The sequence below is a fragment of the Flexivirga lutea genome (assembly GCF_054778955.1).
The window spans coordinates 1,242,590-1,300,260 of record NZ_BAAGZB010000002.1 but is presented as its reverse complement, the minus strand read 5'-3'; the positions used below and the strand labels follow the sequence as shown (position 1 = coordinate 1,300,260).

Genomic DNA, 57,671 nt, shown 5'->3' with positions numbered 1-57,671 from the left:
GCCGGTGTTGATCCGGTCCCGCATCCCGCCGTAGAAGTTGGGCAGATACTCCGCCGGCCGTCCGCCGAGCTTGACCAGGTTGAAGTAGGCGTTGCGGGCGATCAACGGGTCGAAGGTCCATTCGATGACGTCGATCCCCCGGCGCAGTGCCCAGGCCCGCTGGTGCAACTTCAGCGCGTAGCCGACGCCGCGACGGGCGCTGCGCGGCAGCACCCCGGCGATGTGGCTGTGCAGGGTGCGATCGGACGGCGGTGCGAAGAAGCCCACGCACGCTCCGACCACCGCGTCACCGGCGTGGGCGACACCGATGTAGTTGCCGGCCTTCGACAGCGCCCGGAGCATCTCGGTGCCGATCGGCGCGTTGTCCTGCGAACGCCATATCTGTTCGTAGAGCTCCTCGACCGCAGTGATTTCGTTCAGTCCGGTCGCCGTGCGGACGGTGATGCCGGCGGCGCGGGCGGCCCGGGTGGCCTGCTCCTCGGCCAGGATCGCCGGCGCGTCCAGGCTCGTCACCGGTCCACCGAACCCTGCGGAATGCCGAGCAGATCCGCCAGCAGTGCGGCCAACAGGGCGATGCGAGAAGGTAGTTCGCCCACCAGCACATGTTCGTCGTCGGCGTGCGCCCCGCCGCCGCTGGCGCCCAGGCCGTCGAGCGTCGGTACGCCGACACCGGCGGTGAAGTTGCCGTCCGAGGCGCCCCCGACCGACACCTGCGCCGGCGTCGGGAGACCCTGCTCGGCCGCGATGCGGCATACCCGTTCGAAGAGCGCAGCGGACGAAACCGCTTCCAGCACCGGACGATTCGGTCCACCGGTGATCTCCAACTGCGCTCCGGGCAGGTGCGGCTGCAGCGACCTGATGGCGGTGTCGACACGCTCCTGCTCCGCTGCGGTGCGGGCGCGCACATCGACCGCGAAGTGCCCGCTCGCCGGCACGGTATTGGTGGTGGTTCCCGCGTGCAGGGCCGTGGGGGTGACGGTGGTGCCCAGCTCGGGCCGGCTCAGCGCGGCGACCCGGGTGAGCTGGCAGGCCAGCTCGAGGCTCGCGTTCACTCCCCTCTCGGGCTCGAGACCGGCGTGCGCCGCCCGTCCGGCCGCGGCCACCCGATAGAGCGAGACGCCCTTCCGTTCGGTCTTCAACGCCCCTACGGGCCCTGCGGATTCGAGCACCAGGGTGGCGTCGCAGCCACGCGCCTCGTCCTCGATCAGCGACCGGGAGCTCGGCGAACCGAGCTCCTCGTCACCGGTCACCAGGACGGTGACACCGTCGGTGTCCGGCAGCGTCGCCAGCGCATGCAGGGCCATCACCGTCCCGGTCTTCATGTCGAAGCAACCCGGACCGCGCAGCACCCCATCGGTCACCTCGCACGGGTGCGTCGCCAGACTCCCGACCGGCCAGACCGTGTCGTGATGACACAACACCAGCACCCGCCGCGGGCCGGCCCCGAGACGCCACCGCAGATGGGTCCGGCCGTCCAGCACGATGCGCTCCGGTTCGTGCCCGAGCCGGGCAGTGCCGAGCTCGGCGGTCAGCTCGGCACTCGCGGCCACTGCCGCCAGATCATCCGAGGGCGACTCGCAACGCACCAGTGTCCGTATGTCGTCGACGATCCGCGGCAGTGCGTCCTCGAAACGCTGGAGCAACTCCACGTCAGGAGACTTCCGGCGTGGCGCGTGCCCCGAAGTGGACGTAACGCCGCTGCCCGTCGGGCCGGTAGAACGTCACGGGCGTCCACGTCTCGACCCCCGGCAGACGCATCACGAACAAGTCGGTGTCCACGGGCACCAGCCGCGCCTCCTCGGTCGGGTCCTCCATCGTCGCGGCGACCGGGCCGCTCACCGTGGCCCGCAGCCGCGGCCCCTCCGCGTCCGCGAGGACCTCGATGGTCATCGACTCACGGCGGTAGGTGCCCACCCACGGCGTGATGTCCACGTCGACCGGCTCGGCCGGGGGCGCCAGCGGCTCCTGCATCTCGATCCCGGCCACCTCGGCGAAGATCTCGCGGTAGAGGTCCTGATAGAGGTCGCGGGTGTTGCCGCCGTTGGTCAGCAGCGCGACCGCGAGCTTCTGCCCGGGCAGCACCCGCAGGAACGCCGACTGGCCGATCGTGTTGCCGTCGTGCCCGAAGAGACGCTGCCCCGACCAGCCGAAGCGGATCCAGCCCAGCCCCCAGGAGTCACCGAGCGAGTGCGTGTCCGGCAACTGCGCGTGCTGTTCCTGCATCGCCGCGGTGGTCTCCGGGCGCAGCACCGAGCCGCCGTCCGGGGACGCACCGCCCATCAGGTGCATCCGGGCGAAGGCCAGCACGTCGCCGACCGTGGAGGAGATGAGTCCGGCCGGCCCGACCGAGCGCGGCAGGAATGAGATGGGCGCGACCCTGGCCGGCTCGTCACCCTCTCCGAGGTGCCCGACCGCGGCACCGTGCAGCAACACTTCCTCCGGCAGGGTGACCGTGCGCTTCAGCCCCAGCGGGGTGAACAACCGCTCACGGATCGCCGTGTCCCACGTCTGACCGGTGACCTTCTCGATCATCAGGCCGATCATCGAGAAGCCGGAGTTGCAGTAGGACCAGGTCGCTCCGAGCGGATGGTTCTGCGCTGCGTCAGCGAGCAGGTCGACATACTTGCTCAGACAGTCGTCGCCGCGCCCGGTGTCGGTGAAGATGTCACCGTCGATGCCGCTGGTGTGGGTGAGCAGGTGCCGCAGGGTGACCTGCTTGGTCACCTCGGGGTCGGCGAGCTCCAACTCGGGCAGCACGTCGAGCACGGGTGCGTCCAGCGACAGCTTCCCCTCGTCGACCAGCTGCATCGCGACGGTCGCGGTCCAGACCTTGGTGATCGAGCCGATCTGGAAGAGCGAGTCGGGTGTCACCTCGGCGCCGGTGTCGACGTTGAGCACGCCGGTCGCCACCTCGATCAGGTCGTCCTGCGGCTCGTCGAGCCGCAAGATCCCGAGTTGGGCGCCGGGCACCTTGTGCCGGCGGGCCAGCGTCGTCAGCCGGCGCTGCCAGTGGGCCCGGTCCAGCTTCGGACGCCGGGCGCCGGTGCCGGCATACTGCTCGACCCAGTCCAGGACGCGGTGGTTGAAGTCGACCCGGTGCGACGGCCGGCCGTTCACCGGGAAGAGGTGCGACCCCTCCGGGTAGAGCACCAATGTCGTGGGCACGCCCTGCTCCCGCAGCGCGGAGAACCACTGTTGCGCCTGGCCGACCGGGCAGCGCACGTCGGCCGCACCCTGCAGGACCAGGGTCGGTGTGGTCACGTCGGTGACCTTGCTGAACGGCGACATCGCGTCCATCCGCGCCGACGGCTGCCGGGTCGGCTCGTCCAGTTCGTATGCCGCCAGCAGATGCCCTGCGTCGGAGGTTCCCGCGAGGCTCTGCAGGTCGGCGCACACCCCACCGGTGACGGCGGCCGCGAAGCGCGAGTCGCGACTGGTCAGGTAGCAGGTCATGAAACCGCCATAGCTGTAACCGCTGATCGCGAGATGGTCGGCGTCGGCGATGCCTTCGGCGACGAGTGCGTCCAGCGGCTCGAGGAAGTCCGCGGCGTCGCCGGTGCCCCATGCGCCGACGGTCGCGCTGAAGAAGCCGGCACCGTAGCCGTCGCTGGCGCGCGGGTTGAGCAGCAGCACGTTCCAGCCGCGCGCGACCAGCTCCTGGTGGTAGAGGTGCATGTCGTCGGCGGCGCCGTTCCACGCGTTGTGCGGGCCACCGTGCACGTCCAGCAGCAGCGGGCGTGGCCCGGTCCGCGCCGGGTCCCGCATCAACCAGCCCTGCACGACGGTGCCGTCGGAGATGTGGAACTCGCGTGAATCACGTTGGAACCACTCGACGTCCGCCAGCGGCGCGCCGTGCTCGGTCCGCACGACCTGCTCACCGGTCGCCAGGTCCAGGGTGACGACCTCGCCGAGCGAGGTCGGGGTGCTGAGCACCACGGCGACCGTCCCGCCGGCGGCCGACGCCCCGGCGACCACCCGGTCGGCGCCGCCCAGGACCAACTCCGGTGCGCCCGTCCCGAGGTCGGCCCGGTAGAGGTGGGTGCAGCCGCGGTCACGGACGCAGAAGAGCACGGCGCGGTCGTCGTCGATCAGTTGCGGCGCGGCGCCCGGGTATGCCGGGCCTCCGCTCATCACGTTGCGGTCCAGCGGCCCGGCGAGGTCGACGAGTTCGGCGGCGGGCACCGCGGCGGCCCCCTCTGCCGGCAACCGGTAGAGACCCGCCTGACCGGTCGGGCCGGTGGCACTGCCGATGACCAGCAGTTCCGTGCCGTCAGCGGTCCAGGTCGCTGATTGCGCGACTCCGTCGGCGAAGCCGAGCAGCTCCGGCTGCGACCAGGAGCCGGAGACGTCGACCCGGTGGACCGGGATGACCAGCCGCAGGTCCGCGTCGTCCGCCATACCGGCCGGGAAGGCGAGGTGTGTGCCGTCGGGCGACCAATCCGGTTCTCCTGCATGCCAATCGCCGTCGGTGACCTGCCGGCACGTCTTGTCCGCCACGGTGACGACGTGCAGCTGGTTGCGCATCTGGCGCAGGTAGCCGGCGCCGTCGGCCTGGTAGTCGACCCGGCTGGTGACGATCGGCGCGGCGGAGCTGTCCTTACCGTCCTGCGGGGCGGCCCGGTCCACCGGCGCTGCGAAGGCGATGCGCGTGCCGTCCGGGCTCCACACCGGCGCGCCCGCGCCGAGCGGCAGCTCGGTCAGCTGGGCGGCCTCGCCACCCGTGGCCGGCAGCAACCACGCCTGCGCCGGTCCGTCCGACGCACGCAGGAAGGCGAGTTGCGACCCGTCCGGCGACCAGGCCGGCGCGCTGTCGGCGGGTCCCTGGGTCAGCCGCACCGGTGCCGTGCCGTCGGTGCCGACCTGCCACAGGCTGGTGACGGGTTTGTCGGCGGTCAGGTCCTGGGTCCGCAGCACGTAGGCCACCCGGTGACCGTCCGGGGACAGAGCGGGTTGCTCCGGGATCGCGATGTCCGCCAGATCGGCGATGCGCAGGCGACGGGTCATGATGCTCTCCTCGTGGGATGGACGGAGTCGGGTATGGCGGCCAGCAGCTCCTGGGTGTAGGGCTGCTGGGGATTGGTGAGAACCTCGGCGGCCGGGCCGTGTTCGACGATGCGGCCGTGGCGCATGACGGCGATGCTGCTGGCGACGTACCGCACGACCGCCAGGTTGTGCGAGATGAACAGCATCGAGGTGGACAGCTCACGCTGCAGGTCGCGGATCAGGTTCAGGACGGCGCCCTGCACCGATACGTCGAGCGCCGAGGTGATCTCATCGGCGATGACGACCTGCGGACGTGCGGCGAGCGCCCGGGCCAGGCCGACGCGTTGGCGTTGTCCCCCGGACAACTGGCTCGGGTAGGCAGCGGCGAGGTCGGGGTCCAGTTGCACCAGGTCCAGCAGCCGGGTCACCTCCTTGGCCCGGTCGGTCGGCGGCGCACCGCCGGCGTTCCGCCGCGGGATGGTCTCGCGCAGGCTCGCGCCGATCGTCATCCGCGGGTCGAGGCACGAGGACGGGTCCTGGAAGACCATCTGGATCGGCCGGCGGGCGCCGCGCAACGGCACCGGCTCGCCGTCGAGGGTGATTCGGCCGCCGGACAGCGGTGCCAGCCCGACCGCGGCGCGACCGAGCGTGGACTTTCCGGAACCGGATTCGCCCACCAGTCCGACGATCTCGCCGTCCGGCACGGTCAGGCTGACGTCGTCCACCGCCGTCGTGCCGTGCCGCTGGCTGCCGTAGTGCACGGACACGTGCTCGAAGCGCAGTTGAGTCATGACACGGCCTTCGCTTTCTCCGGAGTCAGCGGCTGCGGCTGGTCGGCGTGCCAGCACGCCACCCGCCGGCCGGCGGCGTCGGTCTCCAGCGGCGGCATCTGCTCCCGGCAGCGGTCGGTGGCCAGCGGGCAGCGCGCGGCGAAGGCGCATCCGGCCGGGAACGACGCCGGGTCCGGCGCCCGGCCCGGTATGACGGCCAGCGGCTCGTCCAGCGCGGTGTGCATGTCCGGCACCACCGAGATGAGTGCGCGGGTGTAGGGGTGGCGGGCCGACGCATGCAGGTCCTGCGTCGGCAGGTCCTCGACGATCTGCCCGGCATACATCACCAGCACGCGGTCGCACACCTGCCGCACCACCGAGATGTCGTGGCTGATCAGCAGCAGCGCGACGTCCTGCTCCCGGCGGATCGATTCCAGCAGCTGCAGCACCCGGCTCTGCACGGTCACGTCCAGGGCGGTCGTCGGCTCGTCGGCGACGATCAGCGCCGGGTCGCCCATCAGGCCCATGCCGATCATCGCGCGTTGCCGCATGCCGCCGGAGAACTCGTGCGGATACTGGCCGGCCCGCCGCTTCGGATCCGGGATCTGCACCGCGTCCAGCCGGTCGACGGCGCGGTCCGTCGCCTGCGCCCGGGAGAGGCCACCGTGCCGGCGGGCGACCTCGGCCAGCTGGCCGCCGACGCGCAGCGTGGGGTTCATCGACGTCATCGGGTCCTGGAAGATCATCGAGAAGCGGATGCCGAGCAGCTCGCGGTCGGCACGGGTGGCGCCGCGGCGCAGGTCCGTGCCCAGGAAGCTGAGTTCGGTGGCGCTGACCCGGGCCGGTCGCTCGATCAGCTGGGCGACCGCGAGCGCGGTCAGCGACTTGCCCGATCCGGATTCGCCGACGACGCCGACGGCCTCGCCACGCGCCATACCGAAGCTGACACCGCGGACCGGGGTGATCGCCCCGTGCGCGGTCGGGAAGCTGACGCGCAGATCCTGCACCCGCAGCACCATGTCGTCCGCGTGCTCGTCCGTGGGTATGGCGCCCTCCTCCGGAGGCTTGAGCACCGGCAGCCGCAGCTTGCCGAGGGTGGTGGTGACGCCGATGCCCTTGGCCATCGCCTCGCCGAAGAAGTTGAACGCCAGCCCGGCCAGCACCACGGCGATGCCGGGTGCCAGTGCGGCGATCGGGTGCTCGAAGATGCCGGTCAGGCCGTTGCCCAGCAGCTGCCCCCAGTCGTAGTTCGGCGGCTGCACGCCGAGCCCGAGGAAGGACAGCCCGGCGAAGGCCAGCAGGGCGGCACCCGCGCCGATCGTGGCGTTCACGATCAGCGCCTCCCCGACGTTCGGCAGCACGTGCCGCACCAGGATCCGGAACCGGTTGACGCCGGCGACGCGGGCGGCGAGCACGAAATCGCGCGGCTCGACCCCGGCGACCAGCGTCTGGACCAGCCGGGCGAAACCGGGTGCACCGGCGAATCCGATCGCCAGCACGGCTCCCTTGGTGCCGATCCCGAAGATGACCGCGAAGAACAGCGCCAACAGCAGCCCCGGGAACGCGACCGCGATGTTGATCACCGCCGCCACGACCCGTCCGACCCGTCGGCCGAAGAGCACGCCGAGGGTGCCGAGCACCAGGCCGGCCGCCACCATGATCAGCGTGGCGAGGAGTGCCAGCTCGACCGACAGCCGGGTGGCGACCAGCACCCGGGCGAGGATGTCGCGGCCCAGGTTGTCGGTGCCCGCCCAGTGTGCGCCCGACGGGCCGTGCAGGATCTGCGCGGTGTCGGTCCGGTTCGCCCAGTCCGACCAGAGCATCGGCGCCACGACGGCCAGCACCAACAGCGCGGTGAGCGCGACGGTCGCTGCTGCTCCGACCGGTGTCGCCATCACGGTCAGCCACCGCGGACGGTTGCTGCGACGGGTTCCCGTCGACACGATCTCGGTCGCGAGGTTGGCTGCCATGGCTCAGTTCTCCCGGATCGTCGAACGTGGGTCGAGCAGCGCGAGCGCGATGTCGACGACCAGGTTGATCAGCAGGACCAGCACGCCATACACCAGCACGATGGCCTGGACGACGGGATAGTCCTTGTTCTGGATGGACGACACGATGGTGCTGCCGAGCCCCGGCCAGGCGAAGACGTTCTCGACCAGGACCGTGCCGGCGATGAGTCCACTGAGCAACAGCCCGCTGAGCGTCAGCGTCGCGGTCAGCGCGTTCGGCAGCGCGTGCTTGAGGTAGATGGTGACGGCCGGCAGCCGCTTGGCGCGCGCCGTCCGGACGTAGTCGGCGCGCAGCACCGCGATCATCTCCACGCGCAGGATCCGGGCCAGGATCACGCCGGGGCCGACCGCCAGAGCGACCACCGGCAGCACGTAGGAGTCCAGCCCGGACTTGCCGGCCACGGGGAGCAGGTGCAGGTTCACCCCGAAGATCCAGACCAGGATGACGCACACGACGAAGTCGGGGATGGCACCGATGATGACGCTCACGGTGGTGAAGCCGAGCTCGGTGCGCTGCGCGCGGCCGCCGCGGGTGAGCACCCCCATGAGCGCGCCGAGCGGTATGGCGATCAGCAGCGCCAGCACGAACGCGGCCACCGCGAGGGACAGGGTCGCGGGCAGCCGCTGCGAGATGACCTGTGACACCGGCAGTTGTGACGACATGGAGATGCCGAAGTCGCCGGAGAAGAGGTCGCCCAGGTAGTGCCAGTACTGCACCAGGAGTGGGTCGTCGAGCCCCAGCTCCTGCCGCCGCGCGTTGACCAGCGCCTGCGGTGCCGTCATACCGAGCGACGCCCGCACGGGATCGCCGGGCACCAGGTGAATCATCAGGAACGACGCCGTGACCAGCGCCCACAACGAGACGAGCAGTTGGCCCGCACGCCGGATCGCGAAGCGCACCCACGCGTTGTCCCGCAGGCCGGATGCCGTCGGGCGGGCCGGAGCGACCGGAGCCGGCGGGGTGGTTGAGGAAGTTGCCGATGAGGTGGTTGTCACGGCCGCGGACCTCAGCGGACCATCCGGAACGTGGTCGGCAGGAGATCGCCGCCGACCTGCTGGAACGTCGCGCCCTTGCCGAAGGTGTAGGCGTTCAGGTTCGCGAACGGGATGACGTCGAAGTTCTCGACGAGGCCGGCTTCGGCGGCCAGCCACGCCGGGCAGCTCGCCCGGCCCTGCTGGGTCTCGGCCAGCGCGACCTTGCTGTTGTAGGTGGCGTTGTGCACGCCGGAGAAGTTGCTGCCGTTCGGTGCGACCGGCCCGGAGAGAAAGCCGATCAATTGGTCGGGCGCGCTGACATTGAGGCCTTCCCAGGCGATGTCCCAGTTGCCGGTGTTGAACAACGTGCTGATCAGGGTCGCATGGTCCTGCGGGGTCAGGGTGGTGTTGACGCCCAGCTTCTTCCACTGCGCCGCGGCCAATTCGGCCGCCGACGCACCCGCAGCTCCGGAGTCGGTGTTGTAGACGAAGGTGAGGGCGAGTTGCCGGCCGCCCTTGTGCCGGTAGCCGTCGGTACCCATGGCCCAGCCGCCGGCCTCCAGCAGTGCCTTGGCCCCGGCCAGATCGGTCTTCGGCAGCGCCGGGCCGATCGAGTTGCCGGGGCACACGGCCGGCGAGGTGGCGGCGAACGTCGTGGGCGCCGATCCCTGGTCGGAGGTGAGGACCCGCCGCAATTCGGTGTAGTCCACGGCCCGGCTCAGTGCCTCGCGCACCTTCGGGTCGGCGGTCGGACGTGTCGAGTTGTGGTTGAACCACTGCTGCCCGACGACGGCCGGTGAGGCGACCGAGTAGAGCTTCGCCGCCTGCACGCGCTTGAGGTCGGGGCCGGTGATGGTGGCCGCGTTGAGCTGGCCGGCGAGCAGCAGGTTGGCCTGGGTGCTCATGTTCGGGACGATCTGCACCACGACCTTGTCCGGCATCCCCTTGGTCGCGGTGCCGGCTCCGGCCGGACCCCAGCTGTACCCGGCGCGCTTACGGAAGGTGTATCGGCTGTTGGGCTGGGCCTGCTCGAGGACGTAAGGGCCGGTGCCGTCGCTCGCGGCGGCCAACGACGCCCGGTGGGTCAGGCCCTTGGCGCACACCATCGGCATGGTCGCCAGCGAGTTGAGGATGAAGGGTGCCGGCGTCGGGACGGTCAGCGTCACGGTGTTGCCGGCGGTGTCGCTGGTCGCCTTCGCTCCGGCCGGGATGAAGACACCGGCGAACGGACTCTTGTTCTTGGGGTCGGTGATGAAGTTGATGTTCGCAGCGGCGGTCGCCGCGGTGAACTTCGAACCGTCGGAGCAGGTGATGCCCGGTGCGATGGTCAGCGTCGCCTTCTTGCCGGCCACCTTCCAGGAGCTGGCCAGCTGGGGCACGATCTTGCCGTGCGAGTCCTGCCCGAGCAGCGAGTCGTAGGCCAGCATGCTCATCTGGAAGAGGGCGCTGGAGGTGTTCATCTGCGGATCCAGGTTGCCGGGGTCCGAGCTCATGCCGAGGGTGAAGGTGCCTCCGGTGACGACCGGTCCGGAGCCACCGGCCGAGCTGCCGCCACCTGAACATCCGGTGATCGCGGTGATCCCGGTGACCGTGGCACATCCGACGGCGAGCGGGACGGCAAGCCCGCGGCGACTGCGGTTCGACGTGCGCATGACGCTCCTCGTACTCGGGTGCTCGTACTCGGGTTCCGTATCGAGCGGGTGGTGATGGTCGAACAGCCTGCCCCCGCGCCGCCGGCCGCGGTTCGTGCAAAGCGACGAAATGCATGCCCCGGACTTGTCGTTGCCCACCATCCGAGCCCGTCGACGCCCGGGGCGCCATACGCCCGGACCGATGTCTGCCCTGGGGAAGGTTTGGTACGGGCTGGGAGCCGGACCCGTGCCGATCTCTGCCCTGGGGAAGGTTTGGTACGGGCCGGGAGCCGGACCCGCACCAATCTCTGCCCTGGGGAAGGTTTGGTACGGGCTGGGAGCCGGACCCGTGCCGATCTCTGCCCTGGGGAAGGTTTGGTACGGGCTGGGAGCCGGACCCGTGCCGATCTCTGCCCTGGGGAAGGTTTGGTACGGGCCGGGAGCCGGACCCGTACCGATCTCTGCCCTGGGGAAGGTTTGGTACGGCGCCGGAGTACTGGACCAGACCTCCCCGGCCGAGGGGTTCGGGCCCCAGCAGGTGTCAGCGGACCATGCGGATACTGGTCGGCTGCAGGACGCCGTTGAGTTCGAACGTCGTTCCCTTGCCGAAGGTCAGCCGGTTCTGGTTGGCCCACGGTATGACGTCGGCGGCCTTGACCAGGCTGCTCTCCGCGGCGAGCCAATGACCGCAACCGGCTGCACCGGCCATGGTCTCCGCCTTCGCCACCTCGGCCCGGTATGTCGGGTTGTCGATCCCCGCGAAGTTGTTGCCCTTCGGCGCCGCCGGGCCGGACATGAAACCGACCAGTTGATCGGGGGAATTGACGTTCAAGGGCACCCAGCCGATGTCCCAGTTGCCGGTCGTGAAGATGGTCGACAACAGCGTATTGGTGTCCTGTCCCGCCATATCCACCTTCACCCCGAGCTTCTTCCACTGCGCGGCGGCGAGCTCGGCGGCCGACGAACCGGCCGACCCGAAGGTCGTGCTGTAGAGGAACCGCACCGACAGTTGTTTGCCGCCCTTGCTGCGGTAGCCACCCGACCCGGCGGTCCAGCCGTCCGCCTCGAGGAGCGACTTCGCCTTCGCCAGATCGAATTTCGGCATCGCCGGGGCGACCGAATTGCCGGTGCATGCGGCCGGCGGTGAGACGGCGAAGGTGGTCGGCGCGGACCCGCGGCCCGAGGTCAGCACCTTCTGCAGCTGCGTGTTGTCGGTGGCCATCGCAAGTGCTTGACGCACCTTCGGATCGGAAGTGGCGCGGGCCGCCGCGTGGTTGAACCACGTCTCCCCGATGATCGTCGCGGTCGACACGGAGAAGAGCCCCGCCGACTGCAACCGGGAGATGTCGGGGCCGATGAACGTGCCCGCATTGAGCTGCCCGGACAGCATCAGGTTGGCCGCCGTCGACTCGTTGGTGATGACGCGCAGCTCGATCTTCGCCGGCATACCCGCGGTCGAGGTCTTCGCGCCCGCCGGTCCCCAGCGGTAACCGGCCCGCTTGACGAAGGTGTAGGAGCTGTTGGGTGTGGCGTTGGTCAGCTGGTAGGGACCGGTGCCGTCGGTCGACCGGCTCAGCGACGTGCGGTCGGCCATGCCCTTGGCGCACACCATCGGCAACGAGGCCAGGCCGTTGAGGACGAACGGAGCAGCACCCGGCAGCGTGATCGTGACCGTGCTGCCCGCCGCTTCGGCCGTGGCCCCCGCCGGGAGGAAGGCGCCCGCGAGCGGGCTCTTGTTCTTCGGGTCTCCGACGTAGTTGATGTTCTGCGCCGCCTGCGCAGCGGTGAAGGCGGAGCCGTCCGAGCAGGTGACCCCCTGCTTCAGCGTCAGGCTGACGGTCTTGCCGCTGACTTTCCAGCTGCTGGCCAGCTGCGGCTGGATGGTGCCTTTCGCGCTCACACTGACCAGTGAGTCGTAGGCCAGCGCCGCGATCTGCAGCACGTTGTTGGACGCCGATCCCTGCGGATCCAGGTTGCCCGGGTCGGAGTTCAGCGCCATCGCGAACGTCGCGCCGTCGACCACCTTGCCACCGGATCGGGAGCCGGTGGCGCCCTGCGATCCTGAGGAGCACCCGCTGATGGCGACGACGACGGCACAGCCGCCGGCGAGCAGCCCCCACGTCATGGAGCTGCGAGTGGTTGAACTGGCCATGTGGCGCTCCTTGTGCGAGGCGGGATGCAACCGTTGCCGGCCAGCCTGCCCCCGGTCCGGTGGCGGTGGTTCGTCGCGCGCGACGAATCGGTGTGCGCCATGTTGTCGCCGCGGACAAGGCACGGTCGGCGCGCATCGACTTCACTGGGTGTCGGCCGGTGACTGCTGTCCGGTCGGTCGATCGCGAGAGGAAGACCATGTCGACACTGCAAGAGCTGGATTCCTGGCTCGGCGCCGCATTGCCCCGTCTCATCGATGAGGCACAGATCCCTGCCGCCGCCGTCGCCATACTCGCCGACGGCACGGTGGTGAGTCACGCGACGGGAGTGCTGAACAACGGGACCGACGTCGCAGCCACCGACGACTCCGTGTTCCAGATCGGCTCTGCCACCAAGGTGTTCACCGCGACCCTGGTGATGCAACTGGTCGACGACGGGCTGGTCGACCTGGACCGGCCGTTCCGGACCTATGTCCCCGACTTCGTCATCGCGGACGAGGATGCCGCGGCCAGCCTCACGGTGCGGCAATTGCTCTGCCACACAGCAGGTTTCGAGGGTGACTACTTCGACGACACCGGCATGGGCGACGACTGCGTGGAGAAATTCGTGCCGTTGCTCGCGAAAGCACCGCAGCTCTTCCCGCCGGGTGAACGCTTCTCCTACAACAACGCCGGCTTCATCATGCTCGGCCGCCTGGTGGAGGTGCTGCGGGGCGCGCCGTACAACACCGTCCTGCGGGAGCGCATCGCCGAACCACTCGGTATGGCGCACTTCGCGACCGATGCGTACGAGGCGATCCGCTTCCGCGCGGCGCTCGGACACGTCCCCGGACCGGATGGCGACTTCGTGCCGGCGCCGGCCTGGAACCTGGCCCGCTCCAATTCCCCGGCGGGGTCGATGCTGTCGATGAGTGCTCGGGACCTGGTGACTTTCGCGGCCATGCACATGGCGGGCGGCACGGCGCCGGACGGCACCAGGGTGCTGTCCCAGGCCTCGACCACGGCGATGCAGCAGCCGCAGGTCCACCTCCCGGACCTCGGACTGCTCGGCACCGACTGGGGGTTGGGCTGGGAGTACAACGCGTGGGACGGCGGCCCCGTCATCGGGCACGACGGCAACACCGTCGGCCAGGCGTCCTTCCTGCGGCTGGTGCCGGACCAGGACGTCGCGGTCGCGATCCTCACCAACGGCGGCAACCCGTTCACCCTGTATGACGCGCTCATGCGTCGAATCCTCAGCGAACTCACCGGTGTCGTCGTCCCGGCGAACCCTGCACCGCAGGAGGCGGCCGGCCCGGCGCCGGCCCCGCACCGGATCGAGGGCACCTACAGCTCGTCGGTGTCGGACTCGACGGTCACGGTCGATCAGCAGGGCCGCATCTGGCTGGAGCAGGTGATGAAGGGCATCTTCGCCGAGATGGCGCCGAACCCGGAGACGGTCGAGTTGCTGCCCTGGCGCGGCGACACCCTCCTGCCGAGCACTCCGACGATGGGCATGTACATGCCGCACGCCTTCGTCGGCGACGACGGACACGGCCGCGCTCTCTACCTGCACACCGGGCGTGCCGACCGCCGCGTGACCGCGTGAGCGGGACGCACTCGGCGTCGGCGGCATACTCGCTGCCGGACGAGGGCAGGCGATCGCACCGACCGGAGCTGCTTTCGCGGTGGCCGCCGGCGTCGAGTTGATGCTCCCCTGAGGCTGCGCGGGCCGCTCGATACCCTGGACCCGCCACACTCCGCCTCGTCGAGGAGCCTTCACATCCCATGACGCCGACCCACGGCCCGGTGCTGACCACCTTCGACGGGGGCTCGGCCCTGTCCGCGTTCCGCCGGGCGGCCCTGCTCGCGCGCATCCGGCAGGTCGCGCCGCAGGTCACTGCGGTCGGCGCCCGCTTCCTGCACGTCGTGGCCACCGACGCGGTGATGGACACCGCCACCCGTCAGCGGGTGCACGACCTGCTGACCTACGGTCCGGCACACGAGCCCGTCACCGGGTCGGTCGAGACCGTCGTGGTCGGACCACGACTCGGGACCGTGTCCCCCTGGGCGTCCAAGGCCACCGACATCGCGCACAGCTGCGGCCTGGCCATCCACCGGGTCGAGCGGGTCACCGAATTCACCCTCGCCACGAGCGAATTGACCTCCGACGAGCAACTCCGGGTCCTGCGACTGCTGCACGACCCGATGACGCAGACGGTGCTCGGCTCGCGCGATGCCGTCGCCGCACTCTTCCAGGAACCCGACGCCGAGCCGCTGCAACGCGTCGACGTCCTCGAGGGCGGCCGGTCGGCCCTCGAAACCGCCAACACCGACCTGGGGCTCGCACTCTCCGACGACGAGATCGACTACCTGGTCGACGCTTTCCGCGGCCTGCGGCGCAACCCCTCCGACGTCGAGCTGATGATGTTCGCGCAGGCCAATTCCGAGCACTGCCGGCACAAGATCTTCAACGCCGACTTCGTCATCGACGGCGAGGCGCAGACGTCGTCGCTGTTCGGCATGATCCGGCACACCGAGCAGGTGTCCGGCCAGGGCACCGTGGTCGCCTACAAGGACAACGCCTCCATCATGGCCGGCGACCGGATCACCCGCTGGTTGCCCCAATCCCCTGACGCGCCCAGCAGTTACGTCGAACGACCCGATGACGTCCACGTGCTGATGAAGGTGGAGACCCACAACCACCCGACGGCCATCTCACCGTTCGCCGGCGCAGCCACCGGCGCCGGCGGTGAGATCCGCGACGAGGGCGCCACCGGGCGCGGGTCGCAACCCAAGGCCGGGCTGACCGGCTTCGTGGTGTCCAACCTCAACCTGCCGGACACCGACGAGCCCTGGGAGCGCGAGTCGTATGGCGCCCCAGGCCATCTGGCGACACCGCTCGACATCATGCTCGACGGCCCGATCGGCGCGGCGGCCTTCAACAACGAGTTCGGCCGTCCCGGGCTGGGCGGCTTCTTCCGGGTCTACGAACAGACCGTCGACGGCGTGCGGCGCGGCTACCACAAGCCGATCATGAGTGCCGGTGGGCTCGGTGCGATCAGCGCCGATCAGACCGAGAAGATCCGGTTCCCCGCCGGATCGCTGCTGGTGCAGCTGGGCGGCCCCGGCATGCGGATCGGGATGGGCGGCGGTGCCGCGTCGTCGATGGCGTCCGGGGTCAATGCCGCCGAGCTCGACTTCGACTCCGTGCAGCGCGGCAACCCCGAGATCGAGCGGCGCGCCCAGGAGGTCATCAACCACTGCTGGTCACTCGGCGACGCCAACCCGGTCCTGGCCATCCACGACGTCGGCGCCGGTGGCCTGTCCAACGCCTTCCCCGAGCTCGTCGACGACGCCGGCCTCGGTGCACGGTTCGACCTGTCCGCCGTCCCGCTGGAAGAGAAGGGCCTGTCGCCCAAGGAGATCTGGTGCAACGAGTCGCAGGAGCGGTATGTCCTTGCGATCGCACCTGATGCGCTGGACCGGTTCGCCGAGCTCGCCGCTCGCGAACGGTGCCCCTTCGCCGTCGTGGGCACCGCTGCCGACGACGGCCAGCTCGTTGTGGACCAGGGTCGGTCGAGTAGCGACCCGCGTCGGTCGAGTAGCGACGAAGGAGCGTATCGAGACCACGCGGCCGACCGCCCCATCGACATACCGATGGAGGTGTTGCTCGGCAAGCCACCGCGGATGACGCGTGACGACCGGCGCGTCGAGCGCAGCACGTCCGAGTTGGACCTGTCCTCGACCGACGTGCGTTCCCTCGCGTATGACGTGCTGCGCCACCCCACGGTCGCCGGCAAGCGCTTCCTCATCACCATCGCCGACCGCACCGTCGGCGGCCTGACGCATCGCGACCAGATGGTCGGGCCGTGGCAGGTGCCGGTGGCCGATGTCGCCGTGACCCTTTCGGACCTGGTCGGATTCACCGGTCAGGCGATGTCCACCGGCGAGCGCACCCCAATCGCGTCCATCGACGCGCCGGCCTCGGGACGGATGGCAGTCGGCGAGGCGGTGACCAACCTGCTGGCGGCTCCGATCGCCACGCTCGAGGGCGTGAAGTTGTCCTGCAACTGGATGGCGGCGTGCGGGCGCGACGGCGAGGATGCCGCCCTCTACGACACGGTCCACGCAGTGGCCATGGAGCTGTGCCCAGCTCTGGGCATCGGTGTGCCGGTCGGCAAGGACTCCCTGTCGATGAGCACCCGGTGGACCGACGGCGACGAGCCCCGCGAAGTGCGGTCGCCCGTCTCGCTGGTCGTCACGGCCTTCGCCTCATTGCCCGACGTGCGCGGCACGCTCACCCCGCAGCTGCATCCGGAAAGCGGCACCGAGCTGCTGCTGATCGATCTCGGTGCGGGCAACGCGCGGCTCGGCGGCTCGATCGCTGCCCAGGCACAAGGCGAATTCGGTGGTGCGCCAGCGGATCTGACCGATCCCGCCCACCTGCTCGGCCTGGTCCGCCTGCTCGCCCGGCTGCGCGAGCAGGGTCTGGTGACGGCCTACCACGACCGCTCGGACGGCGGCCTGTGGGCGGCTGTCTGCGAGATGGCGTTCGCGGGCGGGTGCGGCGCCACGATCGAGGTGCCGTCCGTGGCCGCGCTCTTCACCGAGGAGCTGGGTGCGGTGCTCGAGGTGCCGGCCGACCGCCGCGCCGCGGTCGAGGCTGCCGTGCATGCCGCCGGCCTGGCCGACCTCGCACACTTCGTCGGGCGTCCCACGACCGCCTCGACGCTCGAGGTCACCATGGACGGCCGACCGGTGCTGAGCGAGCCCACCGTCGAACTGGCCCGCGCCTGGGACGAGGTCTCCTGGCGGATCAGTGCGCTGCGCGACAATCCGGAGTGCGCCGACGAGGAGCACGCCGAGGTCGGCACCCGCCGCGGTGGGCTGGTCGTCCAGCCGTCGTTCGACCCGTCGGAGGACATCACCGCGCCATACGTCGGCCGCGGCGTCAAGCCACGCGTCGCGATCCTGCGTGAGCAGGGCGTCAATTCCCACGTGGAGACCGCATTCGCCTTCCATCGCGCCGGGTTCGACGCTGTCGACGTGCACATGACCGACCTCCAGGCCGGTCGCCACGACCTGACCGACGTCGTCGGCCTGGTCGCGTGCGGCGGGTTCTCCTACGGCGACACGCTCGGCGCCGGTGAGGGCTGGGCACGCTCGGTGCTGTTCAACGATCGCCTGCACGAGTTGTTCGCCGGCTTCTTCGGGCGGCCCGACACCTTCGGCCTGGGCATCTGCAACGGCTGCCAGATGTTCGCCGCCCTGGCCGACCTCATCCCGGGCGCACACGACTGGCCGCGCTTCACCCGCAACCTGTCCGAGCAGTACGAGGCCCGGCTCAGCCAGGTCGAGGTGCTCGCCTCACCGTCCATCTTCTTCACCGGTATGGCGGGCAGCCGGCTGCCGATCGCGGTGGCCCACGGTGAGGGCCGGGCCGACTTCACCGAGCGCGGAAACCTGCAAACCGTCCAGCAGGCAATGCGTTTCGTCGACGCCGACGGTTCGCCGGCCACGCGCTACCCGCGCAACCCCAACGGCTCACCGGACGGGCTGACCGCGGTGACGACCCCGGACGGACGGTTCACCGCGATGATGCCGCACCCGGAGCGGGTGCAGCGCAACGTCCAGCTGTCCTGGACCGACGGTCCGATCGACCAGCCGAGCCCTTGGTTGCGGATGTTCCGCAACGCCCGCGCACACGTCGGCTAGGAGAACGTCCTGCCGGTGAGCGTCTCGTAGGCCTCGACATACTTCGCGCGGGTCTGCTCGACCACCTCGTCGGGCAGCGCGGGCGGCTCCTGGCCGGACTCCCTGGACCAGCCGCTGGCGGCCGAGGTGAGCCAGTCACGCACGAACTGCTTGTCGTATGACGCCTGCCGGCGGCCCGGCTCCCAGTCCGCCGCCCGCCAGAAGCGCGACGAGTCGGGGGTCAGCACCTCGTCGGCCAAGACGACGGTGCCATCGGGACGGATCCCGAACTCCACCTTGGTGTCCGCGATCAGGATGCCTCTCGGTGCCGCGATCTCGTTGCCCCGCTCCAGGATCCGCACGGTGAGGTCGCGCAGCTGGGCGGCGCGGTCGGCACCCACTTCGGCGACGACGTCGGCATACGGCATCGGCTGGTCGTGTTCGCCGAACGGGGCCTTGGTCGACGGCGTGAAGAGCACCTCCTCGAAGCGGGAGGCGTCCACCAGGCCGGGGGGCAGCTGCAGCCCGGACACCGTGCCGGTGGCTTCGTATTCGGAGAGGCCACCACCGGTGAGATAGGCCCGTGCCACACACTCGACCGGCACCATCTCCAGGCGCTCGACCAGCACGGCCCGTCCGGCGACGGCTTCGGGCACGTCGGTCGAGACGATGTGGTTGGGGACCAGCGACTCCAGCTGCTCGAACCACCACAGCGACAGCTGGGTGAGCACCTTGCCCTTGTCCGGGATCGGCGTGGACAGGATGTAGTCGTATGCCGAGATCCGGTCCGAAGCGACCAGCAGCACCTGGTCGGAACGTGGCTCGCCGTTCTGACCCATAGGGGTGTAGAGATCACGGACCTTTCCGGAGTACACATGCGTGAAGCCCGGCAACTCAATCGCGCTCATGGATCCGAGTGTTCCAGTGGCCGAGAACGCGGGCGTCAGCAGGTGATGAAATCCGGTCCACATACGTTGGACAGAACGCAATCGCACCATCGACAAAGGAGACCGAGATGGGCCTGAAGGACAACATGAGCCACCTGGCAGAGGAAGCCAAGGGCAAGGCGCAGGAGGCCATGGGCAAGGCACGAGGGGACAAGGACCAGCAGGCCGAGGGCGCGGCCACGCAGTCGTCGGCCAACGTCAAGCAGGCCGGTGAGAACCTCAAGGACGGCGATCTGAAGGGTGCTGTGGGCGACGCCAAGGACGCTCTCGACTGAGATGCGGCGTCCCTGCCCTCGTGGCAGGCGAGGGGCCCGGCGAGCAATCAACTGCTCGCCGGGCCTTGTCACGTTCTCAGGCGGTCGCCCTCACGCGGTCGGCACCGTCACGGTGCCCTCTGCCGCGCCTTGGGCGATGTCCGTGCGGTGCTGCGCGCCACGCAGCCGCACCCCGTCGACCACCCGGTATGCCGCGGCCCGGGCCGCACCCAACGTCGGGCCGACCCCGACGGCGGACAGGACCCGCCCTCCGGACGACACCAGTTCGCCGTTCTCGTCCCGGGTGCCGGCGTGCAGCAGGTAGGCCTCGTCCGTGCTGTCGGGCAGGCCCGCGATGAGGTCACCGGTTTTCGGCGACGACGGGTAGCCCTCGCTGGCGATGACGACGGTCACCGCGGCCTCGTCGCGCCAGGCCAGCGGCGGCAGCGCGTCGAGCGTCCCGTCGGCCGACGCACGCAGTAACGCTCCGAGCGGTGAGCGCAGCCGGGCCAGCACCACCTGGGTCTCCGGGTCGCCGAAACGGGCGTTGAACTCGATGACCCGCGGCCCTGCGGGCGTCAGCGCCAGTCCGACATACAGGACGCCGCAGAACGGCGTGCCACGCCGGCGCATCTCGTCGATCGTCGGCTGCGCGACGCGCGTCACGACCTCCTCGACCAATCCCTCCGGCGCCCACGGCAACGGCGAATATGCCCCCATCCCACCGGTGTTGGGCCCTTCGTCGCCGTCCCCGACCCGCTTGAAGTCCTGTGCGGGAGCCAGCGGCAGCACGGTGGTGCCATCGGTGACGCAGAAGAGTGACACCTCCGGACCCGACAGGAACTCCTCGACCACCACAGTGCCGCCGGCGGCGAAACAAGCGCGTGCATGCTCCAGAGCGTCCTCGCGGGCATCGGTCACCACGACCCCCTTGCCCGCGGCCAGGCCGTCGTCCTTGACGACGTATGGCGCACCGGTGGCCTCCAGCGCTGCGGTCGCCTCCGCTTCGCTGGTGCACACGTAGCAACGAGCCGTCGGCACGTCGGCCGCGGCCATGACGTCCTTGGCGAATGCCTTACTGCCCTCCAGTTGCGCGGCTTCGGCGGACGGGCCGAACGCCGCGATGCCCGCTGCCCGGACGGCGTCGGCCACTCCGGCGACCAGCGGCGCCTCGGGACCGATGACGACCAGGTCACTGCCGAGACTGCGGGCGAGTTCCGCGACGGCCGAGCCGTCGGTCAGGTCCGGCAGCGGGTGGCACTGCGCCACCACGGCGATGCCCGGGTTACCCGGAGCGGCGTCGACCTGGGTGACGTCCGGGTCGCCCAGCAGGCCTCGAACGATGGCGTGCTCACGAGCACCGGATCCGATGACAAGGGCCTTCACGGGGCTTGAGCCTAACGTGGAGAAGGGGATTCCCGATGGCCGACATCGCTGGACGACGTCCGGAGCCCCCGCGAAGCATTCGGAGCAGCGAGCGGGGGAAACTTCGTTGGGGTTGTATGGCGGTGGGCCCTTCCCGAAAGTCAGGGGGGAGGTCTCCCGGGAAGGGGCCCACCAACGAACACAGGGTCAGCCGGAGGGGGACTCGGCGACGCTTCCGCGTTCGTCACGACACGAGGTCGTTGAACCCACTATGACATGCGCACGCCGATCTTGTGAATCGGTTCCTGTCGGACTGTCGCCAATGTCGGAGATCCGACATACTCACTGCATCCCCACCCCGTCATACCGCACCGTCCGCCCTGAACGCCGGCTGGACGCCGCCCGAGGAGTGACCGTCCGTGGCCAAACGCCGCACCCCCGCAACAGCCATCCCGAGCGACGCGCTCGACCCCGCGGACGAAGAGGTCGCACCGCTCTATCTGGCACTGCTGGAGACGCGTCACCCGACGCGCGATTCCCTGCGCAGCCAAGGATTCTCGTCGCAACAGCTGGACCGGTTGCTACCGGTCCTGGAGCACCGCAGGATGATCCAGCCGGTGGACGGCAGCACCTGGTCGGTGGTTCCTCCGGACGTCGCGATGCCGGCCTTCGCAGCGCAGTTGGAAGCGCGCGCCCGGATGGTGCGCACGACCGCGCAGGCCATGTCGCGGGTCTACCTGCGTTCGCGGGCGGCCGACCGCACCGACGCCACGTCCGGCGTGGTGCTGCTCGAGTCGCTGGTGGACGTCGCGGAGGCGTTGCACCAGGTCACCACCACGGCCCAGGAGTGGGTGTTGTCCAGTCGGGTGGACTCGCCGCTGTCGCGCTATCTGCTCGAGGCACCCCGGCCGATCTCGACCACGCCGTTCCTCAACAGCCGGGGCGAGCCGCTCGACGTGCGGCTCGGCATCGATCCGGCGCTGCTGCCGGAGCCCGACGTGCTGGAGATCATGCAGGCCCGGGTCGATGCCGGTGACGCCATACGGCTCACCAGTGGCCTGCCGTTCACCGGCGCCGTCAACGACGAGGGGTTGGCGATGATCGATCTCGGCGACGACGGCGGGGCCCCGGTGGGCATCCTGCTCAACCGCGCCGCGGGCGGGGGACGGGTGCGGGCGGTGCTCGAATTCGCCTGGCAGCTGGGCACACCGTGGCTGCCGGCGACCACCCCAGCCTCGGACAGCGACCACCTGGAACCGCGTGACCGGAGCATCCTGCGCCTGATGGCCGGTGGCGTCTCGGACGCGGCGATCGCCCGCCAGTTGGGCATCTCGTCCCGCACCGTCGAGCGACGGGTGCGGGTCCTGCTGGACCGGCTCAATGCGACCACCCGCTTCCAGGCCGGGGTGCTCGCCGCCCGGCAGGGTCTGATCTGACTGTCCTATTAGACTTGGCGATTCGCTGCATTCGCAGTGTGTCGTCACTCATCTCATGGGGGCCTTGTGAGCGCTGACCGATCCGGGGTGTCGCCCGCCGTCGCAGCGGAGATCGCCGCCGAGCAGGCGCACGTCGACCAGGTGTACGCCGAGTTGACCAAGGCAGGCGAGCGGGCCGCACTCGTCGAGGCCGAGGGGCTGGCCCGTGGCCGCACCGACCGCACCGGGGAGGCGCGGGAGGAGGAGATCACCGGACTCTTCGAGCGCGACGCGCTGGTCTTCAACGCCGGACGCCGGCGGCAGAGCCTGCAGACGCAGTACGAAGGCCTCGTCTTCGGCCGTCTCGACCTGGAGCACGACAAGCCCGACGAGCACGGCGACACCCGCGAGGTTCGCTACATCGGCCGTCTCGGCGTGCGCGACGACACCTATGAGCCGCTGGTCATCGACTGGCGCGCACCCGCCGCCGCACCGTTTTACCGGGCGACTCCGGTCGAACCGCAGGGGGTGATCCGCCGACGGGTGCTGCGCTGCCGCGACTCCCGGGTGCTCGGCGTCGAGGACGACCTGATGGTGCCGGAGGCGCCCGAGGGCATGGTGATCGTCGGCGACGGTGCGCTGATGGCGGCGCTGACGCGTTCGCGCGGCGCCCGGATGCGCGACATCGTCGCCACCATCCAGCGGCATCAGGACGAGGCCATCCGTGCCGACAGCTCCGGCGTCACCGAGCTCACCGGCGGTCCCGGCACCGGCAAGACGGTTGTCGCGTTGCACCGGGCGGCATACCTGCTCTACTCGCAGCGACGCAAGTTCGAGGCCGGCGGCATCCTGGTGGTCGGGCCGTCCGCGGCATACACCGCCTACATCGAGCGGGTGCTGCCCTCCCTCGGCGAGGACAGCGTCACGCTGCGCTCGCTCGGCGACCTGGTCGAGGGTATGACGGCCACGCGCCTGGATTCCCCCGCTGCTGCCGAGGTCAAGGGTTCGACCCGCATCCGGCAGGTTCTCAGCCGCGCCGCGCGTGACACCGCACCGGACGCGGCCACGCAGTTGCGGGTCATGGTCGACGGCCAGCCGATCCGCATCGACGCACCGGAGTTGCTGCGCATCCGGCGCCAGGTGCTGCGTCATCACCAGCACAACGCCGCCGCTGACGCCGCGACAGCGGCGTTGGCCGAAGCCGCCTGGCGGCAGGTCAACACTGGCGAAAAGCCCGAGTTCATCGACAGATTCACCGATCACCGCGAGGTCGAGGCGTTCGTGCGTGACTGGTGGCGACCGACCGATCCGCGCGAGGTGCTGCTGTGGCTCGCCGACGAGGAGCGCGTCTCGTCATACACACGCGGCATCCTCTCGGTGGAGCAGACGACCCTGCTGCGCGACTCGATGCGGGTGGCGCTGGCCGAGGGGACTTGGTCGGTCGCCGACGTGGGCCTGGTCGACGATGTCCTGTCCCGCGTCGGAGTGGTTCCCGACGCGCCGCGCGAGGAGCGCGGCTTTTACGAGATCGAGGAGCTGGACACCCTCGGAGTCGCCGAACTCGGCCCGCAGCAAGGCTTCCGGGCCGACCAGGTCGGTTACCAGGTCACCCCGGCCGACCCGCGGGAGCGACTGTTGGCCGGCAAGGTCAGCCGGTCCGACGACTACGCACACGTGCTGGTCGACGAAGCGCAGGATTTGTCGCCGATGCAGTGGCGGATGCTCGGCCGCCGCGGCCGCTATGCCTCCTGGACGGTCGTGGGTGATGCGGCGCAGAGCTCGTGGCCGCTGGCCGACGAGGCGGTCACCGCCCGCGACGAGGCGTTCGGCAACAAGCAGCGGCGGCGCTTCCACATGGACACCAACTACCGCAACGCCCGCGAGATCTTCGACTATGCGGCGACGCGCATCCTGCCCGTCGTTCCGGATGCCGACATCCCGCACGCCGTCCGGGAGACCGGGGTCGATCCGGTCCAGCTCACCTCGTCACCCGACACCCTTGTCGACGACGTGCGCGGAGCCGTCAAGAGTCTGCTCGAGGAGGTCGAGGGCAGCATCGCGATCATCTCCCCGGAGCGTCACCGCCGGGTGCTGGCCGAGGTGCCACAGGAGGCGTCCGACCGGGTGGTCCTGGTCGACCCGATGTCGACCAAGGGCCTCGAGCACGACGCCACCGTCGTGGTCGACACCGAGGAGATCATCGCCGAATCCCCCGGCGGCGCAAGGGTCCTGTATGTCGCCCTGACCCGCGCCGCTCACCGCATGACAGTGCTGGAGGTGCACGACGTATGACGGACGAACGACTCGAGGCATACCGCCGCTCCATCGACAACTTCGACGCTGCGCTGATCCACATCCTCGCCGAGCGGTTCCGGATCACCCAGGCGGTCGGCGAATACAAGGCGACCCACGAGCTGCCACCGGCGGACCCGGCACGCGAGGAGCAACAGATCGCCCGGTTGCGAGCGCTGGCAACCGGATCCGGCCTCGATCCGGAGTTCAGCGAGAAGTTCCTGCGGTTCGTGATCGACGAGGTCATCCACCATCACGAGCGCATCCGCGAGTCCAGCTGAGCACGCTGAGTCCGGCTGAGTCCGCTCCCCCTACTTTCACACCGAGCGGACACAAAACGATCGAGCGGACACGAAACGTAGCGGCATACCGGCGGGTATTCGTGTCCGCTCGGTGTGTTTGTTGTCCGCTCGGTAATGGCGGTAATGGCACGGCCGCGACTCAGTCGCTGACCTGATGGTCGGCGTGGAAGAGTGCCTCGGTGAGCAGCGCCCGCAGGTGCGCGCCCTGCAACCGGTAGACCACCCGGCGGCCGTCCCGCTCGCCCACGACCAGTCCGGCGAGCCGCAGCTTGGCCAGGTGCTGGCTGGCCACGGTCGGGCGACATCCCGCGATGTCGGCCAGCGTCGCGACGTCGAGTTCGGCATCGCGCAGCGCCCACAGCATGCGCACCCGGGTGGCATCGGCGAGCAACCCGAACGCCGTGACGGCCGCATCGACCTGCTCGACGGACAATTCCTCGGTATGCCGCCCCGCCGGCTCTCCGGTGCTCACCGCCGCCCTCTCCCGCCTCTTCGCTGCCATGACGATCGACTATAGTTGTTCATATATTCGCAACTGCGCATATGACGATAATGAGACCCACAATCATTCTCCCGTGAGGCGACCATGACCGACCCGACACCACTGTGCGGTGGCGAGCCCGGCCCGCAGCCGAAGACGGCTGCACCCGATGGTGGCCACGGCGGCCACAGTCACGGTGTCAGCATCAACGCCGACCGCCGTTATCTCGTCGGCGCACTCGCGCTCCTCGGCGCCTTCATGGTCGCCGAGGTCGTGGTGGCGTTCCTGTCCGGGTCCCTGGCGCTGCTTTCGGACGCCGGACACATGCTCAGCGATGTGGGAGCGATCGGGGCGGCCCTGTGGGCCATGCACTTGGCCGCCCAACCCGCCCGCGGCAGTTGGACGTACGGCTGGAAACGTGCCGAGATCCTGTCCGCCGCCGGCAATGGCGTCACGCTGCTCGTGGTGTCGGGCATCGTGGCGTTCGAGGCGCTCCGCCGGCTCGTCCACCCGCCGGAGGTCGAGGGCGGCGCGGTCGTGGCGGTCGCCCTGGTGGGCGTCGTGGTCAACATCGCCGCCGCCTGGCTGCTGGCGCGGGCCAACCGCTCGAGCCTCAACGTCGAGGGCGCCTACCAGCACATCCTGACCGACCTCTACGGCTTCATCGGCACCGTCGTCGCCGGCGTCGTCATACTCCTGACCGGCTGGACGCGCGCCGACCCGATCGCGTCCCTGGTCGTCGTCGCCCTCATGCTGTATGCCGCCTGGGGCCTGCTCCGGGACAGTGGTCGCATCCTGCTGGAAGGCGCACCGCGCAACGTCGACCTGGACTCACTGCGCACGCACCTGCTGGAAACACAGCACGTTCGGGCCGTCCACGACCTGCACGTCTGGACGGTGACCTCCGACCTGCCGGCGGTGTCGGTGCACGTGGTCGTGGAGGACGAGTGCTTCGCCGACGGCCACGCGCCGCAGCTGCTGGACTACCTGCAGGCGTGTCTGCAGGGGCACTTCGACGTGGAGCACTCGACGTTCCAACTCGAGCCGGCCAGTCACTCCGCCCACGAACCCGGCACGCACTGACGGTGCCGGGCCGGGACTGTACCGGCGAGGAAGTGACGACAGTAGCGACTCACTCGCCCAAATCGGCACCTACCGGCGAGGGAGTGACGACAGTAGCGAGTTGTTCCGTCAGCCGCCGAGCAGACTCCGCACCCGCTCGGCCCCAACCGCCAGCAGCAGCGTCGGCAGGCGCGGACCGGTGTCCTTGTCGACCAACAGGTTGTAGAGCAGCTTGAAGAACTGCCGCTGCGCCGCGCCGAGCTCCTTGTCACCCTTGACGATCTGGTCGGAGGCCAGCCCACGCTGCACCTTGGGGACTCCGTAGACCTGGTGGGTCAGCCCGTCGAGCGACCAGGCGTCCTCCAGCCTCGGCAGCTGAGAGTCCTTGCCGTCCAACAGCATCCGCAATGCTTCGCGCTCCTGGTCGGTCAGCGCGCCGAGTCGCTCGGTGTCCGCGGCTGACCGCACCACCGTGCGGTCCTCGTCGGCCATCTGGGTCTCCACCCAGTGCTCGACGCAGGTCAGCCGCGGCCGCAGCTGGTCCAGCGACTCCACCGGGTCGGCGTCGAGCGCGCTGACGATCCGCAATGTCTGGTCCGCGTCACCGGTGGTGATGTCGACGATCGAGGCGAGCGTGCGGTAGGACACCGGCCGCGGGGTCTCGCGCAGCGACCCGGCTGCACTGGACGAGGCCCGCGTGTATGCCGCCACGTCACCGGCCTGGCCCTTCCCGGCGGCGACCTTCTTGGCGAGGGAATCCCACTCGTCATACATCCGCTCCACCTCGGCGTCGAAGGCGACGCTGAAGGACTGCGCCGGCTTGCGCCGGGCGTAGAGCCAGCGCAGCAGCTGCGGCTCCATGATCTGCAACGCGTCACTGGGCGTCGGCACGCCGCCACGCGACGACGACATCTTGGCCATGCCCTTGATGCCGACGAAGGCATACATCGGCCCGAGCGGCCGCTCCCAGCCGAACATCGGCGCGAGTTCCTTGCCCACGACGTATGACGACCCCGGCGACTGGTGGTCGACCCCGGAGGGCTCGAAGGTGACCTTCTCGTAGGACCAGCGCATCGGCCAGTCCACCTTCCACACCAGCTTGCCGCGCCGGAACTCGCGCAGGTTGACCGTCTCGGTGTGGCCGCAGCGACACGTGTAGGTCAGCGAGGTGGTGGCATCGTCATACGCGGTGACGGTGGTGAAGTCGGTGCCGCACTCGGTGCAGTAGGGCTTGTAGGGGTAGTAGCCGGTGGCGCCACGTCCGTCGTCCTCGGCGGCCGCGCCGGAACCCTCTTCGGCCTCCGCTGCGGCGGCGGCCTCCTCCTCGGACAGCTTCGCCGGCTTCTTGGCCTTCTGCGGGCCGAGCGTGCGGTATTGGTCCAGCACCTTGTCGATCTCGCCGCGTTGCGACATCGCGAAGATGATCTGTTCGGTGTAGGCGCCGGAGAGGTACTGCCCGGTCTGGCTGATGCCGCGGTAGGTGATGCCCAGCTCGGTGAGGCTGCGCTCGAGCTGATCGCGAAAATGCTCCGCCCAGCTGGTCGCGGTGGAACCTGCCGGCGGCGGCACATCGGTCAGCGGCTTGCCGATGTGCTGCTCCCAGGAGCTGTCGACACCGGGGATGCTGGGCACCTTGCGGAAGCGGTCGAAGTCGTCCCAGCTGATGATGTGCTCGACCTCGATGCCGCGGCGGCGGATCTCGTCGGCGACCAGGTGCGGCGTCATCACCTCGCGCAGATTGCCCAGGTGGATCGGCCCGGACGGCGAGATGCCGGAGGCGCACACGACCTTGGTGCCCTTGGCCTGCGCGTCGGCGATGGTCTCGTCGGCGAGTCGGGACACCCAGTCGTCAAGCTGCTGATCAGTCACGACCGATCAGTTTACGGGCGCCGCTCAGCCGCCGAGCACCGTCCCGGCGCACACCATCACGAAGACTGCGATCAGCCCCAGTGCGAGCCAGGCGATGATCCGGTGCGAGCGCTTGTCGGCGCGCAGCGAGCTGGCGAACTGCAGACCCGGCGCGACCACGGGTGTCAGTCCTTTGCGGCGTGCGTCGTCCGGCAGTGGTGGCTCGAGTTCGAGCCCGCGGTCGTGCTCCTCCATGAGTCCTCCCCAGAACCTCGGGGTATGGCGCCCGTCCAGCGTCCCACAGCGGACGGCATTTTCCCAGGAGCGCGTGACGTCTCAGCTGACCTGGATCGCCCAGTCCAGCAGGAAGAGACCGAACAGCAGCGCCGGCACCGCGCCGGCCATCAGGCAGCCGGCGCGGCCGCGCTTGGCCTGTTGTTCCTCGCCGGCGGGTAGCTGCTGCACCTGCCGGCGCAGCCGCCACCAGGTGATCGCCGCGGCCACCGCCACGCCGAGGAAGAAGACGACCAGCAACCACAGGGTGATCCGGAAGGCCAGCGGCGGCGTCTTGCCGCTGATGGTGCGGGTGGCCAACCGGGCAGCGACCTCAGGGAGCACCTCAGTCCTCGAGCAGGTCGTGCCGCACGATGACCTCGGACCGGCCCGGGCCGACGCCGATCACCGAGATGCGGGCACCGATGCGCTCCTCGACGAACTCGACGTAGGCGCGGCAGGTGGCCGGCAGCTCCTCCCAGGTGCGGCACTGCGAGATGTCCTCGAACCAGCCGGGCATCTCTTCGTAGATGGGCTTGGCGTGGTGGAAGGCCGTCTGGTCGGCCGGCATCTCGTCGTGGCGGACGCCGTCGACGTCATACGCGACACAGACCGGGACCTTCTCCAGCCCGGACAGCACGTCCAGCTTGGTGAGCACGAAGTCGGTGACGCCGTTGATGCGGTAGGCGTAGCGGCCGATGACCGTGTCGATCCAGCCGCAACGGCGGGGACGGCCGGTGGTGACCCCGAACTCGGCGCCGGTCTTGCGCAGGAATTCGCCTGAGTCGCCCGTCAGTTCGGTCGGGAACGGGCCCTCACCGACGCGGGTGGTGTAGGCCTTGAAGATGCCGATGACGCGGTCGATGCGGGTCGGCGGTATGCCGGCGCCGGTGCACGCGCCGCCCGCGGTCGCGTTGGACGAGGTGACGTAGGGGTAGGTGCCGTGGTCGACGTCGAGCAGCGTCGCCTGGCCGGCCTCGCACAGCACGACCTTGCCCTCGTCGAGGGCGTGGCCGATCTCCAGCGAGCTGTCGGCGACCATCGGGCGCAGGCGGTCGGCATACGACAGGAGCTCCTCGACGACCTCGTCGACCGGGATCTCGCGGCGGTTGTAGAGCTTGACCAGGATCTGGTTCTTGACCTCGAGCGCGGCCTCGACCTTCTGCCGCAGGATCGACTCGTCGAAGATGTCCTGCACCCGGATGCCGGTGCGGTTCATCTTGTCCGCGTAGGTCGGGCCGATGCCTCGGCCGGTCGTGCCGATCTTGCGGGAGCCCAGGAACCGCTCGACCGTCTTGTCCAGCACCCGGTTGTATTCGGCGATCACGTGCGCGTTGCCGCTGACCCGCAGCGCCGAGGTGTCGATGCCGCGCTGCTCGAGCCCCTCGATCTCCTCGAAGAGCACGCCCAGGTCGACCACGACGCCGTTGCCGATGACGGGGGTGACGCCCGGCGACAGGATCCCGCTGGGCAGCAGGTGCAGTGCGTACTTCTCCCGGCTGCCGTCGGGTTGCTCGATGACCACGGTGTGGCCGGCGTTGTTGCCGCCGTTGAACTTCACGACATAGTCGATGCGGTCGCCCAGGAGGTCGGTCGCCTTGCCCTTGCCCTCATCGCCCCACTGGGCGCCCACGAGCACGATCGCTGGCATGCTGCTGCCCCTATCCGGTCGGTGGTGAGCAGTGACCGGGACGGGCTGCTCGTCGTCAGCAGTGTCTCAGGCTACCGGGGGTCGGCGAGCAACTCCCGGACGGCCCGCGCCGAGGATGCGCGCAGCGCCTGCTCCGCCATCCGGCGCGCGTCCGCGGCATTCGTATGGCGGACCGCCTGCTTGACACGCGGGATCATCGGGCCGACCACGCTCAGCTCGCGTATGCCGAGTCCGATCAACAGCGGGACGGCGTCGACCTGGCTCGCGAGATCGCCGCAGACACCGACGTCCACCCCCTCGGGCACCTCGTCGACGACCCGTCCGATCAGTTGCAGGACAGCGGGATCCAGGCTGTCGGCGACGTCGCTGACGCCGGCATTGCCGCGGTCGGCGGCGAGCGTGTATTGGGTCAGGTCGTTGGTGCCGATGCTCACAAAGTCGAGTCCCTGGGCGAGTTCGCGGACGCGTATGGCGGCTGCCGGCACCTCGATCATGATGCCGATCTGGAGCTCGGGTGTGCCGACCATCGCGCGTGCCGCAGCGAGCCGGCCGAGCGCCCAGTCGACCTCCTCCCGCGTGGTGACCATCGGGAACATCACTCGAAGCGGTGTCTGTTCCGCCGCACCACACACCGCCAGCAGCTGATCGTCGAAGAGCTGGGAATGCTGACGCATCAACCGGATCCCCCGCACACCGAGCATGGGGTTGGCCTCCTGCGGGCCCGGCAGGAACGCCAAGGGCTTGTCGCCGCCGACGTCCCAGGTGCGGATCGTCACCGGCTCCGCCCCGAGCGTCCGGCCGATGACGGTGAAAACCGCCGCCTGGTCGGTCGCCGCCGGCGGGTTCAGCGCGGTGCCGAAGAGGATCTCGGTGCGCACCAGGCCGGATCCCTCGGCGCCGAGCGCGGCGGCTGTGTCGGCCTCGGTCTGACTCGTCAGATTGGCACCCACGCGGACTCGCACGCCGTCGGTGGTGACCGCGGGCTCGGTCGCCCGCCGGGTGGCTTCAGCAGCGTCGCTGCGCCGCCGGTCGAGGAGGTCGGTGAGTCGGTCGATCTGCTCCTGGTCCGGGTCGACGACGAGCAACCTTGCAGCCACGTCGAATCCGACGGTCTGGCCGTCCTCGATCCGTGCTGCTTCGGCACCACCGTCGGTGTAGACCGGTATGCCGCGGGACCGGGCAACGATGACTCCGTGCCCGGTGCTGCCGCCGCGGACGGTGACAATGCCGGCCACGCCTGCCGCATCCAGGCTCGTAGCCGTGGCAGGATCCAGTTCGTCCGTGATGAGCACCGCGCCGTCCGGAACGGCCTGGCGCTCCAAGGATTCCGGCCCGTGCGCCAGCGCTTGGAGCACCTGCCGTTCGATGGCTCGTACGTCCTGGGCGCGGGCCTGTTGGTAGGCGTCGGTGAGCCCTTCGAAGTCCGCTGCGAGCTCTTGGAGCACGGCCTGCCACGACTCGGGCGCCGATCTCCCGCGCTCGATGCGGTCGGCGACATCGGTGAGTATCGCGTCGTCCTCGAGCAGCACGAGGTGCGCGTCGAGGATGTCCGCGGCGGCGGCATCGCTCCCCTGTTGCTGGCGGCGGATGTGGTCCACCACCGCGGCCACCGCCCGGTCGGACCGATCCTGCTCCTCGCGCTCCGAACCCGCCTGGTAGTCCTGCAGATCCACTGCACCTCGCAAGACGTGCGCCGGGCCGAGCGCGGCATCCAGCCCGGACCCTTCGGCGGCGGGCGGCGCCGCGTCCGGGGCGCTGCCCGTGCTGCCGCTGGCCGTGGTGTCGTCCTCGAAGTCGCGATCCGCGAGGTCACGCACGGCCGCCAGGACTTCGCTCGCCTGTGGGCCGGCGGCGCTCACCCGAAGTCGGGCGCCCTGGCCGGCGTTCAGCGTGGCCACCTTGCTCAGGCTGGTCGCCGGCACCGGCCCGGCACCGGTGTCCAGATCGGTCAGTGTCACTTGTGCGTCATACGAGCGGACGAGCGCGACCAGCTTCGCCGCCGGTCGCGCGTGCAGCCCGTGCGGGTCGGTGATGACGATGTCGACGACCGCTGGTCGAGTAGCAGCCGAGGAACGAGGTTGCGTATTGAGACCAAGGGGCGCTCGGTGGTCTCGATACGCTCCTTCGTCGCTACTCGACCGACGTGGTTTACCGGTGTCCAGATGCGCCCGCTTCGCATCGAGCCCCTCCTCAGCCTCACCGGCGACCTCGTCCAGCCCCGCGCCGGAGGCCGCCGACACAATGGCCGGGACGATCCCCTCCACCAGCGGCGCGGCGGAGATCCGCACGCGCTCGGCCCGTTCGGGATCGATGAGTTCACATGCCATTTCGGCGCTGAGCACCGAACTGCCGATGTCGACCAGCACCAGCACGGCGGCGTCCTCGGCGCCTGCCTCCTCGATGGCCGCCGCGACCGCGGTGGCATCGGTGCCGAACGTGTCCTCGTCGAGTCCGGCGGCCACCGCTATCGGCGGGGCGTCCGACCCACCGGCCATCTCCCTGGCCAGCGCAGCGACCGCTTCGCCGAGGGCGCGGCTGTGCGAGACGATGACGATGCCGACCATGGGTCTGCTGCTCAAGCCAGCGTGTCCACGGCGGCGTCGAGCAACAGCACGGTGGAGGTGGCACCGGGGTCCTGATGGCCCGCGCTGCGCTCCCCCAAATAGCTCGCCCGACCCTTGCGCGCGGCCAGGTCGGTCGCCGTGTCACGACCCTGCGCCGCCGCCTCTGCCGCAGCCCGCAGCGCCGCGCCGACGCCGTCGGACTGTGCGGCGTCATACGCCTCGAGCGCCGGCATCCAGGCGTCGATCATCGTCTTGTCGCCCACCTCGGCCTTGCCGCGCTGGACGATCCCCTCGACGCCGGCGTGCAGCGCGGCACCGAGCGCCGCCGCATCGATCTCGTCCTCGGCGAGTTTGCCGGCGAGCCGGAGGAAGAACGTGCCGTAGAGCGGCCCGCTCGCCCCACCCACGGAGCTGACGAGGGTCATCCCGACCTTCTTGAAAACGTCTGTCGCAGAGCCGAATTCACCCGCGTCGAGAGCCTTGACGACTGCTGCCATGCCACGGTCCATGTTGCTGCCGTGATCGGCGTCGCCGATCGCCGAGTCGAGCTCGGTCAGATAATTGGCGTTGTCATGTATGGCGCTGGCGTAGCGCCGCATCCACTCGATGAACTGCTCGGTCCGCACCACGTCTCTCATGCTCACATCCCCCACCGCAGGCCGGGGGTGTTGACCGGTGCATCCCATAGTCCGACGAGTTCGTCATCTGCCTTGACGAGAGTCACCGAGCAGCCGGCCATCTCCAGTGAGGTGATGTAGTTGCCGACCAGGCACCGTGCGACGGTGATGCCCGCCCGCTCGAGCAGGCGGTGCACTTCGCCATACATCAGGTAGAGCTCGATCAGCGGGGTGCCACCCATCCCGTTGACCATCGCGATCACCGAATCCCCTGTGCCATACGGCAGATCGGCGAGGATCGGGTCGACCAGCTGCTGGGCCGCCTCGGCTGCCGACGCCATGGGGACCCGCTTGCGGCCGGGCTCACCGTGGATGCCGATGCCCAGCTCCATCTCGTCCTCGCCCAGCTCGAAGGTGGGCTTGCCCGCGGACGGCACCGTGCAGGAGGTGAGCGCGAGCCCCATGCTGCGGCCGGCCGAGTTGACGCGGTCGGCGAGTTCGGCCACCTCGTCGAGGGAGCGGCCGCTCTCGGCCGCGGCGCCCACGAGCTTCTCCAGCAGCACGGTCGTGCCGACGCCGCGCCGGCCGGCGGTGTAGAGGCTGTCCTGGACGGCGACGTCGTCGTCGACGACCACCGACCGCACTCGGGCCCCGCTCTCGGCGGCCAGCTCGGCCGCCATCTCGAAGTTCATCACGTCGCCGGTGTAGTTCTTCACGATGTGCAGCACACCGGCGCCGCCGTCGACGCCGGAGGTCGCCGCGAGCATCTGGTCCGGCACCGGCGAGGTGAAGACCTCACCGCAGCAGGCGGCGTCCAGCATCCCGAGGCCGACATACCCGCCGTGCATCGGCTCGTGGCCCGAGCCACCACCGGAGACCAGACCGACCTTGCCGGGACGCGGCGCGTCCTTGCGGAAGACGACCTTGTGCTCGTGGTCGATGCGCAGCCGGTCGCCGTGTGCGGCTTCCATGCCGAGCAGTGCTTGGGACACGACGTCCGCCGGATCGTTGATGAGCTTCTTCATCTGCTCATCCGACCACTCTTCCGGTCAGCCGACAAGGAGTTCGGGCCGCAATAGCCGGGTCAGGGGGCGAGAGCGTGCTCCGTGGCCGGTTTGACGAGCTTCTTGACGGTCCGGCCGTCATGGAAGTCACCGATGGCGCGCATCTGCCAGCTCTGTGGCCCGGTGCGGCGCATCGCCGCCATCAGCACACCGGTCGCCGGTTGTGAGTCGGACAGGTCGAAGCGGACCAGCTCCTGGCCGGTCGCATCGTCGACCAGCCGGCAGAAGGCGCGGCGGATGTCGGTGAACTTCTGACCGCTGAACGAATTGATGGTGAAGACGAGGGTGTTCACCTGCGGTGGGATGGCGAGCAGGTCGACCTTGATCTGCTCGTCGTCGCCCTCACCGGCGCCGGTGAGGTTGTCACCGGTGTGCTGGATGGCGCCGCCGAACTCCCGCTTGTGCATGAACCAGACGATCTCCAGCTTCTTCCCGGAGCCGTCGTAGGCGATGACCGATGCGTCCAGGTCGATCTTGCCGCGTCCCGGTGCCGGGTCCCAGCCCAAGCCCATGGTGACCTTCGCCAGCGGCGGAGCGCCGGTCTTGGTGAGGTCGACCCTGGCCTTCTTGGTCAGGTCGACGCGCCCCTTGTCGAGGTTGACGACCCCCGGGGTGCCCGGCCGCTGCCCACCCGGCGGTGCCGGCGGCTGCGTGGGCGGGGGCGGCTGCGTGGGCGGGGGCGGCTGGTGCGGCGGGGCCGGTTGGGTCGGCGGGGGTGGTGACATCGGCAGGCCGGTCGTCGGCATCGGCGCCGGCGGGACACCCTGCGGCGCGATGCCCGGCATCCCGACCGGTGGCGGACCCGGCGGCGGCGCGGCGGGCATCGGCGCCGGGGGCAGCGGCACGGCAGGGTCGGCAGCCGGTGGCGGCTGGTCCACCGCGATGCCGAAATCGGTTGCCAGTCCGGCCAGTCCGGAGCTGTAGCCCTGTCCGATGGCGCGCAGCTTCCACTGTCCCCCACGCCGGTAGAGCTCGCCGCTGACGAAGGCGGTCTCGTTCTCGGCGCTCATCGCGAAGGTTGCCAACTCCTCGCCGGAGGCGGCGTCGGACGCGACCAGCCGCAGGTCGGGCACCTGGCCGAAGGCGCCTCCGTCGGCCGACGCGGCCAGCACCACCCTGGCGGTGTCCGGTGGCAGCTGGGTCAGGTCGACCTCGAGCGCGTCGGCGCCGGGCTGCTTGCCGAGATGGCGTACCGCGCCACTCGGATGCCCCGGCTGGTTGTAGAAGACGAAGTCGTCGTCCGAGCCGACCTTGCCGCTCTCCCCCAGCAACAGCGCCGAGGCATCGACGTCGGGCACACCTGGCCCGGGACTCCAGTGCAGGGTGATCCGGACCCGGCCGGCGTCGAGTGGTGTGTTCGAGCCCTTGGTCAACTCGCTCATACAGTTCATCCTCACATGCGTGGCCGGCCTGCCGACGGCGTTCGGTGAAGCGACGTCAGGACTTGTGGCGGCGTTCCGCGATGCGCAGGGCGAGTTGGAAGCGGGTGCTGACGTCGTGCTCGCTCATCAGCGCGGCGATGCGCCGGCGCACCGTGCGCAGCGAGATGCCCATCGCGCGAGCGATCGCCTCGTCGGTGAGGCCTTGCTGCATCCAGTCGATCAGCGCGCTGCCGGACGAGTCGTCGGCGTGTCCGGTGGGTGCGGCGGCCGCCCACAACCGGTCGAAGAGCTCGATGAAGGCGGCGACGACCATCGGGTCGCGCAGCAGGACGTAGTCGCCGCCACCCCGGCCCCACTCGGTCGTCCCGATCGCGGCTTCGTCGCCGAAGACCACGAACTCCGACGGCAGCGCACCGGCGACCCGCTGCTGCTCACCGAGCGCCGCCCAGCCGGCGACCGCGGCCGCGTGCTCGTGGAGCGCCTCGGGCAGATACAGCGTCCGCTGCTCGCGTCCGGAACCCAGCTGTTGCCGGACGGTCGGGTAGTCGTCCAGCGCACGCGGCGCACCCGCGGAGGCCTGGCGTATGACGCCGACGGTCGAGGCGACCAGGTGCTCGTGCACCGAGGTCAACACTGCCTGGTCGACCCGCTCGCGCAACGGCTGGTCGGAGGTCGAGAGCTCTTGCCCCGCACGGTGATCGGTGACGAAGCTGTCGATCGCGTCGCGCACCCGGGCAAGGTCCTGGCGACGGGTGGCGAGCCGTGCTTCCTCCGCACTGACCACCCGCTCCAGGGCGGCCCGCGGATGGTCGGCGACGACTTCGCCGAGATCGGTCAGCCGCACCAGCCGCCGGGCGCGCAGTTGCTCGATGGCGTGCTCGGCCTCGTAGTCGGTCCACCCCAGTTGCGCGACGTGTGCTGCCAGGGTCAGGCCGGGTGAGCGCAGCACGTGCCGGTAGAGCTCTTCGCCCTGCGCTCCGACGCCGAGCACGCCCAGCCGACCGTCCATCGGGTCGGTCCCCTACAGGCCCAGTTCGCGTGCGGCGGTCGCCGACGAGTCGCGCAGGAAGTCGGCGCACCGGCGCTGCTCGTCGGTCTCGCCGATCTCACCGGCTGCTTTCGCCAGGGCCGCGAGCGCCCGCAGGAACCCGCGGTTGGGCTCGTGCTCCCACGGCACCGGCCCCTGCCCGCGCCAGCCGGAGCGGCGCAGCGCGTCGAGGCCGCGGTGATAGCCGGTGCGCGCGAAGGCGTAGCTCTCGATCACGTCACCGTCGGCCATCGCGTCCTCGGCGAGGCTCGCCCAGACGAGCGACGAGCTCGGGTAGGACCGTGCGACGTCACGCGGGTCCACGCCCTGGTCCAAGGGTGAACTCGCCGGATCGACAGGCAGTTTCGTCTCGGGTATGCCGAGGAGGTTCTCGCTCATTTCGAGTGCTTCCCTGCCGAGCCGAGGTTCTCGCATGCCTCGACGACACGTGCCGACATACCGGCCTCGCCCGCCTTGCCCCAGGCACGCGGGTCGTACTGCTTCTTGTTGCCGACCTCGCCGTCGATCTTCAGCACGCCCTCGTAGTTGCCGAGCATCCAGCCGGCAATGGGGCGGGTGAAGGCGTACTGGGTGTCGGTGTCGACGTTCATCTTCACCACGCCGTAGGAGACGGCTTCCTCGATCTCCTGGGGATCCGACCCGGAGCCACCGTGGAAGACCAGGTGGAAGGGCTTGTCGTCGGCGGTCTTGAACTCCTCGTGCACGGCCGCCTGTGCCTTCTTGAGCACCTCCGGGCGCAGCTTGACGTTGCCCGGCTTGTAGACACCGTGCACGTTGCCGAAGGTCAACGCGGTCATGTAGTAACCGTGGTCCCCGGTGCCGAGCGCCTTCGCGGTCTCGATGGCGTCCTCCGGGGTGGAGTAGAGCTTGTCGTCGATCTTGCCCTCGACGCCGTCCTCCTCGCCGCCGACGACACCGACCTCGATCTCCAGGATGATCTTGGCGTCGCGGCACTTGGCGAGCAGTTCCTCTGCGATCTGGAGGTTTTCGTGCAGTTCGACCGCGGACCCGTCCCACATGTGCGACTGGAAGTAGGGCGGCCCACCCTGCTTGACCCGCTCGGTGGACGCCGCCAACAACGGGCGGACGAAGCCGTCCAGCTTGTCCTTGGGGCAGTGGTCGGTGTGCAGTGCGATGTTGACGTCATACGCCTTGGCCACCTCGTGCGCGAACGCGGAGAACGCGAGCGCACCGGTCACCATGTTCTTGACGCCCTGGCCGGAGAAGTACTCCGCCCCGCCGGTGGACACCTGGATGATGCCGTCGCTGCCCGCGTCGGCGAAGCCCTTGATCGCGGCGTTCAGGGTCTGACTGCTGGAGACGTTGATGGCCGGGTAGGCGAAGCCGCCCTTCTTGGCCCGATCGAGCATCTCGGCATACTTCTCAGGGGTCGCGATCGGCATGGAAGCCCTCCTGCAGGCGTCGGCGAACGTTCTTCGGCCCCATCCAACCATCCGCGGCCCCCGCGGTGGACCGCCCGCCGGTCAACCACCGGCAGCGCTCACCCGGCGGGCGAGCAGCTGTTCGCGCTCGCGCGCGTTGGCGCAGCGCTCGATCGCCAGGTCGTATGCCGCCACCGCCTCGGTATGCCGCCCTGCCCGCACCAGCAGCTCGGCGCGGACCGCGGGCAGCCGGTGCGAATGCGCCAGCGCCTCGTCGAGTCCGTCGAGCAGCACGAGCGCGGTCGGCAGGTCGCCCGCCTCGGCCACGGCGACGGCCCGGTTCAGGCGGACCACCGGCGACCCGGTCAACTGCTCCAGCTGCCGGTAGTAGCCGGTGATCGTCGGCCAGTCGGTGTCCGTGGCCCGGCCGGCTCGCGCGTGCTCCGCGGCGATGAGCGCCTGCAGCACGTACTCCGCCGCGAGCGCACTCGACAGGGCGACTCCGCCCGGCACGCTCGTCGAGTGCCTGGGGGAGCGCAGCGGAGGAGGGTGTATCGAAACCGAGTGCCCGCCGGTCAATTCCCTCAGCAACGCCAAACCCTGCTGGATCTCGTCCCGGTGCCAGGTGCTCCGGTCCTGCTCCGGCAACAAGACCAGCGACCCATCCGCCGCAACTCGGGCATCCCGTCGCGCGTGCTGCAGCAACATCAGCGCGAGCAATGCCTGCAACGCGGGACTGGTCGCCGCCGCCCGCCCGGTGGCTCGCACCAGCCGGACCAGCCGGATCGCCTCCCCCGCGAGCTCGGCTCGGACGACGTCGCCGCCACTGCCCGGGGCGTAACCGGCCGTGAACGCCAGATAAGCAACGCGGGCAACGGTTTCCAGTCGCTGGGGCAGCACTTCGTCCTCGGGTATGGCGAGCGGGACCCCCGCGGCCACCACCTTCTTGCGCGCCCTGGTCAGCCGGGCCGCCATCGTCGGCTCCGGCACCAGGAAGAGCCGGGCGATGTCCGCGGTGGGGATGCCCAGCACCAGCCGCAGCGTCAGCGCGGCACCGGCTTCCTCGTTGAGCGACGGATGCGCCGCAAGCAGCACCAACCGCAGCAGGTCATCAGACTCCTCGCACCGGTTTCCTTCCTCCACCGCAAGCAGCGGCTGCTTCCGTGCGGCGACCGCCTCGGCCCGCAACCGATCCAGGATCCGCCGCTTCGCCGCCGTCATCAGCCACGCCGGCGGGCTGTCCGGCATACCGGCCTGCGGCCAGACTCGGGCAGCCCGTTCGAAGGCGTCGGCCAGCGCATCCTCGGCCAGGTCCAGCCGACGGGTCTGCGCCACGAGCAGGGCCAGCAGCCGGCCCCACTCGTCGCGCCATACGACCTCGAGCGGTTCGATCAATCCGTGAGTCCCTCGATCGGGACGCACGGCCGGATCTCGAGCGAGTAGATCTCCGGCAGCACCGCACACCACGACACGACCCGATCGAGATCGGCCGCCTCGACAAGGTAGAAGCCGCTGATCTGCTCGGCCGTCTCGGCGAAGGGTCCGTCGGTGAGTTCGACGGTCCCGCTCCGGCGGCGCACCGTCGTCGCCGTGCTGGCGCCGTCGAGCGCCTCACCGGCCAGGATCGCCCCGCCGACCTCCTGGGCGAACCGGACGTGGTCCTGGTGCCAGCGCTCGCGATCCGCCGGTGCGGCGTTGTTCCACGCGTCGGCCGCGCCGGCGAGGAAGATCAGGTATTTACTCATCGCTGCCCTCCAGTTCGCGCAATTCGATCAGGTCGCCGGTGCTGGCCAGTTGCCGACAGCACGCCTCGACGCCCTCGCGGTCGTCGCTCTCGATGAGGTAGAAGCCGACGATCTGCTCGGCCGACTCGGTGAACGGTCCGTCCGTGACGGTCGTGCCGCCGTTGCCGTCCGGCCGCATCGACACCGCCTGCGCGGAGGGATGCAGCGGCGACGCGGTGACGATGCGGTGTCCGCCCTCGGTCAGGTCGCGGTGGAACCTCTCGTGTGCGCGCATGCCCTTCTCGTGCTCCTCCGGCGGCAGCTGTGCCCATTCGGCCTCGGGTGCCGGCAGCAGGACCAGGAATCGCTTGGCCATGGTGACCCTTTCGATCTGCGTTGTGTACATCCTCTGACAGCACGATGACGGGTGGGCCGACCTGGAATCGACAACTCTCGACGAAATTCTTTGCGGACTGTCGATTCGCGAGCGCCATACGCGTCACCGTGGTGTCAGTACCCGCACTCCGGAAGGCTTCCCATGGGCAAGCTCGTGCTCTACTCCATCTGTTCGCTCGACGGCGCGGTCGACGATCCGAACCGCCTCTTCCCGCCGAGCACCCCCGAACCCGCGCCCCCGGAGTTCGAGGACGCCATGGAGGAGCCGTTCCGCCGGCTGATCGGCAGCCAGACCGCCGTGCTGCTCGGCCGCGGGATGTATGACGAATGGGCGCGTTTCTGGCCGACGTCCGACGACTTGTTCGCGGAGTTCATCAACAACGTGCCGAAGTATGTCGTCACCTCGAGCCCGCTGGACGGTGGTTGGACCAACGCAGAGGCGGTGTCCGGACCGCTGGCCGACATCGTCGCGTCGGTGAAGGCGAACAGCACCGGGAACGTGGGAGTGCACGGCAGCATCGCGCTCGCGCAGTCGTTGCTGGCCGAAGGCCTGGTTGACGAACTGCAGCTGACCGTCGCGCCGGTCCTCGATCCGGTGGGCCGGCGACTCACCGAACGGATCACCGACCTGACCCCGATGACGCTGACCGATGCCCTCATCCTGCCGAGCGGCGCGATGTGGCTGACCTATCGGGTGGGCCGCTGACCCTTCAGCTGCCGAAGCCGTGCACGTGCCGCAGCACCCACACGTGCATGGCGATGGCTGCAGCGGCACCGGCGTTGATCGATCGGGTGGAGCCGAACTGCTCGATGTGCAGCACGTCGACACATGCCTGCTGCATCGCGGGAGTCAGCCCGGGACCTTCCTGCCCGAAGACGAGCACACACCGCTCCGGCAGCCCATAGGTCTCGATCGGCTTGCTGCCGGGGATGTTGTCGATCCCGATCAGCGGCAGGTCCTGCGACGCGGCCCACGACGCCAGCGCGGCGACGTCCGGATGATGATGCTCGTGCTGGTAGCGGTCGGTCACCATGGCGCCGCGCCGGTTCCACCTGCGCTTTCCGACGATGTGAAAGGCCTTGGCGCCCATGGCATTCGCGGTCCGGATCACCGAACCGACGTTGAAGTCGTGCCCCCAGTTCTCGACCGCGACGTGGAAACCGTGCCGGCGGGTGTCCAGGTCGGCGACGATCGCCTCGTGCGTCCAGTAGCGGTATCGGTCCTCGACGTTGCGCCGGTCGCCATCGGCCAGCAGTTCCGGATCGAAGCGCGGGTCCGGGGTGCCGTCGGGAAGCGTCGGCCACTGCCCGTCATACGGCCCGACACCGACTGCTTGCTCGTTCACGAGAAGTCAGCCAACCGCATCCCCCGCCAGCGCCGCCGTCCGGGTCGCCAGCCGCCGGTATGCCGCCACCAGCTCGTCGTTGTCCAGCACCTCGAAGTCGTGTGGCAGCCGCAGCAACCACCAGGCCATCATGTCGAGGTCCTGCGCGCCGACCCGCAGGTCGCAGTGCCCGTCGTCGACCGCCGTCAGCGCACCCCACCGGGCGACATACTCCTCGACCTCCTCGTGCGCACACGCCAGCCGCACGGTCGCCTCGTGCTCCCACCCCGAGCGGACCGACCGCCGGATGTACTCCTCCGCGTCGGGCGCCTCCCGGGGCGTGAACCCGAAGGTCGAGGCCCGCACGCCGGTCATCCGGTCGAGCCGGAAGGACCGCCAGTCGTCCCGGTCCAGGTCGAACGCCATGAGATACCAGCGGCGGCCGGTGGCCACCAGACGGTACGGCTCCGCCCTGCGATAGGACGCGGCGCCGTCGCGCGCGATGTAGTCGAAGCGGACCTGGTGGTGCTCGCGCACGGCGCGGGCGAGGGTGAGCAGCGCATCGGCGTCGACGGTGGTCGCCTGGTACTCCACCGTCACCGTCGCTTCCTGGACCGCCGTCACGTGCGCGCGTATGGCGGCCGGCATCACCTGGTCCAGCTTGGCCATCGTGCGCAGCGCGGCCTCGCCGACGCCGGCGACGGTCCCTCCCGCGGCCAGCCGCAGGCACACTGCGACCGCGACGGCCTCCTCCTGGTCGAGCAGCAGCGGCGGCAGCGCACGTCCGGCACCCAGCTGGTAACCGCCGCCGGTGCCGCGGCTGGACTGCACGGGGTAGCCCAACTCGCGCAACCGGTCGATGTCCCGCCGCACCGACCGGGTCGTGACACCGAGCCGATCCGCAAGGTCCTCGCCGGTCCACACCGCCTGCGCCTGCAGCAGCCCGAGCAGCTGCAGCAGGCGTGCCGTCGTCGTCGCCATGAGCCCATCATCGACGACGCAGCGGACAGAAGTTGTCCTGTTGGCGCCGCGCCATCGACGGGCCACGGGGCCGCCTCGCTCTAAGCGTCCCCTCAGCGGCGCTCACGTACGCTTGCGCTCGTGATGCACTCCCTCGGCCCGAGCTTCATGGACCCGACCTATCTGCTCGACCAGTTCGGGGGCGCGTTCTTCGTCATCGCCCTGCTGATCGTCTTCATCGAGTGCGGAGTGCTCTTCCCGATCCTGCCGGGCGACTCGCTGCTGTTCGCGATCGGCCTGTTCAGCTCGAGCGCGAAGTACAACTTCCACGTGCCGCTCTACGTCTCGGTGCCGTTGTTGATGCTGGTGGCGTTCGCCGGCAACGTCGTCGGCTACGAGATCGGCCGCGTCGTCGGCAAGCCGATCTACGAGCGTGACGGCCGGCTCCTGAAGAAGGAGTACTTCGCGAAGACCAACGACTTCTTCGACAAGCACGGCAACAAGGCGCTGGTGATCGGCCGGTTCGTGCCGATCGTGCGCACCTTCATCACCTTGGTCGCCGGCGCGAGCCGGATGAACCGCAACCGCTTCTTCACCTGGAGCGCCGTCGGTGCCGTGCTGTGGGTCGGCATCGTCGTGGCCGCCGGCGTCGTCCTCGGCAAGGCCTTCCCCGGCCTCGGCGACAAGATCGACGTCGCGATCATGGTGGTCGTGATCATCTCGGTGATCCCGATGGTCTACGAATACCTCAAGCACCGCCGCGAGAAGGCAACGGCCGCGACCGCGGGCGACTGACCTGCACAACTTCGACGACCGGCACGACGCAGGCACCGCCCCGGCCGGTGCCCGCCGGCGGGACATCTACTGGCTGAACCTCCCCCGGGACTGACCGCCCTGGCAAGCGCCTGGTCATCGCTCGGTAAGAACCTGGGAATTCTTCGGTAAGTAGCTGCAACCTACCGGTGAGTCACTCTGACGATGAGCAGGCGACCGCGCACATCCCGTCGCGGTCGGTCAGAGGGAGAAACACACTGTGAAACTCACGCGCGTCTGCGCCTTCGCCACCCTGTCCGTCCTGACCGTCTCGCTCTCCGGAGCCATCAGCCCGAGCGCCTCCGCGGCACCCGCAGGCACTCACCGCGTTGCCGGCCTGCAGTCGCAAAGCGTTGACAGCAAGGCGATCTACCAGCGCATCCTGCAGAAGCTGCCGGCCGACTGGCAGGCGCGACGCGATGCTGCGCGCGCCCGGCTCGGGATCGAGGAGTCGCCGGTCACCGCGATCCTGAAGACCAAGGTCAGCAAGACGGTGGCCGCTGCGGGCGGTCGTTCGGCGCGGGCGATCGACCCCTCGCAGTACGAGTGCGGGCCGACCAAGCTCGACGCGTATGTCGACCAGCTGCTCGCGCCGGTGGACGTCCTCAACCTCTTCTTCATCCAGTTGCTCGGCGGGCTCGACATCCCGACGTACGACGCGATCCTCAACGGCACACCGAAGGGTGCCGGCTTCCAGCTGTTGCCGGCATACAAGGACAGCCTGACCTCGACGTTCGGCATCGCCCAGCGGTTCTGGGACGTGCGCCTGAACAACGTGCAGCTGATGGCGATGCACGGCGGCATGCTGACCGACGTCAACCGGGTGACCTCCGTCGTGCAGTTCATGTATGGCGTGGGCCCCGCCGACGCGGCGGACATCGCCCAGGACATCATCACGATGGTGCAGAGCGACCCGGCGCTGAGCAACGGCGACAACGCGATCTTCACCCTCAACGCGTTCGCGTTCTCCGGCGAGGGCGACCCGGACCCGGTGATCCGCAAGCTCAAGGACAAGATGGTCTTCGGCGACGGCATCCTCGCGGCACTCAAGGCCATCGGGCTCAACAAGGTCGGCCCGAAGGCCGTGCTCGGGCACGAGATGTCCCACCACGTGCAGTACGAGGACAACCTCTTCGACAGCCCGCTCACCGGGGCGGAGGCGACCCGTCGGACCGAGCTGATGGCCGATGCGTTCGGCACCTACTTCGCCACGCACAAGAAGGGGCTGGGCATGAAGCCGGTCCAGGTGCTGCAGGTCGAGGAGTCGTTCTATGACGTCGGCGACTGCTCGTTCGACTCCCCCGGCCACCACGGCACCCCGAACCAGCGTCGCGCTGCCTCCTCGTGGGGCGCCGCGACCGTGGCCTTCTCGAACAAGCCGAACAATGTGATGCCCAGCCTCAAGCTGGCCGCGAAGTTCGACAAGGTGCTGCCCGAGTTGGTGAAGCCGGACGCGCCGACGTCGATCAGCGCCTACCGCAACCTCGTCGCCCAGCCGTAAGAGCGCAGCGTCAGGCGACCGACGCCGGCCGGCGGGCAGCAGCCCGTTCGGCCGGCGTTGCCAGGCACGCCAGGAACCGGTCGCGCACCAGGCCCGCGATGCGCGGGTCCGCACCGAGCGGTTCGGTCACCGGCGGCCCGATCCGGCTCAGCATGCTGTGGAAGAAGCCGTGACCGAGCAGGTATGACGCCAGCCAGACACCGTCCGCGGCGTCGCCCGCTCGACCACCAGCCGCATCGTGGACGGCACCATCCACGGCCTCGCGCACGGAAGGCGTTGCGGCGGCTGCGAACCCGGCGACGACCCGACCGGTCCGTCGGGCCTGCAGGTCGGCGGCGACCTCCCGGACCGCGTCCGCCGCCTCCGGCCGCGACGACCCGGCCGCCGCCAGCACGACTGGCGCCGACCGGGTGGCCCCCGCCGCGTCGAGCCGGTCGCCGAGGATCTGCGCGAGGACCGGGTGCGGTCCCAGCGGAGGGGCGGCGGTCACCAGCGGCGACACCGCCGCGGCTCGGGCCACATCGACCTCGATGTGGTAGCCCGTGGACAGCAATGTCGGGACGATGACGGTTCGATCGCCTTGGCGGACCAGCGCATCCACCACGTCCGGCAGCCGCGGCGCCTGTACGTCGACATACGCGTCGAGAACACGGACGCCGGGCAGCAACCGGGCGACCTGGGAGCGGAGCGCGATCACGGTCTGCCGGCCGCGCGGGTCGGCCGTGCCGTGCGCGACGAGGACGAGCGCCGTCACAGCGGAACCGCCTCCAGGGCCCGGGTGACGTCCCCGATCACGATGGCTGCCGGGTTGCCGATGCCTTGTGCCGTAACGCGATCCGCTACGTCGTCCAGTGAGCCGCTGACGTGCCGCTGGTCGGCGGTCCACGCCGACTGGATCACCGTGACGGGCGTCTGCGGAGACTTGCCGGCCCGGATGAGTTCGACAGCGAGCTCGCGCAGCCGCGCCATACCCATCAAGACCACGATCGTATGGCGCCACTGCGCCAGCAGGCTGGTGTCGATGTCGTCATGACCGGAGATGACCAGCACGCCGTGCGCGATGCCGCGGTGCGTGACCGGCACGTCGGCGGCCGCGGGCGCCGACAGGGCGGAGGTCACCCCGGGCACCACCTCGACCGGCACCCCGGCCGCCCGGCAGGCCAGCACCTCCTCGCCGCCGCGACCGAGCAGGAACGGGTCGCCGCCCTTGAGCCGGACGACGTGTTGGCCGCGCCGGGCCCGCTCGATGAGCAACCGGTTGATCTCGTGCTGCGGCACCGGGTGGTGGTGCGGCGTCTTGCCGACATCGATCACCTCGGTGCCCGGCGGCAGGTCACCCAACAGGCCGCGCGGGGCAAGCCGGTCCGCGATCACGACGTCGGCCTGTTGCAGCGCACGCAGTCCGCGCACGGTGATCAGGTCCTCGGCGCCGGGACCGCCACCGACGAGCACCACCCGTCCGACGCCTTCGGGCTGCTGCAGGATTTCGGACACGCGACACCTTCGGAACGATTCACCCACCCAACATTCGTGCGTGGGTGCCTCAGTGTCGCATAACGAAATATGCAGCTATGGATAATGTCGAGTGATGAGACAGTCCTGGCGACCTGGGAGCCGCCGGATTGGACCGTGGCCACCGCGGAGTATTCGGGCCAGCGCCGGGGTTCAGGCCAGTCCCAGATCCTCCAGACCGTAGGCGGTCAGGTAGGTGATCCCCTCGGACTCGATGCGCTCGCGCGCACCGGTCGACCGGTCGGCGATCACCGCGACGGCGACGACCTCCGCGCCGGCTTCCCGGGCGGCCGCCACCGCTTCGAGCGCCGAGGCGCCGGTGGTGGAGGTGTCCTCGACCACGACGACGCGACGCCCCTTGATCGAGGGTCCCTCGATGCGCTGCTGCAGCCCGTGCGCCTTGCCGGCCTTGCGGACCACGAACGCGTCCAGCGTGCGCCCCTCGGCGGCCGCCGCGTGCAGCATCGCCGTCGCCACCGGGTCGGCACCCATGGTGAGACCGCCGACGGCGTCATACGACAGGTCGGCGGCGAGTTCGAGCATCACCGCGCCGACCAGTGGAGCGGCGGCGCCGCTGAGAGTGATCCGGCGCAGGTCGACGTAGTAGTCGGCCTCCTTGCCCGAGGACAAGGTCACCTTGCCCCGGACGATCGCGTCGGTCTTGATGCGCTCCAACAACTCCTGCTTGGCCACTGCCGGCTCCTCGCTCATTCCTGGTTTCGTTCGCCCTGCGGTGGGCACTGCGGTTGTCACTGGGGGCGGTGTTTACGGCTGAGTCTGCCCATGCGCACGACCGGCCGGGGCAGCACCCGCAACGCGGTCGCGGCAACTTTGTACTGCGCGCCCGGGATCGAGACCACCTTGCCGCGGTCGACGTCGTCGAGACACTCCTTGACCAGCGAATCGGCCTGCAGCCACATGAAGTCCGGTATGCCGTGCCCCTTGATGCCGGCCCTGGCGTGGAACTCGGTTCGGGTGAATCCGGGGCAGAGCGCGGTCACCGTCACCCCGGTGCCGCGCAACTCGCTGGACAGGCCCTCGGAGAAGACCGTCACGTAGGACTTGGCCGCCGAGTAGGTGCCCGATGCCATGAATCCCGCGACGGAGGAGACGTTGATGATCGCGCCGCGGCGGCGGGCCCGCATCGCGAGGGCGGCGGCGTGGGAGAGCACGGTGACCGCGCGGACGAGCACGGTCAGCATCTCCTCCTCGGCACGGATCTCGTTGCGCAGGAACGGCTTCTTCAGGCCGAAGCCGGCATTGTTGACCAGCAGATCGACCGGCCGTTCGGCGTCGGCAAGCCGATCGGCAACCACTTGGATGTCGAGTCGGTCGCTCAGGTCTGCCGCGAGGACCTCGGCCGCGATGGAGTAGCGCTCCTCCAGTTGCTCCTTGAGCTCCTGCAACCGGGACTCGGTGCGCGCGACCAGGACGAGGTCGTGACCGCGCTGGGCGAGCTGGGTCGCGAAGGTCTTGCCGATGCCGGCGCTCGCGCCGGTGACGAGTGCGGTGGCCATGGGCGCCCACTGTAGCGAGAACCTGCGGGGTCCGGCCGAACACGGTCCAGCCTTCCCATCCATCGCCGGAACACCATGGGGCAGCCGAACGGCAGCAAGCCGTGAACCGTAAATTGTCCGGGTGCGCATCGCGACCTGGAACGTCAACTCCATCCGCTCCCGGATCGACCGCGTCGTCGGGGTGCTCGAACGCCACGACCTTGACGTGCTGCTGATCCAGGAGACCAAGTGCCGGGACGACCAGTTTCCCGAGCTGCCGCTGCGCGCAGCGGGATACGAGGTCGCGATGCACGGCCTCAACCAGTGGAACGGCGTGGCCATCATCTCCCGGGTCGGCCTCGACGACGTCAGTGTCGGGTTTCCCGGGATGCCGGGCTACGGCGACCCACTCGTGTCTGAGGCGCGGGCGATGGGGGCGACGTGCGGCGGCGTCCAGGTGTGGTCGCTCTACGTGCCGAACGGCCGCGAGGTCGGGCATCCCCACTACGCCTACAAGCTCGACTGGCTTGCCAGGTTGCGGCAAGCCGCCGCCGGGTGGCTGGCCGAGGATCAGGGCGCGCAGATCGTCCTCGCGGGCGACTGGAACATCGCGCCCTTCGACGAGGACGTCTGGGACATCGGCTTCTTCGCGGGCCGCACCCATGTCACCGATCCGGAGCGTGCCGCGTTCCGTGCGGTCGTGGAGACCGGGTTCGCCGACGTGGTGCGCCCCTTCACGCCGGGTCCGGGCACGTACACCTACTGGGACTACACGCAGTTGCGCTTCCCCAAGCGGCAGGGCATGCGGATCGACTTCGCGCTGGCCTCCCCCGCGCTGGCCGCACGCATCACCGACGCCTCGATCGACCGCGAGGAGCGCAAGGGCAAGGGCGCCTCCGACCATGCGCCGGTCATCGTGACGCTCGCCGACTGATCCCGACTGGCACAGTTGACGCCGAGTGGCACAGCTACAGCTGTGCCACTCGGCGTTTCATGTGCCAGTCGGTGTTGGTGCCCGACGTAGCCTGAGACGCATGACAGACAGCGCTCGTGTCGATCACGACCTGGTCATCGTCGGCTCCGGCTTCTCCGGCATCGGTATGGCGATCGCGGCCAAGAACCGCGGCCGGGATTTCGTGGTGCTGGAGAAGGCCCAGGAGATCGGCGGCACTTGGCGCGACAACCGCTATCCCGGTTGTGAGTGCGACGTGCCCAGCCACCTCTACTCCTTCTCCTTCGAGCTCAACCCCTACTGGTCCAAGGCCTACGCGAGCGCGGACGAGATCCAGGACTACCTGCTCTTCTGCGTGGAGAAATACGGCCTGCGCGAGCACATCCGCTTCGGCAGCATCGTGGAGCGGATGACGTATGACGAGGGCCTGGCCGCCTGGCATCTGAGCGTCACCACCGGCACCGGCGAGACCCAGCAGCTCGTCGCGGGCGCGGTGGCGCTGGGCGTCGGCGCACTGCACGAGCCGGTGATCCCGCACATCCCCGGCATCGAGACGTTCCGCGGCGAACTGTTGCACACCGCGTCCTGGGATCCCGGCACGACGGTGGTCGGCAAACGGGTCGGGGTCATCGGCACCGGCTGCAGCGGCGTGCAGGTCATCCCACCGCTGGCGGAGGACGCCCGGCAGTTGACGGTCTTCCAGCGCACGCCCACCTGGGTGCTGCCGAAGGTCGACCCGGCATACCCGGACTGGCTGATCGATCAGTACGAGAAGCGGCCCTGGTTGATGAAGGCGCACCGCGCGAAGCTGCGGGCCGCCGGGGAGGTGCGGGTCGGCGGCTTCACCAAGGCGCCCGCGGCCCTGAAGGCCGCCTCGAAAGCCGCGGTGGCGCACATGCATTCGGCCGTCAAGGACCCGCAGCTGCGCGCGAAGCTGACACCCGACTACACCATGGGCTGCAAGCGGGTCACGATGTCCAACACCTACTACCCGACGCTCGCGTCCGACCACGTCACCGTCGAGACCTCCCCGATCCTGGACGCCGACGCCACCGGCGTCACCACGCAGGACGGCACCACCCACGAACTCGACGTGCTGGTCTTCGCCACCGGCTTCGATGTCACGGGCTCCTACCGGCACCTGAACATCACCGGGGTCGACGGACGAAGCCTGCAGGACGACTGGGCGCAGGACGCGCAGACCTACTACGGCGTGACCGCGCCGGGCTACCCCAATCTGTTCTTCCTGCTCGGGCCCAACACCGTGCTCGGACACACCTCCGTGGTGCTGATGATCGAGGCGCAGATCGGGCTGGTCACCACGCTGCTGGACGAGCGGGACGCCCGCGGCGCGACAGCGGTCCGGGTGCGCCCCGAGGTGGTGCCGGCGCACATGCAGCGGCTCGACGAGCGCAGCGCCCAGTCGGTGTGGGAGTCCGGCGGCTGCACCAGCTGGTATCTCGACGACCAGGGCCGCAACCGGATGCTGTGGCCGGGCAGCGTCGGGGAGTACGAGCGCAGACTGGCCCGGCCGGATCTGGTGGACTACGAATTCACCGGATCCGAAGTCACCGGACCGGCACTCACCGGGTCACATCTCACCGGGACCGAGTGACCTCCGTCGACTGCGCCGGTTGGTCGGCCGGCGCGCTCACGTGCCGGCCGAGCAGCAGGGCGACCGCTGCAGCGGCCAACGCCACCACCGCCGCGCCCAGGAAGACGGTCTGCACCTGCAGCACGCCCGCGTCGGTCACCTGTGCCTGGGTCGGGTGCGGCAGCGACTGCACCCGGCCGTAGAACCGGTGCAGTCCGATCGCGGTCAGCAGCGCCAGGCCGACCACCATGCCGACCATCCGGGCCACGACCAGCAACGACGAGGCGACCCCGTGGGCGGCCTGCGGCGCGTCGTGCAACGCCGCGTCGTTGACCGGTGCGATCGCCAGCCCGACGCCCAGCCCGGCCAGCACCAGCAGGACCGTCGGCACCAGCCACGAGTCGAGCGCTCCGGCGTCCCATCGGGACATGCACGCCAGGGCGAGTGCCGTGACCAGCAGGCCGGGTGCCGCGATCAGCGCCGGACCGAGACGTCGCAGCAGCGATCCGCCGGCCAGGGCGCCCACCGGCACCGCGATCAGGAAGCGCAGCAGCACCAGGGCGGCTTGGGTCTGTGAGTCCGTGATCGTGAGCCGCGCCAGCACGGGTACGTCGACGACGATCGCCACGATGGCCGTGCCGACGCAGACCGACACCACCAGCGCCGGCCGCACGCGCCCGACCACCACGCCGGGCGCGATCAGCGGGTGTTCGCCGACCCGGTGGCGCCATACGGAGAGCGCCGCGGCGACGACGGCGAGCGGCAGCAGCCACCAGCCGAGCGGGCCGACCACCTGCTTCTCGGGATCGGAGGCGGCGAAGGTGAGCACCAGCGCGCCGAGCGCGACGGCGATCAGCACGGCGCCGATCACGTCGACGCTGCGGGCGATCGGCCACCAGAAGCGCACCGACAGCGCCAGCAGCACCGCGAGCGCGGCCAGTCCCCACACGCCGATCGGTGTCAACAGGTGGGCTGTGTGGTCGCCATACGGGACGAACGGACCGCCCCACCGGATCGACGTCGTCAGCGCATCGGGCGCCCACAGGGCGAGACCGAGCAGGATCACCGTGGCGACGGCGGCGAGCGCGGTGAGCGCCCGCCACCACACCGGCACCGGGGCCTCGACCCGTTCACGCGGTGCGCGACGCCCGCAGGCGACGATGCACAGGGCGAGCACGATCCCGGCGAAACCGTTGACCCAGAAGATCATTCGCCAGTCGGACACGGCAAGGATGAGCGCACCGAGCAGCGGACCCACCACGCTGCCGATCTCCTGCACCGCACCGACCACGCCGAGCGCGGTGCCGCGTCGGCCGGGCGGCCAGAGGTCGGCGACGAGCGCGAGGGTCGCCGGGACCAGCCCGCCGCCACCTACGCCCTGCAGGAAACGGCCGACGACCATCACCGGCAGTTCGGCGGAGATCGCCGTCACCGCGGAGCCGACGACGAAGAGTGCCAGGCAGCCGGTGAGGATGCGTTGCCGGTCGATCAGATCGGCGAGCCGGCCGATCAGCGGCAGCACGGCGATGTAGCCGAGCAGGAAGCCGGAGATGATCGGGGTGGCCTGCTGCAGGGCGTCGACGCCGAGCCCGACGCCGTTCATCATGTCCTGCAACGCCAGCACCACGACGTAGGTGTCGGCGGCAGCGAGCGCGACCGCCGTGGAGGCGGTCGCGAGCAGGGCCCGGTCCCGCCCGGAGGCCGCGCTCCCGGCCGGTGGGTCAGGGTGCCTTGATCGCAACCTGCTCGCCGTACTTGGTGAACTCGACGGTGTATGACGTGTCATCGGACCCCTTGTAGAACGCGCCGGTCAGCTCTGCCGAGCGCAACTCGCCCTGCTCGGTGATCTGATAGACCGCGTCGTATGTCGTGCCGGCGTCGCCGAAGTTGAGGGTCTGCTTGATGGCCGAGCCGGGCAGTGTGCCGGTCACGATCTGCACGATGTCCTTGCCGTCGCGTTTCTTGTCGCCGAACTTCGGTGACTGTGTCGCGACCAGCAGCGAGGAGAATCCGCCGTTCCTGGCGAAGATGTTCGCCGGGTCGGGCGCACCAAACTGGGTGGGGTCGATCGGTGCCATCTTCGGGCTGAGCGGGGTCTTGGCCCAGACCTTGCCGCCGACCGCCACGACCGGCACGTTGATGGTGCCCGCTGCCGGGATGCGCACCGCAATGTCGCCCTTGAACGCCGGGGCGTGCGAGCCGTCGCCCTCCCCGCTGACCAGGCCGTTCTCCTTGGCCGGGATCTTGTCCGAGGTCAGCTTCAGATGCACCCCGGAGGTGTCGTCGAGGGTCTTCTTCGCCTCGGCGAGCACCGACCGCGGCGTGACGGCAGCCTGTGTCGCGCTCTTCGTCCCGGACGGAGAGGACTTCTTCCCGTCGTTGCTGCAGCCGGTCAGCGCGAGGGACACCATGACGGCGAGCGAGCTGGTGACGGCAAGGGTACGTCGCATGGGGAGCAACCTATCTTTCCGGAGATGCCTGTTCTGCGCTGGTTGACGCTCGGGCGCGCCGTCCGGTTCCCGGCGCCCCGTGGCCGGTGGCGGTCGGGGAGAATGACCGGCATGGCCGGACTTCATGTGCACCATGTGACCACCGACGACGGGGCGGTCCTGTCGGCATACGTCCGCGAGCCGCGGCAACCGGCCGGGCGCACCGTCGTGCTCGGGCACGGCTGGATCCTGGACCACCGCTCATGGCTGCCGGTGCTGCGCACCCTGGACCCCACGTTGCGGGTGGTGCTCTGGGACCAGCGCGGACACGGCGGCTCGACGCTGGCCGGCGGGTCGCGCAAGGTCGGCCAGGAGTCGATCCGCCGGCTCGGCGCCGATCTGCGCGCCGTGCTCGGCGAGCTGGCTCCGGCGGACGATCAGGTGGTGCTCGGCGGGCACTCGATGGGCGGCATGACGATCCTGGCGTATGCCGGGCTGGCGCCGCAGGAGTTCGTCGAGCGGGTCCGCGGCATCGCCCTGGTGTCGACGGCGGCCGGCGGATTGCGGGGTTCGGGACGCCCCGGCGAGCGCCCGCTGATGGCGGCGCTGCGGCACGTGCGCGTGCCGATCGGCCGCGGTATGACGGAGAAGGCGCACCGCGCGGCGGCGTTCGGGCGCGACGCCGATCCGGCCGACGTGCACGATGCGACGGTGATCGCGCGCGGCACCCGGTTGAACGTCTTCGCCGGCTACTACGACGCGCTGATGGAGCACGACGAGGTGGCGGCGCTCGGTGCGCTGCAGACGGTGCCGACCCAGGTGCTGGTCGGCGCGCGCGACCGGCTCACGCCGCCCACCCTCGCGCAACGGATCGCTGCCGGGCTCCCCCAGGCCGAGTTGCGGACGCTCGACCGGCTCGGGCACATGCTCCCGTGGGAAGCGCCCGACCGGGTGGCCGCGGCGCTCGAGGAGCTCGCCCGATGACCCTGGATGCCGAGACGTGCCGGCAGCTGCGGGTCGAGGCCGACCGGCTGCTCGACTTCGCTCTGCGCTCCCGCACACCGCACGGTTTCGGCTGGCTCGACGACACCGGCGAGCTGACCGACCGGCCGCTCGAGCTGTGGCTGACCTGCCGGATGACCCATGTGGCGGCGCTGGGAGTGCTGACCGGCCGCGCGGAGTTCGCCGCACTGGTGGATCACGGCGTGCAGGCGCTGTCGTCGTCGTTCCGCGACGGGACGCACGACGGATGGTTCACGACGATCGACGACGCGACCGGCGAACCGGTCGATGCGCGGAAATTGGCCTACCCGCACGCGTTCGTGCTGTTGGCCGCCAGCAGTGCCGTCGTGGCGGACGCCGACGGCGCCGGCGAGTTGCTGGCCGCCGCGCGGCGGGTGCACGAGCAGCATTTCTGGATCCCCGCGAAGAAGTTGGTGCACGAGAGCTTCGCGGCCGACTGGAGCGACGTCGAGCCCTATCTCGGGGTCAACGCCGCCATGCACACCGTGGAGGCGTTCCTGGCGCTGCACGACGTGACCGGGGAGGTCGGCTACCTGGACCGCGCCGAAGCCATCACGGTGCAGGTCGCCGGCTGGGCGCGGGCGCGGGACTGGCGCATCCCCGAACACTTCGACGCCGACGGCCGGGTGTTGCCCGAGTACAACCGGGAGCGTCCCGCGGACCCCTTCCGGCCCTTCGGTGCCACCATCGGTCACGGACTGGAGTGGGCACGCCTGGCCCTGTCGGTGCGCGCGAGCCGGTTGCGGCTCGAGGCGTCATACAACGGGGATGAGCTGGTGACCGCGGCCACGGAACTCGCCGATCGCGCGGTGGCGGACGGGTGGGCGGCCGACGGCGCCGACGGGTTCGTCTACACCACCGACTGGGCCGGCCGGCCGGTCGTGCGCGCCCGGATGCACTGGGTCGTGTGCGAGGCGATCGCGGCGGCATACGCGCTGGGCCGCGCGACCGGCGACCCACGCTGGGACGAGCGCCTCACGCGGTGGTGGAGGTATGCGCAGGAGCACCTCCTGGACCGCGAGCACGGCTCGTGGCACCACGAGCTCGACGAGACCAACCGGCCCGCGGCAGGCACCTGGCAGGGCAAGCCGGACATCTATCACGCGCTGCAGGCATGCCTGCTCGTCGGCGACGCGCTGCCGCTCGCGCCGTCCTTCGCCACCGCGCTCTCCCGGCGCGCCGACCGGCCCTGATCACGCCGACCACCCCTTCACCGAGCGGACACCTTACGCATCGAGCGGACACGAAATCCGGCGACAAAATGCCCGGATTTCGTGTCCGCTCAGTGTGTTTTGTGTCCGCTCGGTGATCAGGCGGCGGGGACCGCGGCGGGCACCAGCATCAGGCCGTCACCGTCCGGTGCCGTGTCGACGGTCACCGGCTGGCCGTCTCGAACCTCACCACCGAGCAACGCCTTCGCGAGCCGGTCGCCGATCTGCTTCTGCACCAGCCGTCGCAGCGGCCGCGCACCGTATGCCGGGTCGTATCCCTCGTCGGCCAGCCACTGCTTCGCGGCGTCGGTGACGTCGACGGTGATCCGGCGCTCGGCCAGCCGCAGCGCGATCGCGTCGACCTGCAGATCCACGATTCGGGTCAACTCCTCCTTGGTCAACGCCTCGAAGATGATGACCTCGTCCAGCCGGTTGATGAACTCGGGCTTGAACGACTGCCGCACGGTGTTCATGACCGAGTCGTGCTTCTGCCTCAGATCCAGCGTCGGGTCGACCAGGAACTGCGACCCCAGGTTGGAGGTCATGATCAGGATGACGTTGCGGAAGTCCACGGTGCGGCCCTGGCCATCGGTCAGCCGGCCGTCGTCCAGCACCTGCAGCAGGATGTCGAACGTCTCCGGGTGGGCTTTCTCGACCTCGTCGAGCAGCACCACCGAGTAGGGGCGACGGCGCACGGCCTCGGTCAGCTGACCGCCCTCCTCGTAACCGACGTAGCCCGGAGGCGAGCCGATCAGCCGCGCCACCGCGTGCCGCTCGGAGTATTCGGACATGTCGATGCGGACCACGGCGCGGGGGTCGTCGAACAGGAAGTCCGCGACGGCCTTGGCCAGCTCGGTCTTGCCGACACCGGTCGGGCCGAGGAAGAGGAACGAACCCGCCGGGCGGTCGGGATCGGCGACGCCGGCGCGACTGCGGCGCACGGCGTCGGAAACCGCTCGCACGGCGTCCTTCTGGCCGATCACGTGCTGGCCGATCCAGTCCTCCATGCGCAGCAGCTTCTCGGTCTCACCCTCGAGCAGGCGTCCGGCGGGTATGCCGGTCCAGGACGAGATCACGTCCGCGATGTCGTCCGGTCCGACCTCCTCCTTGACCATCGGCGCCTCACCACCGGCGGTCGAACTGGTCGACTCGGCGGCCTGCGCCTCCGCCAGCTGCTTCTCCAGCGCCGGCAGGTCGCCGAAGCGGATCTTCGATGCACCGCCGAGGTCGCCGTCCCGCTCCAACCGGTCGGCCTGGGTGCGCAGTTCGTCGATCTGGCTCTTCAGGTCGCCGACCTTGTTGAGTCCGGCCTTCTCCTGCTCCCAGCGGGCGGTGAGCGCGCTCAGCTCCTCCTGCTTGTCCGCCATGTCGGACTGCAGCTTGGCCAACCGGTCCTTCGATGCGGCGTCCGTTTCGTTCTCGAGGTGCAGTTCCTCCATCTTCAGCCGGTCGACGGCACGCCGCAGCTCGTCGATCTCGACCGGCGAGGAGTCGATCTCCATCCGCAGCCGGGACGCCGACTCGTCGATCAGGTCGATCGCCTTGTCCGGCAGTTGCCGCGCGGTGATGTAGCGGTCGGACAGCGAGGCGGCCGCGACCAGCGCCGCATCGGAGATGGCGACCTTGTGGTGGGCCTCGTAACGTTCCTTGAGGCCACGGAGTATGGCGATGGTGTCCTCCACGGACGGCTCACCGACATACACCTGCTGGAAACGGCGCTCCAGCGCCGGGTCCTTCTCGATGTGTTCGCGGTATTCGTCGAGCGTCGTAGCACCGACCAGCCGCAGCTCCCCGCGCGCCAGCATCGGCTTGAGCATGTTGCCGGCGTCCATCGAGGAGTCTCCGCCGGCGCCTGCGCCGACCACGGTGTGCAGCTCGTCGACGAAGGTGATCACCTGGCCGTCGGAGCCCTTGATCTCCTCCAGGACGGCCTTGAGTCGTTCCTCGAACTCGCCACGGTATTTCGCACCGGCGACCATCGCACCGAGGTCGAGGGAGATCAACCGCTTGTCGCGCAACGACTCCGGCACGTCGCCGGCGACGATGCGCTGCGCGAGGCCTTCGACCACCGCGGTCTTGCCGACGCCGGGCTCGCCGATCAGCACCGGGTTGTTCTTGGTGCGCCGGGACAGCACCTGCACGACGCGGCGGATCTCGGAATCACGGCCGATGACCGGGTCGAGCTTGCCCTCGCGGGCCACCGCGGTCAGGTCGGTGCCGTACTTCTGCAGGGCGTCGAAACTGCCCTCGGGCTCCGGACTGGTCACCTTGCCGCCACCGCGGGTCTGCGGGATGGCGGCGGCCAGCCCCTCGGCGTTGAGGCCGAATTCACCGGTCCGCGCGAGGGCCAGCAGCAGGTGGTCGGTGGAGACGTAGGTGTCGCCCATCGACTCCATCGCCTGACGTCCCTGCTCCAGCACGTTGGCGAAGGTGCGGGACATGGTCGGCTGGCCCACTGAGGCGCCCTGCGTCGCCGGCAGCGTGCGCAGCAGCTGCTCCGCGGTCGCCCGCACCGCCTGAGCGGTCGTGCCGACGGCCTCCAGCAGCGGACCGGTGGTCGTGTCGGTCTGCTGCGCGAGCGCGAGCAGCAGGTG

At 69.8% G+C, this 57,671-nt stretch carries 48 protein-coding genes (2 of these 48 running past the window's edge); 14 read left to right on the top strand and 34 right to left on the bottom strand.

Translation table 11 applies throughout. The annotated features are described in order from the left end of the window. The 8 genes from ACYVBN_RS12600 to ACYVBN_RS12565 form a co-directional block, all read right to left on the bottom strand. Positions 1–513, bottom strand: partial view of a GNAT family N-acetyltransferase gene (locus ACYVBN_RS12600; protein ID WP_460600809.1) — the 5' portion only. 387 nt of this gene lie to the left of the window's left edge; the window shows 513 of its 900 coding nt (coding positions 1–513); its start codon is at positions 511–513; its stop codon lies off the left edge, out of view. Beyond that, entirely contained in the window at positions 510–1,649 is a 1,140-nt protein-coding gene (locus ACYVBN_RS12595; protein WP_460600808.1) for a zinc-binding metallopeptidase family protein, read from the bottom strand. Before ACYVBN_RS12595 ends, ACYVBN_RS12600 begins: the two co-directional genes overlap by 4 nt. A 1-nt stretch (position 1,650) precedes the next feature. Continuing rightward, positions 1,651–5,004: a serine hydrolase gene (locus ACYVBN_RS12590; protein WP_460600807.1), complete on the bottom strand. Its 3,354-nt coding sequence runs from the start codon at positions 5,002–5,004 to the stop codon at positions 1,651–1,653. Further along, complete coding sequence (locus ACYVBN_RS12585; RefSeq protein WP_440284074.1) at positions 5,001–5,774, bottom strand: ABC transporter ATP-binding protein; 774 nt, start codon at positions 5,772–5,774, stop codon at positions 5,001–5,003. The genes ACYVBN_RS12590 and ACYVBN_RS12585 overlap by 4 nt, the downstream gene beginning before the upstream one ends. Further along, a complete protein-coding gene (locus ACYVBN_RS12580; protein WP_460600806.1) occupies positions 5,771–7,723 on the bottom strand; it encodes a dipeptide/oligopeptide/nickel ABC transporter permease/ATP-binding protein in 1,953 nt (650 codons plus the stop codon). Before ACYVBN_RS12580 ends, ACYVBN_RS12585 begins: the two co-directional genes overlap by 4 nt. 3 nt (positions 7,724–7,726) lie before the next feature. Then, entirely contained in the window at positions 7,727–8,758 is a 1,032-nt protein-coding gene (locus ACYVBN_RS12575) for an ABC transporter permease (protein ID WP_460600805.1), read from the bottom strand. Between the two features lie 11 nt (positions 8,759–8,769). Continuing rightward, positions 8,770–10,389 (bottom strand): ABC transporter substrate-binding protein, encoded by a 1,620-nt coding sequence (locus ACYVBN_RS12570; RefSeq protein WP_460600804.1) that lies wholly within the window; start codon positions 10,387–10,389, stop codon positions 8,770–8,772. A 520-nt stretch (positions 10,390–10,909) separates the two neighbouring features. Continuing rightward, a complete protein-coding gene (locus tag ACYVBN_RS12565; protein ID WP_460600803.1) occupies positions 10,910–12,520 on the bottom strand; it encodes an ABC transporter substrate-binding protein in 1,611 nt (536 codons plus the stop codon). 197 nt (positions 12,521–12,717) lie between these two features. Here ACYVBN_RS12565 and ACYVBN_RS12560 point away from each other — a divergent pair, with 197 nt between their 5' ends. Then, on the top strand, positions 12,718–14,106 hold the full coding sequence (locus ACYVBN_RS12560) for a serine hydrolase domain-containing protein (protein ID WP_460600802.1): 1,389 nt from the start codon (positions 12,718–12,720) through the stop codon (positions 14,104–14,106). 179 nt (positions 14,107–14,285) lie between these two features. After that, positions 14,286–18,215, top strand: a complete 3,930-nt coding sequence (purL, locus tag ACYVBN_RS12555) for a phosphoribosylformylglycinamidine synthase (RefSeq protein WP_460600801.1) — start codon at positions 14,286–14,288, stop codon at positions 18,213–18,215. Here the strand turns inward: purL and ACYVBN_RS12550 are convergent. Continuing rightward, complete coding sequence (locus tag ACYVBN_RS12550) at positions 18,212–19,102, bottom strand: phosphoribosylaminoimidazolesuccinocarboxamide synthase (RefSeq protein WP_460600800.1); 891 nt, start codon at positions 19,100–19,102, stop codon at positions 18,212–18,214. The two genes, purL and ACYVBN_RS12550, sit on opposite strands and share 4 nt — an antisense overlap. A gap of 107 nt (positions 19,103–19,209) precedes the next feature. On the opposite strand from ACYVBN_RS12550, the gene ACYVBN_RS12545 reads away from it, so the two are divergent. After that, positions 19,210–19,416 carry a CsbD family protein gene (locus ACYVBN_RS12545; RefSeq protein ID WP_460600799.1) on the top strand — a complete coding sequence of 69 codons (207 nt, stop codon included), beginning with the start codon at positions 19,210–19,212 and terminating at the stop codon, positions 19,414–19,416. Positions 19,417–19,506: 90 nt separating this feature from the next. Here ACYVBN_RS12545 and purD read toward each other — a convergent pair whose 3' ends face one another. Next, on the bottom strand, positions 19,507–20,781 hold the full coding sequence (purD, locus tag ACYVBN_RS12540; protein WP_460600798.1) for a phosphoribosylamine--glycine ligase: 1,275 nt from the start codon (positions 20,779–20,781) through the stop codon (positions 19,507–19,509). A gap of 398 nt (positions 20,782–21,179) precedes the next feature. On the opposite strand from purD, the gene ACYVBN_RS12535 reads away from it, so the two are divergent. The 3 genes from ACYVBN_RS12535 (at position 21,180) to ACYVBN_RS12525 (ending at position 24,748) form a co-directional block, all read left to right on the top strand. Then, a complete protein-coding gene (locus tag ACYVBN_RS12535; RefSeq protein WP_460600797.1) occupies positions 21,180–22,196 on the top strand; it encodes a helix-turn-helix transcriptional regulator in 1,017 nt (338 codons plus the stop codon). 66 nt (positions 22,197–22,262) lie between these two features. Further along, positions 22,263–24,467 (top strand): HelD family protein, encoded by a 2,205-nt coding sequence (locus tag ACYVBN_RS12530; RefSeq protein ID WP_460600796.1) that lies wholly within the window; start codon positions 22,263–22,265, stop codon positions 24,465–24,467. Then, a complete protein-coding gene (locus ACYVBN_RS12525) occupies positions 24,464–24,748 on the top strand; it encodes a chorismate mutase (protein ID WP_460600795.1) in 285 nt (94 codons plus the stop codon). Before ACYVBN_RS12530 ends, ACYVBN_RS12525 begins: the two co-directional genes overlap by 4 nt. Positions 24,749–24,908: 160 nt before the next feature. Here the strand turns inward: ACYVBN_RS12525 and ACYVBN_RS12520 are convergent, their stop codons facing one another. Further along, positions 24,909–25,271 carry an ArsR/SmtB family transcription factor gene (locus ACYVBN_RS12520; RefSeq protein WP_460600794.1) on the bottom strand — a complete coding sequence of 121 codons (363 nt, stop codon included), beginning with the start codon at positions 25,269–25,271 and terminating at the stop codon, positions 24,909–24,911. Between the two features lie 84 nt (positions 25,272–25,355). Here ACYVBN_RS12520 and ACYVBN_RS12515 point away from each other — a divergent pair, with 84 nt between their 5' ends. Beyond that, a complete protein-coding gene (locus tag ACYVBN_RS12515; protein ID WP_460600793.1) occupies positions 25,356–26,333 on the top strand; it encodes a cation diffusion facilitator family transporter in 978 nt (325 codons plus the stop codon). A 108-nt stretch (positions 26,334–26,441) separates the two neighbouring features. Here the strand turns inward: ACYVBN_RS12515 and lysS are convergent, their stop codons facing one another. The 14 genes from lysS to ACYVBN_RS12445 all read right to left on the bottom strand — a co-directional run bounded on the left by lysS (position 26,442) and on the right by ACYVBN_RS12445 (position 40,241). Further along, positions 26,442–28,181 carry a lysine--tRNA ligase gene (gene lysS, locus ACYVBN_RS12510; RefSeq protein ID WP_460600792.1) on the bottom strand — a complete coding sequence of 580 codons (1,740 nt, stop codon included), beginning with the start codon at positions 28,179–28,181 and terminating at the stop codon, positions 26,442–26,444. 24 nt (positions 28,182–28,205) lie between these two features. After that, positions 28,206–28,415, bottom strand: a complete 210-nt coding sequence (locus ACYVBN_RS12505; protein WP_460600791.1) for a hypothetical protein — start codon at positions 28,413–28,415, stop codon at positions 28,206–28,208. An 81-nt stretch (positions 28,416–28,496) separates the two neighbouring features. Further along, the gene (locus tag ACYVBN_RS12500) at positions 28,497–28,778 is read right to left on the bottom strand and encodes a hypothetical protein (protein ID WP_440284092.1); all 282 of its coding nucleotides are present in this window, start codon (positions 28,776–28,778) and stop codon (positions 28,497–28,499) included. Position 28,779: 1 nt separating this feature from the next. After that, positions 28,780–30,084, bottom strand: coding sequence for an adenylosuccinate synthetase (locus ACYVBN_RS12495; RefSeq protein ID WP_460600790.1), 1,305 nt, complete (start codon positions 30,082–30,084; stop codon positions 28,780–28,782). Positions 30,085–30,155: 71 nt separating this feature from the next. Further along, complete coding sequence (gene ptsP, locus ACYVBN_RS12490) at positions 30,156–32,663, bottom strand: phosphoenolpyruvate--protein phosphotransferase (protein WP_460600789.1); 2,508 nt, start codon at positions 32,661–32,663, stop codon at positions 30,156–30,158. Next, a complete protein-coding gene (dhaL, locus tag ACYVBN_RS12485) occupies positions 32,660–33,286 on the bottom strand; it encodes a dihydroxyacetone kinase family protein (protein ID WP_460600788.1) in 627 nt (208 codons plus the stop codon). Before dhaL ends, ptsP begins: the two co-directional genes overlap by 4 nt. Positions 33,287–33,288: 2 nt before the next feature. Beyond that, on the bottom strand, positions 33,289–34,290 hold the full coding sequence (gene dhaK, locus ACYVBN_RS12480; RefSeq protein ID WP_460600787.1) for a dihydroxyacetone kinase subunit DhaK: 1,002 nt from the start codon (positions 34,288–34,290) through the stop codon (positions 33,289–33,291). Between the two features lie 59 nt (positions 34,291–34,349). Then, positions 34,350–35,711 (bottom strand): TerD family protein, encoded by a 1,362-nt coding sequence (locus ACYVBN_RS12475; RefSeq protein ID WP_460600786.1) that lies wholly within the window; start codon positions 35,709–35,711, stop codon positions 34,350–34,352. Positions 35,712–35,766: 55 nt separating this feature from the next. Continuing rightward, complete coding sequence (locus ACYVBN_RS12470; RefSeq protein WP_460600785.1) at positions 35,767–36,720, bottom strand: hypothetical protein; 954 nt, start codon at positions 36,718–36,720, stop codon at positions 35,767–35,769. Between the two features lie 12 nt (positions 36,721–36,732). After that, complete coding sequence (locus ACYVBN_RS12465) at positions 36,733–37,137, bottom strand: DUF3151 domain-containing protein (protein ID WP_440284099.1); 405 nt, start codon at positions 37,135–37,137, stop codon at positions 36,733–36,735. Next, positions 37,134–38,162, bottom strand: a complete 1,029-nt coding sequence (fbaA, locus tag ACYVBN_RS12460; protein WP_460600784.1) for a class II fructose-bisphosphate aldolase — start codon at positions 38,160–38,162, stop codon at positions 37,134–37,136. The genes ACYVBN_RS12465 and fbaA overlap by 4 nt, the downstream gene beginning before the upstream one ends. Positions 38,163–38,243: 81 nt before the next feature. Next, the gene (locus tag ACYVBN_RS12455) at positions 38,244–39,536 is read right to left on the bottom strand and encodes an RNA polymerase sigma factor (protein WP_460600783.1); all 1,293 of its coding nucleotides are present in this window, start codon (positions 39,534–39,536) and stop codon (positions 38,244–38,246) included. Further along, on the bottom strand, positions 39,533–39,886 hold the full coding sequence (locus ACYVBN_RS12450) for a YciI family protein (protein WP_440284102.1): 354 nt from the start codon (positions 39,884–39,886) through the stop codon (positions 39,533–39,535). Before ACYVBN_RS12450 ends, ACYVBN_RS12455 begins: the two co-directional genes overlap by 4 nt. Beyond that, positions 39,879–40,241 carry a YciI family protein gene (locus ACYVBN_RS12445; RefSeq protein WP_460600782.1) on the bottom strand — a complete coding sequence of 121 codons (363 nt, stop codon included), beginning with the start codon at positions 40,239–40,241 and terminating at the stop codon, positions 39,879–39,881. Before ACYVBN_RS12445 ends, ACYVBN_RS12450 begins: the two co-directional genes overlap by 8 nt. A gap of 162 nt (positions 40,242–40,403) precedes the next feature. Here ACYVBN_RS12445 and ACYVBN_RS12440 point away from each other — a divergent pair, with 162 nt between their 5' ends. Further along, on the top strand, positions 40,404–40,967 hold the full coding sequence (locus tag ACYVBN_RS12440; RefSeq protein WP_460600781.1) for a dihydrofolate reductase family protein: 564 nt from the start codon (positions 40,404–40,406) through the stop codon (positions 40,965–40,967). Between the two features lie 4 nt (positions 40,968–40,971). Here ACYVBN_RS12440 and ACYVBN_RS12435 read toward each other — a convergent pair whose 3' ends face one another. Together ACYVBN_RS12435 and ACYVBN_RS12430 are read right to left on the bottom strand one after the other, a co-directional pair. Beyond that, on the bottom strand, positions 40,972–41,607 hold the full coding sequence (locus ACYVBN_RS12435) for an RNA methyltransferase (protein ID WP_460600780.1): 636 nt from the start codon (positions 41,605–41,607) through the stop codon (positions 40,972–40,974). A gap of 6 nt (positions 41,608–41,613) precedes the next feature. Further along, on the bottom strand, positions 41,614–42,567 hold the full coding sequence (locus ACYVBN_RS12430) for a helix-turn-helix transcriptional regulator (protein WP_460600779.1): 954 nt from the start codon (positions 42,565–42,567) through the stop codon (positions 41,614–41,616). A gap of 123 nt (positions 42,568–42,690) precedes the next feature. Between ACYVBN_RS12430 and ACYVBN_RS12425 the strand changes: the two genes are divergently transcribed. Both ACYVBN_RS12425 and ACYVBN_RS12420 read left to right on the top strand, forming a co-directional pair. After that, on the top strand, positions 42,691–43,341 hold the full coding sequence (locus ACYVBN_RS12425) for a DedA family protein (RefSeq protein WP_460600853.1): 651 nt from the start codon (positions 42,691–42,693) through the stop codon (positions 43,339–43,341). 238 nt (positions 43,342–43,579) lie between these two features. Further along, positions 43,580–44,860 carry a hypothetical protein gene (locus ACYVBN_RS12420; protein WP_460600778.1) on the top strand — a complete coding sequence of 427 codons (1,281 nt, stop codon included), beginning with the start codon at positions 43,580–43,582 and terminating at the stop codon, positions 44,858–44,860. A gap of 10 nt (positions 44,861–44,870) precedes the next feature. On the opposite strand, the gene ACYVBN_RS12415 is transcribed toward ACYVBN_RS12420, so the two are convergent. The 4 genes from ACYVBN_RS12415 to ACYVBN_RS12400 all read right to left on the bottom strand — a co-directional run bounded on the left by ACYVBN_RS12415 (position 44,871) and on the right by ACYVBN_RS12400 (position 47,889). Continuing rightward, positions 44,871–45,614, bottom strand: a complete 744-nt coding sequence (locus ACYVBN_RS12415; RefSeq protein ID WP_460600777.1) for a sirohydrochlorin chelatase — start codon at positions 45,612–45,614, stop codon at positions 44,871–44,873. Then, entirely contained in the window at positions 45,611–46,354 is a 744-nt protein-coding gene (gene cobA / locus ACYVBN_RS12410; RefSeq protein ID WP_460600776.1) for a uroporphyrinogen-III C-methyltransferase, read from the bottom strand. Before cobA ends, ACYVBN_RS12415 begins: the two co-directional genes overlap by 4 nt. A gap of 171 nt (positions 46,355–46,525) precedes the next feature. Next, positions 46,526–47,083, bottom strand: coding sequence for an orotate phosphoribosyltransferase (gene pyrE / locus ACYVBN_RS12405; protein ID WP_460600775.1), 558 nt, complete (start codon positions 47,081–47,083; stop codon positions 46,526–46,528). Between the two features lie 38 nt (positions 47,084–47,121). Further along, positions 47,122–47,889, bottom strand: coding sequence for an SDR family NAD(P)-dependent oxidoreductase (locus tag ACYVBN_RS12400; RefSeq protein WP_460600774.1), 768 nt, complete (start codon positions 47,887–47,889; stop codon positions 47,122–47,124). Positions 47,890–48,010: 121 nt separating this feature from the next. Between ACYVBN_RS12400 and ACYVBN_RS12395 the strand changes: the two genes are divergently transcribed. Both ACYVBN_RS12395 and ACYVBN_RS12390 read left to right on the top strand, forming a co-directional pair. Beyond that, positions 48,011–48,802, top strand: coding sequence for an exodeoxyribonuclease III (locus ACYVBN_RS12395; protein WP_460600773.1), 792 nt, complete (start codon positions 48,011–48,013; stop codon positions 48,800–48,802). Positions 48,803–48,902: 100 nt separating this feature from the next. Next, the gene (locus ACYVBN_RS12390) at positions 48,903–50,435 is read left to right on the top strand and encodes a flavin-containing monooxygenase (protein WP_460600772.1); all 1,533 of its coding nucleotides are present in this window, start codon (positions 48,903–48,905) and stop codon (positions 50,433–50,435) included. Here the strand turns inward: ACYVBN_RS12390 and ACYVBN_RS12385 are convergent. Then, positions 50,419–52,155, bottom strand: a complete 1,737-nt coding sequence (locus ACYVBN_RS12385; protein ID WP_460600771.1) for an MFS transporter — start codon at positions 52,153–52,155, stop codon at positions 50,419–50,421. The two genes, ACYVBN_RS12390 and ACYVBN_RS12385, sit on opposite strands and share 17 nt — an antisense overlap. Continuing rightward, on the bottom strand, positions 52,136–52,864 hold the full coding sequence (locus tag ACYVBN_RS12380; protein WP_460600770.1) for a LolA-like protein: 729 nt from the start codon (positions 52,862–52,864) through the stop codon (positions 52,136–52,138). The genes ACYVBN_RS12385 and ACYVBN_RS12380 overlap by 20 nt, the downstream gene beginning before the upstream one ends. A gap of 111 nt (positions 52,865–52,975) precedes the next feature. Here ACYVBN_RS12380 and ACYVBN_RS12375 point away from each other — a divergent pair, with 111 nt between their 5' ends. Beyond that, positions 52,976–53,827 (top strand): alpha/beta fold hydrolase, encoded by an 852-nt coding sequence (locus ACYVBN_RS12375; protein ID WP_460600769.1) that lies wholly within the window; start codon positions 52,976–52,978, stop codon positions 53,825–53,827. Next, complete coding sequence (locus tag ACYVBN_RS12370) at positions 53,824–55,059, top strand: AGE family epimerase/isomerase (protein ID WP_460600768.1); 1,236 nt, start codon at positions 53,824–53,826, stop codon at positions 55,057–55,059. The genes ACYVBN_RS12375 and ACYVBN_RS12370 overlap by 4 nt, the downstream gene beginning before the upstream one ends. 116 nt (positions 55,060–55,175) lie before the next feature. Here the strand turns inward: ACYVBN_RS12370 and clpB are convergent, their stop codons facing one another. Beyond that, on the bottom strand, positions 55,176–57,671 hold the 3' portion of the coding sequence (gene clpB, locus ACYVBN_RS12365) for an ATP-dependent Clp protease ATP-binding subunit (protein WP_460600767.1). The gene runs 93 nt beyond the window's last position; 2,496 of the gene's 2,589 nt are visible here — the last part of the coding sequence; its start codon lies beyond the right edge, outside the window — the gene reads right to left on this strand; it ends in the stop codon at positions 55,176–55,178.

Excerpts from the sequence above, each read along its gene's own strand:
- ACYVBN_RS12590 (WP_460600807.1), bottom strand. The coding sequence starts at position 5,004 with ATGACCCGTCGCCTGCGCATCGCCGATCTGGCGGACATCGCGATCCCG.
- ACYVBN_RS12585 (WP_440284074.1), bottom strand. The coding sequence starts at position 5,774 with ATGACTCAACTGCGCTTCGAGCACGTGTCCGTGCACTACGGCAGCCAG.
- ACYVBN_RS12580 (WP_460600806.1), bottom strand. The coding sequence starts at position 7,723 with ATGGCAGCCAACCTCGCGACCGAGATCGTGTCGACGGGAACCCGTCGC.
- ACYVBN_RS12570 (WP_460600804.1), bottom strand. The coding sequence starts at position 10,389 with ATGCGCACGTCGAACCGCAGTCGCCGCGGGCTTGCCGTCCCGCTCGCC.
- ACYVBN_RS12565 (WP_460600803.1), bottom strand. The coding sequence starts at position 12,520 with ATGGCCAGTTCAACCACTCGCAGCTCCATGACGTGGGGGCTGCTCGCC.
- ACYVBN_RS12560 (WP_460600802.1), top strand. The coding sequence starts at position 12,718 with ATGTCGACACTGCAAGAGCTGGATTCCTGGCTCGGCGCCGCATTGCCC.
- purL (WP_460600801.1), top strand. The coding sequence starts at position 14,286 with ATGACGCCGACCCACGGCCCGGTGCTGACCACCTTCGACGGGGGCTCG.
- ACYVBN_RS12550 (WP_460600800.1), bottom strand. The coding sequence starts at position 19,102 with ATGAGCGCGATTGAGTTGCCGGGCTTCACGCATGTGTACTCCGGAAAG.
- ACYVBN_RS12545 (WP_460600799.1), top strand. The coding sequence starts at position 19,210 with ATGGGCCTGAAGGACAACATGAGCCACCTGGCAGAGGAAGCCAAGGGC.
- ACYVBN_RS12525 (WP_460600795.1), top strand. The coding sequence starts at position 24,464 with ATGACGGACGAACGACTCGAGGCATACCGCCGCTCCATCGACAACTTC.
- ACYVBN_RS12520 (WP_460600794.1), bottom strand. The coding sequence starts at position 25,271 with ATGGCAGCGAAGAGGCGGGAGAGGGCGGCGGTGAGCACCGGAGAGCCG.
- ACYVBN_RS12515 (WP_460600793.1), top strand. The coding sequence starts at position 25,356 with ATGACCGACCCGACACCACTGTGCGGTGGCGAGCCCGGCCCGCAGCCG.
- ACYVBN_RS12505 (WP_460600791.1), bottom strand. The coding sequence starts at position 28,415 with ATGGAGGAGCACGACCGCGGGCTCGAACTCGAGCCACCACTGCCGGAC.
- ACYVBN_RS12495 (WP_460600790.1), bottom strand. The coding sequence starts at position 30,084 with ATGCCAGCGATCGTGCTCGTGGGCGCCCAGTGGGGCGATGAGGGCAAG.
- dhaL (WP_460600788.1), bottom strand. The coding sequence starts at position 33,286 with ATGAGAGACGTGGTGCGGACCGAGCAGTTCATCGAGTGGATGCGGCGC.
- dhaK (WP_460600787.1), bottom strand. The coding sequence starts at position 34,290 with ATGAAGAAGCTCATCAACGATCCGGCGGACGTCGTGTCCCAAGCACTG.
- ACYVBN_RS12475 (WP_460600786.1), bottom strand. The coding sequence starts at position 35,711 with ATGAGCGAGTTGACCAAGGGCTCGAACACACCACTCGACGCCGGCCGG.
- ACYVBN_RS12470 (WP_460600785.1), bottom strand. The coding sequence starts at position 36,720 with ATGGACGGTCGGCTGGGCGTGCTCGGCGTCGGAGCGCAGGGCGAAGAG.
- ACYVBN_RS12465 (WP_440284099.1), bottom strand. The coding sequence starts at position 37,137 with ATGAGCGAGAACCTCCTCGGCATACCCGAGACGAAACTGCCTGTCGAT.
- fbaA (WP_460600784.1), bottom strand. The coding sequence starts at position 38,162 with ATGCCGATCGCGACCCCTGAGAAGTATGCCGAGATGCTCGATCGGGCC.
- ACYVBN_RS12450 (WP_440284102.1), bottom strand. The coding sequence starts at position 39,886 with ATGAGTAAATACCTGATCTTCCTCGCCGGCGCGGCCGACGCGTGGAAC.
- ACYVBN_RS12445 (WP_460600782.1), bottom strand. The coding sequence starts at position 40,241 with ATGGCCAAGCGATTCCTGGTCCTGCTGCCGGCACCCGAGGCCGAATGG.
- ACYVBN_RS12440 (WP_460600781.1), top strand. The coding sequence starts at position 40,404 with ATGGGCAAGCTCGTGCTCTACTCCATCTGTTCGCTCGACGGCGCGGTC.
- ACYVBN_RS12430 (WP_460600779.1), bottom strand. The coding sequence starts at position 42,567 with ATGGCGACGACGACGGCACGCCTGCTGCAGCTGCTCGGGCTGCTGCAG.
- ACYVBN_RS12425 (WP_460600853.1), top strand. The coding sequence starts at position 42,691 with ATGCACTCCCTCGGCCCGAGCTTCATGGACCCGACCTATCTGCTCGAC.
- pyrE (WP_460600775.1), bottom strand. The coding sequence starts at position 47,083 with ATGAGCGAGGAGCCGGCAGTGGCCAAGCAGGAGTTGTTGGAGCGCATC.
- ACYVBN_RS12400 (WP_460600774.1), bottom strand. The coding sequence starts at position 47,889 with ATGGCCACCGCACTCGTCACCGGCGCGAGCGCCGGCATCGGCAAGACC.
- ACYVBN_RS12390 (WP_460600772.1), top strand. The coding sequence starts at position 48,903 with ATGACAGACAGCGCTCGTGTCGATCACGACCTGGTCATCGTCGGCTCC.
- ACYVBN_RS12380 (WP_460600770.1), bottom strand. The coding sequence starts at position 52,864 with ATGCGACGTACCCTTGCCGTCACCAGCTCGCTCGCCGTCATGGTGTCC.
- ACYVBN_RS12375 (WP_460600769.1), top strand. The coding sequence starts at position 52,976 with ATGGCCGGACTTCATGTGCACCATGTGACCACCGACGACGGGGCGGTC.
- ACYVBN_RS12370 (WP_460600768.1), top strand. The coding sequence starts at position 53,824 with ATGACCCTGGATGCCGAGACGTGCCGGCAGCTGCGGGTCGAGGCCGAC.